The sequence below is a fragment of the Brevirhabdus sp. genome, from assembly GCF_052826345.1.
This window is the reverse complement of record NZ_JBRBUA010000020.1, coordinates 55,078-101,596: the sequence shown is the minus strand read 5'-3', so window position 1 is coordinate 101,596 and position 46,519 is coordinate 55,078. Positions and strand designations below refer to the sequence as shown.

The 46,519-nt window shown below is 66.6% G+C and carries 38 protein-coding genes (1 of these 38 cut by a window edge); 13 read left to right on the top strand and 25 right to left on the bottom strand.

The features are described 5' to 3' along the window. On the bottom strand, positions 1–617 hold a 617-nt coding region (gene tyrS, locus ACU0BR_RS03455), incomplete at its 3' end, for a tyrosine--tRNA ligase (protein WP_446155448.1). A gap of 65 nt (positions 618–682) precedes the next feature. Between tyrS and ACU0BR_RS03450 the strand changes: the two genes are divergently transcribed. Then, positions 683–1,834 carry an anhydro-N-acetylmuramic acid kinase gene (locus tag ACU0BR_RS03450; protein WP_446155447.1) on the top strand — a complete coding sequence of 384 codons (1,152 nt, stop codon included), beginning with the start codon at positions 683–685 and terminating at the stop codon, positions 1,832–1,834. 103 nt (positions 1,835–1,937) lie between these two features. Here ACU0BR_RS03450 and eno read toward each other — a convergent pair whose 3' ends face one another. Both eno and ACU0BR_RS03440 read right to left on the bottom strand, forming a co-directional pair. Next, positions 1,938–3,212 (bottom strand): phosphopyruvate hydratase, encoded by a 1,275-nt coding sequence (gene eno / locus ACU0BR_RS03445; protein ID WP_446155446.1) that lies wholly within the window; start codon positions 3,210–3,212, stop codon positions 1,938–1,940. A 4-nt stretch (positions 3,213–3,216) separates the two neighbouring features. Then, positions 3,217–3,633, bottom strand: a complete 417-nt coding sequence (locus ACU0BR_RS03440) for a Fur family transcriptional regulator (protein ID WP_446155451.1) — start codon at positions 3,631–3,633, stop codon at positions 3,217–3,219. Positions 3,634–4,006: 373 nt separating this feature from the next. On the opposite strand from ACU0BR_RS03440, the gene ACU0BR_RS03435 reads away from it, so the two are divergent. Continuing rightward, complete coding sequence (locus ACU0BR_RS03435; protein WP_446155445.1) at positions 4,007–5,335, top strand: DEAD/DEAH box helicase; 1,329 nt, start codon at positions 4,007–4,009, stop codon at positions 5,333–5,335. A 108-nt stretch (positions 5,336–5,443) separates the two neighbouring features. Here the strand turns inward: ACU0BR_RS03435 and ACU0BR_RS03430 are convergent, their stop codons facing one another. The 5 genes from ACU0BR_RS03430 to mazG form a co-directional block, all read right to left on the bottom strand. Then, entirely contained in the window at positions 5,444–6,733 is a 1,290-nt protein-coding gene (locus ACU0BR_RS03430) for a cation:proton antiporter (RefSeq protein ID WP_446155444.1), read from the bottom strand. Between the two features lie 116 nt (positions 6,734–6,849). Next, positions 6,850–8,289, bottom strand: coding sequence for a protein adenylyltransferase SelO (locus ACU0BR_RS03425; protein ID WP_446155443.1), 1,440 nt, complete (start codon positions 8,287–8,289; stop codon positions 6,850–6,852). A 55-nt stretch (positions 8,290–8,344) separates the two neighbouring features. Further along, a complete protein-coding gene (locus tag ACU0BR_RS03420) occupies positions 8,345–9,298 on the bottom strand; it encodes a nucleoside hydrolase (protein WP_446155442.1) in 954 nt (317 codons plus the stop codon). Positions 9,299–9,483: 185 nt separating this feature from the next. Continuing rightward, positions 9,484–10,515 (bottom strand): Fe(3+) ABC transporter substrate-binding protein, encoded by a 1,032-nt coding sequence (locus tag ACU0BR_RS03415; RefSeq protein ID WP_446155441.1) that lies wholly within the window; start codon positions 10,513–10,515, stop codon positions 9,484–9,486. Positions 10,516–10,609: 94 nt separating this feature from the next. Next, on the bottom strand, positions 10,610–11,467 hold the full coding sequence (gene mazG, locus ACU0BR_RS03410) for a nucleoside triphosphate pyrophosphohydrolase (RefSeq protein ID WP_446155440.1): 858 nt from the start codon (positions 11,465–11,467) through the stop codon (positions 10,610–10,612). A gap of 224 nt (positions 11,468–11,691) precedes the next feature. Between mazG and rarD the strand changes: the two genes are divergently transcribed. Next, positions 11,692–12,636 (top strand): EamA family transporter RarD, encoded by a 945-nt coding sequence (gene rarD, locus ACU0BR_RS03405; protein WP_446155439.1) that lies wholly within the window; start codon positions 11,692–11,694, stop codon positions 12,634–12,636. On the opposite strand, the gene ACU0BR_RS03400 is transcribed toward rarD, so the two are convergent. Next, positions 12,573–13,130 (bottom strand): LOG family protein, encoded by a 558-nt coding sequence (locus ACU0BR_RS03400; protein WP_446155438.1) that lies wholly within the window; start codon positions 13,128–13,130, stop codon positions 12,573–12,575. The genes rarD and ACU0BR_RS03400 overlap by 64 nt on opposite strands. Before the next feature lie 100 nt (positions 13,131–13,230). On the opposite strand from ACU0BR_RS03400, the gene ACU0BR_RS03395 reads away from it, so the two are divergent. Together ACU0BR_RS03395 and ACU0BR_RS03390 are read left to right on the top strand one after the other, a co-directional pair. Continuing rightward, positions 13,231–15,462, top strand: a complete 2,232-nt coding sequence (locus ACU0BR_RS03395; RefSeq protein ID WP_446155437.1) for a LysM peptidoglycan-binding domain-containing protein — start codon at positions 13,231–13,233, stop codon at positions 15,460–15,462. 121 nt (positions 15,463–15,583) lie between these two features. Beyond that, on the top strand, positions 15,584–17,467 hold the full coding sequence (locus ACU0BR_RS03390; protein WP_446155436.1) for an ABCB family ABC transporter ATP-binding protein/permease: 1,884 nt from the start codon (positions 15,584–15,586) through the stop codon (positions 17,465–17,467). Positions 17,468–17,623: 156 nt separating this feature from the next. On the opposite strand, the gene ACU0BR_RS03385 is transcribed toward ACU0BR_RS03390, so the two are convergent. Beyond that, on the bottom strand, positions 17,624–21,211 hold the full coding sequence (locus ACU0BR_RS03385) for an efflux RND transporter permease subunit (RefSeq protein WP_446155435.1): 3,588 nt from the start codon (positions 21,209–21,211) through the stop codon (positions 17,624–17,626). Then, positions 21,208–22,518, bottom strand: coding sequence for an efflux RND transporter periplasmic adaptor subunit (locus ACU0BR_RS03380; RefSeq protein ID WP_446155434.1), 1,311 nt, complete (start codon positions 22,516–22,518; stop codon positions 21,208–21,210). Before ACU0BR_RS03380 ends, ACU0BR_RS03385 begins: the two co-directional genes overlap by 4 nt. Before the next feature lie 237 nt (positions 22,519–22,755). Here ACU0BR_RS03380 and ACU0BR_RS03375 point away from each other — a divergent pair, with 237 nt between their 5' ends. The 3 genes from ACU0BR_RS03375 to der all read left to right on the top strand — a co-directional run bounded on the left by ACU0BR_RS03375 (position 22,756) and on the right by der (position 26,519). After that, positions 22,756–23,457 (top strand): hypothetical protein, encoded by a 702-nt coding sequence (locus ACU0BR_RS03375; protein WP_446155433.1) that lies wholly within the window; start codon positions 22,756–22,758, stop codon positions 23,455–23,457. A 124-nt stretch (positions 23,458–23,581) separates the two neighbouring features. Then, positions 23,582–24,967, top strand: coding sequence for an outer membrane protein assembly factor BamB family protein (locus tag ACU0BR_RS03370; protein ID WP_446155432.1), 1,386 nt, complete (start codon positions 23,582–23,584; stop codon positions 24,965–24,967). Between the two features lie 73 nt (positions 24,968–25,040). Then, positions 25,041–26,519, top strand: coding sequence for a ribosome biogenesis GTPase Der (gene der / locus ACU0BR_RS03365; protein ID WP_446155431.1), 1,479 nt, complete (start codon positions 25,041–25,043; stop codon positions 26,517–26,519). 51 nt (positions 26,520–26,570) lie between these two features. On the opposite strand, the gene ACU0BR_RS03360 is transcribed toward der, so the two are convergent. Both ACU0BR_RS03360 and hemB read right to left on the bottom strand, forming a co-directional pair. Further along, positions 26,571–27,131 (bottom strand): lipid-binding SYLF domain-containing protein, encoded by a 561-nt coding sequence (locus tag ACU0BR_RS03360; protein WP_446155430.1) that lies wholly within the window; start codon positions 27,129–27,131, stop codon positions 26,571–26,573. Between the two features lie 128 nt (positions 27,132–27,259). Then, positions 27,260–28,264, bottom strand: coding sequence for a porphobilinogen synthase (gene hemB / locus ACU0BR_RS03355; protein WP_446155429.1), 1,005 nt, complete (start codon positions 28,262–28,264; stop codon positions 27,260–27,262). Between hemB and ACU0BR_RS03350 the strand changes: the two genes are divergently transcribed. The 3 genes from ACU0BR_RS03350 to mfd are packed head-to-tail and all read left to right on the top strand — an operon-like array spanning position 28,263 to position 32,436. Continuing rightward, the gene (locus ACU0BR_RS03350; protein WP_446155428.1) at positions 28,263–28,391 is read left to right on the top strand and encodes a hypothetical protein; all 129 of its coding nucleotides are present in this window, start codon (positions 28,263–28,265) and stop codon (positions 28,389–28,391) included. The genes hemB and ACU0BR_RS03350 overlap by 2 nt on opposite strands. Beyond that, positions 28,391–28,918: a component of SufBCD complex gene (locus ACU0BR_RS03345; RefSeq protein WP_446155427.1), complete on the top strand. Its 528-nt coding sequence runs from the start codon at positions 28,391–28,393 to the stop codon at positions 28,916–28,918. The genes ACU0BR_RS03350 and ACU0BR_RS03345 overlap by 1 nt, the downstream gene beginning before the upstream one ends. 32 nt (positions 28,919–28,950) lie before the next feature. Beyond that, complete coding sequence (gene mfd / locus ACU0BR_RS03340; protein WP_446155426.1) at positions 28,951–32,436, top strand: transcription-repair coupling factor; 3,486 nt, start codon at positions 28,951–28,953, stop codon at positions 32,434–32,436. Between the two features lie 136 nt (positions 32,437–32,572). Here mfd and ACU0BR_RS03335 read toward each other — a convergent pair whose 3' ends face one another. The 9 genes from ACU0BR_RS03335 to ACU0BR_RS03295 form a co-directional block, all read right to left on the bottom strand. Next, on the bottom strand, positions 32,573–33,829 hold the full coding sequence (locus ACU0BR_RS03335) for a multidrug effflux MFS transporter (protein ID WP_446155425.1): 1,257 nt from the start codon (positions 33,827–33,829) through the stop codon (positions 32,573–32,575). Between the two features lie 38 nt (positions 33,830–33,867). After that, positions 33,868–34,515, bottom strand: a complete 648-nt coding sequence (locus tag ACU0BR_RS03330; protein ID WP_446155424.1) for a DsbA family oxidoreductase — start codon at positions 34,513–34,515, stop codon at positions 33,868–33,870. Beyond that, positions 34,502–36,142, bottom strand: coding sequence for a class I adenylate-forming enzyme family protein (locus tag ACU0BR_RS03325; RefSeq protein ID WP_446155423.1), 1,641 nt, complete (start codon positions 36,140–36,142; stop codon positions 34,502–34,504). Before ACU0BR_RS03325 ends, ACU0BR_RS03330 begins: the two co-directional genes overlap by 14 nt. 93 nt (positions 36,143–36,235) lie before the next feature. Then, complete coding sequence (locus ACU0BR_RS03320) at positions 36,236–36,583, bottom strand: hypothetical protein (protein ID WP_446155422.1); 348 nt, start codon at positions 36,581–36,583, stop codon at positions 36,236–36,238. Positions 36,584–36,756: 173 nt separating this feature from the next. Then, positions 36,757–38,571 carry an extracellular solute-binding protein gene (locus ACU0BR_RS03315; protein ID WP_446155421.1) on the bottom strand — a complete coding sequence of 605 codons (1,815 nt, stop codon included), beginning with the start codon at positions 38,569–38,571 and terminating at the stop codon, positions 36,757–36,759. Positions 38,572–38,943: 372 nt separating this feature from the next. Next, positions 38,944–39,567 carry a LysE/ArgO family amino acid transporter gene (locus tag ACU0BR_RS03310; protein ID WP_446155420.1) on the bottom strand — a complete coding sequence of 208 codons (624 nt, stop codon included), beginning with the start codon at positions 39,565–39,567 and terminating at the stop codon, positions 38,944–38,946. Between the two features lie 82 nt (positions 39,568–39,649). Beyond that, the gene (locus ACU0BR_RS03305) at positions 39,650–40,375 is read right to left on the bottom strand and encodes a DUF502 domain-containing protein (RefSeq protein ID WP_446155419.1); all 726 of its coding nucleotides are present in this window, start codon (positions 40,373–40,375) and stop codon (positions 39,650–39,652) included. A 114-nt stretch (positions 40,376–40,489) separates the two neighbouring features. Next, positions 40,490–41,491 carry a pseudouridine-5'-phosphate glycosidase gene (locus ACU0BR_RS03300; RefSeq protein WP_446155418.1) on the bottom strand — a complete coding sequence of 334 codons (1,002 nt, stop codon included), beginning with the start codon at positions 41,489–41,491 and terminating at the stop codon, positions 40,490–40,492. Beyond that, on the bottom strand, positions 41,488–42,381 hold the full coding sequence (locus ACU0BR_RS03295) for a PfkB family carbohydrate kinase (protein WP_446155417.1): 894 nt from the start codon (positions 42,379–42,381) through the stop codon (positions 41,488–41,490). Before ACU0BR_RS03295 ends, ACU0BR_RS03300 begins: the two co-directional genes overlap by 4 nt. 212 nt (positions 42,382–42,593) lie before the next feature. On the opposite strand from ACU0BR_RS03295, the gene rpsB reads away from it, so the two are divergent. Next, entirely contained in the window at positions 42,594–43,448 is an 855-nt protein-coding gene (gene rpsB / locus ACU0BR_RS03290) for a 30S ribosomal protein S2 (protein WP_446155416.1), read from the top strand. Between the two features lie 80 nt (positions 43,449–43,528). Further along, positions 43,529–44,401 (top strand): translation elongation factor Ts, encoded by an 873-nt coding sequence (gene tsf / locus ACU0BR_RS03285; protein ID WP_446155415.1) that lies wholly within the window; start codon positions 43,529–43,531, stop codon positions 44,399–44,401. A 288-nt stretch (positions 44,402–44,689) separates the two neighbouring features. On the opposite strand, the gene ACU0BR_RS03280 is transcribed toward tsf, so the two are convergent. From ACU0BR_RS03280 to phoU, 3 genes are all read right to left on the bottom strand, one after another. Further along, on the bottom strand, positions 44,690–45,385 hold the full coding sequence (locus ACU0BR_RS03280) for a helix-turn-helix transcriptional regulator (RefSeq protein ID WP_446155414.1): 696 nt from the start codon (positions 45,383–45,385) through the stop codon (positions 44,690–44,692). A gap of 307 nt (positions 45,386–45,692) precedes the next feature. Continuing rightward, positions 45,693–46,388 carry a phosphate regulon transcriptional regulator PhoB gene (gene phoB / locus ACU0BR_RS03275; protein WP_446155413.1) on the bottom strand — a complete coding sequence of 232 codons (696 nt, stop codon included), beginning with the start codon at positions 46,386–46,388 and terminating at the stop codon, positions 45,693–45,695. Further along, positions 46,385–46,519: the end of a phosphate signaling complex protein PhoU gene (gene phoU, locus ACU0BR_RS03270; RefSeq protein WP_446155412.1), read on the bottom strand. Its footprint extends 582 nt past the window's final position; the window shows 135 of its 717 coding nt (coding positions 583–717); its start codon lies off the right edge, out of view; its stop codon occupies positions 46,385–46,387. Before phoU ends, phoB begins: the two co-directional genes overlap by 4 nt.

Genomic DNA, 46,519 nt, shown 5'->3' with positions numbered 1-46,519 from the left:
TTGCCCCATTGATCCGACCCGCCCATCTGCAACACACAGCCGTAGCGGCGGTTGAGCTCGAGGAAATCATAGGCTTGCAGGATCATGTAGTTGAATTCGAGGAACGACAGCGATTGTTCGCGGTCCAGCCGGGATTTCACCGATTCGAACGACAGCATCCGGTTGACCGAGAAATGCCGCCCGATGTCGCGCAGGAAATCGAGATAGTTCAACCCGTCCAGCCATTCGGCGTTGTCGACCATCATCGCGTCGCCCGGACCGTCGCCAAAGGTGACATAGGCGGTGAATACCTGCCGGATGCCTTCGATGTTGGCCGCGATCTGATCGGAGGTCAGCAGCGGGCGCTCATCGGCGCGAAAGCTGGGGTCGCCCACCTTGGTGGTGCCGCCGCCCATCAGCACGATCGGCTTGTGGCCGGTCTTTTGCAGCCAGCGCAGCATCATGATCTGGATCAGGGAGCCCACGTGCAGCGATTTCGCCGTGGCGTCGAAGCCGATATACCCCGGCACCGCACCTTTCGCCAAAGCCTCGTCCAGCCCCTGATAATCGGTGCAATCGGCCAGAAAGCCGCGCTCGATCATCACGCGCATGAAATCGGATTTCGGGTGGTAGGTCATCGGGAATACGTCCATTCTGCTAAGGTGCGCGAGGTATATCGGCGCGTTCGTCCGAGGGGAAGGCCATGTTGAAATCCGCAGAAATCTGGGCGTTGGGCGCGATGTCGGGCACGTCGCTCGACGGGGTCGATGCGGCGATGATCCGCACCGACGGCGTCACCATCGCAGCCTTCGGCGACAGCGATTACCTGCCGCGCAGCCCCGCCGACCGGGCCACCGTGGCGCGCGCCCTGGGGCAATGGCCCGACGGCCCCGATGTCGCCGCCGCCGCCGAAGTGGTGGAGACCGAGCACACCCGCCTGCTGGGCCGGTTTTCCGGCGCCGAGGTCATCGGGTTTCACGGCCAGACGCTGGCGCATGACCCGCGGGGGCGCGGCACCCATCAGGCGGGCGACGGGCAGCTGCTGGCCGAGCTGCTGGGCGTGCCGGTGGTCTGGGATTTCCGCAGCGCCGACGTGCAGCTGGGCGGGCAGGGCGCGCCGCTCGCGCCCTTCTATCACCACGCCTGTGCGCGCCATATCGGAGCGCGGCGGCCGCTGGCCTTCCTCAACCTGGGCGGTGTCGGCAACCTGACCTGGGTGGACCCGACCGTCGAACGGCCCGAAGACGCGCGCGCGCTTCTCGCCTTCGACACGGGGCCCGCCAATGCGCCGCTGGATGATCTGATGCAGCAGCGGCTGGGGCAGGACTGTGACCGCGGCGGCGCGCTGGCGGCGGCCGGTGCCCCCGATGCCGATGTGCTGGAACGCTTTCTCGGCTCGTCCTATTTCTTGAAAATACCGCCCAAATCACTGGACAGAAACGATTTCGCGCAGCTTTCCCGAGATGTCGACGCGCTATCCGACGCCGACGCCGCCGCGACGCTCAGCCATGCGATCGCGCTGTCGGTTCTGGCGGGGTTCGACCATTTCGACCGGCTGCCGCAGCAGGTTCTGGTGACGGGCGGCGGGCGCCACAATCCGCTGATCATGGACCTGCTGGCCGATCACCTGTCCTGCCCGGTCCTGCCGGTGGAGGATGTGGGCCTCGACGGCGACATGCTGGAGGCGCAGGCCTTCGCGTTTCTGGCGGTGCGCGTGATGCGCGGGCTGCCGACGTCCTGCCCCAAGACGACAGGCGTGGGCGCGGCCGTGGGGGGCGGCACGATCAGCCGCCCCGGTGGCATCGCATCCATCGTCGCCACCCCGCAGCCGCCACAGGCTCCAGCGCCCGAATAGGCCAAAGCCGCCTTCTTCTGGTCGAAAATATCCTCGCCGAAGGCATCCCCCACGCGTCACCCGATCCCGGGCCGGGTGGGGGATGCGCAACGGTGCCGACCGCTTAGCGCAGGATGTCGCGCCCGGCGTAGATCGCCGTCTCGCCCAGCGCTTCCTCGATGCGGATCAGCTGGTTGTATTTGGCCAGCCGGTCCGAGCGCGCCAGCGATCCGGTCTTGATCTGCCCGCAGTTCGTCGCGACGGCCAGATCGGCGATCGTGGCATCCTCGGTCTCGCCCGAGCGGTGCGACATCACGCAGCTATAGCGGGCGCGATGCGCCATATCGACGGCGGCCAGCGTTTCGGTCAGCGTGCCGATCTGGTTGACCTTGACCAGCAGCGAATTGCCCGCGCCGCGCGCGATGCCGTCCTTCAGCCGTGCGGGATTGGTCACGAACAGATCGTCGCCCACCAGCTGCACCCGCTCGCCCAGCGCGCGGGTCAGCGCGACCCAGCCGTCCCAGTCATCTTCGGCACAGCCATCTTCGATCGAGATGATGGGATAGTCGTCGACCAGCGCCGCCAGGTAGGCCACATTCTCTTCGGGCGACAGGGTCTTGTTTTCACCTGACAGGACATAATTGCCGTCGCGGAAGTATTCGGTCGCCGCGCAATCGAGTGCAAGATGGATGTCCCGGCCCGGTTCATACCCGGCCTTCTTGATAGATTTCAAAATGAAATCAAGTGCCTCGCGGGTGGAGCTGAGGTTGGGCGCAAAGCCGCCCTCGTCGCCGATGCCGGTCGACAGCCCCGCGGCCGACAGCTCTTTCTTGAGGGTGTGGAACACTTCGGAGCCCATGCGCACCGCCTCCGCGATCGAGGTCGCGGCCACCGGCATGATCATGAATTCCTGAATATCGATCGGGTTGTCCGCATGTTCACCGCCGTTGATGATGTTCATCATCGGCACCGGCAGCACCCGCGCCGAGGTGCCGCCCACATAGCGGTAGAGCGGCTGGCCCAGGTAATCGGCGGCGGCCTTGGCCACGGCCAGCGACACGCCCAGGATCGCGTTCGCGCCCAGGCGCGCCTTGTTCTCGGTGCCGTCGAGCTCGATCAGCGTGGCGTCGATGCCGGTCTGGTCGGTGGCGTCGAATCCCACGATGGCCTCGGCGATCTCGCCGTTGACGCAATCGACGGCGTCCTGCACGCCCTTGCCCATATAGCGCGCCGTGTCGCCGTCGCGCTTTTCCACCGCCTCATGCGCGCCGGTCGACGCCCCCGAGGGCACGGCGGCGCGGCCCATGGTGCCGTCCTCCAGCGTGACATCGACCTCGACCGTGGGGTTGCCGCGGCTGTCCAGAATTTCGCGCGCGTGGATATCTATGATGGTGCTCAAGAGCTTATTCCTTTTTGTTCAGGGGGACGCCGTACAGTTCCAGCCGATGGCCTTTCAGCCGATAGCCGAGCTTGCGGGCGATCTGTTCCTGCAATTCCTCGATCTCGGGATCGACAAATTCGATCACCTCGCCGGAATTCAGGTCGATCAGATGGTCGTGGTGATCTCTGTCCGCGGTCTCATAGCGCGCGCGCCCGTCACCGAATTCGCGCTTTTCCAGGATGCCCGCTTCCTCGAACAGCTTGACGGTGCGATAGACGGTGGCGATGGAAATCCGCGGATCGCGGGCCGAGGCGCGGGCGTAAAGCTCTTCGACATCTGGATGGTCGTCGGCTTGCTCCAGCACACCGGCGATGATCCGTCGCTGTTCGGTCATGCGCAGCCCGCTTGCCTCGCATAGGGTTAGGATCGTGTCTGGCATGGTCATTCCGGGATCGTCCTTGCACGCGGGTGTAAGTCAGGAGCGCGTCGGTTTCCACCCATTTTCGGCGCGGTGCCAGCGGGGGCGGCGGCTTTCCCGCCCGGCGCGCCGACGTTGCCCGACGCGATGACCATTGACAATCCGGGTGACAGCCCGCATGTGAAGCCTAGGTGCGATGTCTTCTGCCGCGTGAGCAGACCGCCGGTCCACCGGCGCGCAGGCCATCGCCCCATTTTACAGGTTCCCACATCACGCAGGGGGTCCGACGCCGAGTTTGCGGATCTGGCAATACGGTCAGCTGCGTATCCGGCGCAACCCAAGCTGAACGCCGTGCGGCCCCGCGCCATACGGCCACTTCCTGTTGTCGGGCGCCATGTCCGACCCGAAAGGACAAGATTTGAACTATTTCGAGGAACTGGGCCTCTCCGAGCGCCTGGCTAAAATTCTGGCCGACAACGGCCTGACCGACCCCACGCCGATCCAGTCGAAGGCCATTCCGCTGGCGCTGGAAGGGCGCGATGTGATGGGGCTGGCGCAGACCGGCAGCGGCAAGACGGCCGCTTTCGGATTGCCGATGATCCAGCTCATGTCGTCCATCGGCACCAAACCCGCGCCGAAGACCGTGCGCGGGCTGATCCTCGCGCCCACGCGGGAGCTGGCCAAGCAGATCTCCCTCTCGCTGGAGGATTACACCCGCGGCACGCATCTCAGGGTCGGCCTGGTTGTCGGCGGCGCGTCCATCGGGCCGCAGATCAAACGGCTGGAGCGCGGCACCGACATCCTGGTCGCCACGCCGGGCCGCCTGCTGGACCTGCTGGACCGGCGCGCGGTTCTGTTGACGGAGACCGGATTCCTGGTGCTCGATGAGGCCGACCAGATGCTTGATCTGGGCTTCATCCACGCGCTACGCCGGATCGCGAAGCTGTTGCCCGCCGATCGTCAGACGCTGCTCTTCTCGGCGACGATGCCCAAGCAGATGGCGGAGCTTGCCGAAAGCTATCTCAACAACGCCGCGCGTGTTCAGGTCAACGCGCCCGGCAAGCCGGTCGAAAAAATCGCCCAGTCGCTGCATTACGTAGCCAAGTCGGAAAAGACCGGCCTGTTGATCGAATTGCTGGACAAGCATCGCGATCAGCTGGCGATCGTCTTCGCGCGCACCAAACACGGCTCGGAAAAGCTGAAGCGCAGCCTGGAATCGGCCGGTTTCGCCGCCACCTCGGTGCATGGCAACAAGAGCCAGGGACAGCGCGAACGCGCGATCGCCGAGTTCAAGGCGGGAGAGAAGCGCGTTCTCGTGGCGACCGATGTGGCCGCGCGCGGGCTGGACATTCCCGATGTGCGCTACGTCTATAACTACGAGCTGCCGAATGTGGCGGAAAACTACGTGCACCGCATCGGCCGTACCGCGCGCGCGGGGGCCGATGGCAGCGCCGTGGCATTCTGTGGTCAGGACGAGATGGGCGAGCTGGACCAGATCCAGAAGGCGATGAAGATCACCATCCCCGTCGCAGGCGGCCGCCCCTGGCAGGGCGCCGAGATCGAGAAGAAACCGGCGCGCGGCGGCGGCAATCGTCGTCGTGGTGGCGGTGGCGGTGGCAATGGCGGTGGCCAGGGCCCGCAGGGCGGCAAAGGCAAGCCGCAGCAAGCTGCGCGCGCCAACGCCAAGCCCGGCCAGCAGCGGCGCAGACGCCGCGCGGCCTGAGGCCGATTGACCCCCGGTGCGCGGCGCGTTCCCCTCGGGCGCCGCGCATCACCGCCCGCGCATCACCGTCCGCGCAACCCGCGTTCCGCCCGGGGGCGGGGCGCGGGATCAGGAAATCACGCGCGTATCGGTGCTATCCGCGTCGCCGTTGACGGGCACGCCTGCCTCCGGGATCAGCCGGTTCGCCAGGCGGCCGACCGTCAGGCCCTGCACGATGATCGAGAACAGCACCACGATATAGGTGCTGGTCAGGATGATCGTCTTCCACTCGCTCTCGGGCAGCGACAGGGCCAGCGCGACGGAAATGCCGCCCTTCAGCCCGCCCCAGGTCATGATGCGCACCACCCCCGACGAGAACCGCTTGAACGGCTTGAGGATCAGCACCGGCACGGCGACGGCCGACAGCCGCGCCGCCAGTGCCAGCACGATGGAGGCCACGCCCGCCACCACCAGATCGGCGCTGAACGCGACCGCGAAGACCTCGGCACCGATCAGCATGAACAGCACCGCGTTGAGGATCTCGTCGATGAGTTTCCAGAAGGCGTCGACGTATTTGCGCGTTTCCTCCGACATGCCGTGGCGCGCGCCGATATCGCCGATCAGCAGGCCCGCGACCACCGCCATGATCGGCGCCGACACGTGCAGCACGACCGACAGTTGATAGCCGCCCAGCGCCAGACCCAGCGTCAGCAGCACCTCCAGCGAATAGTCGTTGATCCGGCGCATCAGCCGGAACGTCAGCCAGCCCAGAACCGCGCCCAGCAGCGCGCCGCCGCCCGCCTCTTGCAAAAAGAGCAGCGCGGCGCCGCTCAGGCTCTCGGATTTGCCGGAGCCGCTGGGAAAGGCCAGACCGACCAGCAGCAGGAAGACGACATAGCCGACGCCGTCGTTGAACAGCGATTCGCCGGTGATCTTGGTTTCCAGCGACTTGGGCATGTTGGTCTCTTTCAGCACCCCCAGCACGGCGACCGGATCGGTGGGGGAGACCAGCGCCCCGAACACCAGCGCCACGATCAGCGGCATCCCCGTCAGCCAGCTGAAGCCCACGCCGACCACCACCGTCGACAGGCCCACGCCGATGGTCGCCATCAGCAGCACGACCAGCCATTCCTCCTTCAGGTCCGATAGCTTGACGTGCAGCGCGCCCGCGAACAGCAGCAGGCCCAGCATGCCTTCCAGCAGGGTCTGGCTGAAATCGACATTGGCGACGATGCCGCGCATCTTGTCGGCGATGCCCAGACCCGGAAAGGCAAGGTCGATCCCGATGAGTCCCAGCGACGTCAGAAGCGAGACCACCAGTATCCCGATGGAACTGGGCAGTTTCAGCACCAGATAGTTGATCGCGCCGAAGACGCCGGCCATGACGATCAGAAGCGAGGCAAGCTGTAGAATGGTCATCGGCGTTTCCCTGAGATGCGGTCACATGTTCCTAACATGCACGATCATAGGGCGGAACCAACTGATTTGAATGCCGTAAAGCGCAGATCGCGCTGCGGGGCCGTGAGGCGCGCGGCTCAGGTCCCGCAAAACGTGTGGGTCACGCGTTCGTCCTCGCTGGGGGGGCGGCGCAGGTCGGCATGGTCGGGGTCCGGCGTGAAAGGGGCGCGCAACGCGGCATCGAGGCGGTGGAACGGCGCGTCATCGCCTTGCACGGCGGCATCAATTGCCTGCTCGATCCGGTGGTTGCGGGGAATGATCGCAGGGTTCGCCGCACACATCATCGCCCGGCCCCGGTCCGCATCCTGCGGATCGCGCGCCCGCCGCGCGCGCCATGCCTCGGCCCATGTGTCGAAGGCCGCGCGGTCGGTGAAGTGATCGCGCGCGTCGTCTCGGGCAAGGGCGCGGAAGGTGTTGGTGAAATCGCTGGCCGAGGCGGTCATCAGATCCAGCAGCCCGTGGATCAGCGCGGCGTCGCCGTCCTCGGCGCTCGACAGGCCCAGCTTGGCGCGGAACCGGTCCAGCCAGGCGGCCTGGAACAGATCGGGAAAGCGATGCACCGATTGCGTCGCCTTCTCGACCGCCGCCTCGCGGTCCGCACCCATCAGCGGCAGCAGGCAGGTCGCCAGCTGCGCCATGTTCCACACCGCGATGTCGGGTTGCCGGTTGTAGGCGTAGCGCCCGTTCCGGTCGATCGAGGAAAACACCCTTTCCGGGTGATAGCTGTCGAGAAAGGCGCAGGGGCCGTAGTCGATGGTGTCGCCCGCGATCGAGGCATTGTCGGTGTTCATCACCCCGTGGATGAAGCCCACCGAAAGCCATTGCGCCACCAGCGCCGCCTGCGCGGCGATCACCGCATCCAGCAGGCCCAGCGGGCCGTCCGCATCCGGGTAGTGGCGCGCAATGACGTGATCGCACAGCGCGCGCAGCGCCTCGGTATCCTGGCGCGCGGCAAAGAACTGGAAGGTGCCCACACGGATGTGGCTGCGCGCCACGCGGGTCAGCACGGCGCCGGGCAGGGCGGTTTCGCGCTGCACTTTCTCGCCCGTGGCCACCGCCGCCAGCGCGCGCGTGGTGGGGATGCCCAGCGCGTGCATCGCCTCGGACACCAGATATTCGCGCAGCACCGGCCCCAGCCAGGCGCGCCCGTCGCCGTTGCGCGACCAGGGTGTCGGCCCCGCGCCTTTCAGCTGAAGATCGTGGCGGATACCCTCGGGGTCCACGATCTCGCCCAGCAGGATCGCGCGGCCGTCGCCAAGTTGCGGCACCCAGCCGCCGAACTGATGCCCGGCATAGGCCTGTGCCAGCGGCTCGGCCCCTTCGGGGACCGCGTTGCCCGCCAGCGTCGCCACGCCATCGGGGCCGCGCAGCGCCGCCGCATCCAACCCCAGATCCGCGGCCAGCGCATCGTTCAGCGCGATCAGGCGCGGCGCGCGCACCGGCGCGGGGGGCTGTCTCGCGTAGAAGCGGTCGGGCAGGCGGGCATAGCTGTTGTCGAAATCGAAATGGATGGTCATGGCGTGCCTCCTTGCCCCTCGATCTAGGCGCGTGGAGGCCGCATTGCCAGCCGCATCAACGCGCGCCTTGCGGCGCCAGCCGTGCCAGCCGTTCGGTCAGCCGGTCAAAGAACGCCTGCGCATCGATATCGCCGATGAAGGTGGCGTTGGGCGCGCGGTCGGTCACCCGCCACCAGTCGGCGACGGTCATGCCGCGCGTGAGCGGCGATACGGTCTCGATCTCGACGTTGATGAAGCGGCCCGAGAAAAGTTCGGGCCACAGCAGCCAGGCGATGACGCAGGGATCGTGCAGCGGCGCCCCTTCGGAGCCGTATTTTTCCTTGTCGAACCGTTCGAAGAAATCGGTCCATTCGGCGACCGCCCGGCCCACCGGCGTGCCCAGCGCGCGAAACGCCTCCACCCGCGCGCGGGTGGTCAGCGCCTTGTGGGTCACGTCGAGCGGCAGGACCGTGATCGAGATGCCGGATCCGAACACGATAGCGGCGGCGTCGGGATCGACGTAGATGTTGAATTCGGCCGCGGGGGTGATGTTGCCCACCTGAAAATAGGCGCCGCCCATCAGCACGATCTGCTGCACCCGCGCGCAGATGTCGGGCGCGCGGCGAAAGGCCGTGGCCAGGTTGGTCAGCGGCCCCAGCGCGCAGAGCGTCACCGTGCCGGGCGGCTCCCGGCGCAGGGTTTCGATGATGAAATCCACGCCATGCGCGTCGCGCAGCGCCATCCCGGGGTCGGGCAGGGTGGGGCCGTCCAGTCCGCTGCGCCCGTGCACATGTTCCGCCGTGACCAGATCGTGCGACAGGGGCCGGTCGCAACCCGCATGGACCGGCACATCCGCCCGCCCCGCCAGCTCGCATACGATCCGCGCGTTCTTCGCTGTCAGCTCGAGCGGCACATTGCCCGCCACGGCAGTGATGCCCAGCAGATCCAGCTCCTGCGGGCTGGCGAGCGCCAGCAGGATGGCGACGGCATCATCCTGTCCGGGATCGGTGTCGATGATGATCTTGCGCATGGCGGCACCCCTTTCGGCAATCCGCGACCAGAGGTGGCGGAAACCGGCGCGCCATGCAAGCCCCGGCACAGGGCGGCCCCTATCCCAGCCCGCATCCCGGGCCGTAACCCGACCCCTCAACCCGAGACGCCGCGCCCGTTGCGGGGCGCGGCGTCTGCGGGATCATCGGGGCTGGCGCGCGGCGCTCAGCCGTCGAAATCGACCTCTTCGATCAGGCGCAGCGCGGCGGGGCGCAGCTTGGCCAGATCCATCAGGTTGACATCATCGGCGGTAAAGCTGCCCCAACCCGCGACCAGCGGATCGGGCGCCACCTCGGGATCGATGGGGTATTCATAGTTCTGCTTGGCATAGATCTTCTGCGCCTCGGGCGAGGCCAGGAATTCCATCAGCTTGATCGCGGCCGCCTTGTTCGGCGCCGATTTGGTCAGCGCCATGCCCGACACGTTCACATGGGTGCCGCCGCCCTCGAAGACGGGAAAGTCGATGCGCACATCCTCGGCCCATTGCTTTTGCTCGGGGTCGTTCAGGATCGCGCCCATGTAGTAGGTGTTGCCCAACGCGATGTCGCATTCGCCCGCCCAGATCGCCTTGACCTGTGCACGGTCGTTGCCCTGCGGCTTGCGCGCCAGATTGGCCTTGACCCCCTTCAGCCAGTCGCGCGCGCCATCCTCGCCCAGATGATGGATGACCGCCGCCACCAGCGCCACGTTATAGGGGTGCGTGCCCGAGCGGGTGCAGATGCGGCCCTGCCACTTGTCGCTGGCCAGATCCTCATAGGTCGTGACCTCGCCCTTCTTGACCCGGGTTTTCGAGGCGTAGATCACGCGGGCGCGCGAGGTCAGGCCGAACCACTGGTTGCCGGGGTCGCGGAACTTGGCGGGGATGTTCTTTTGCAGCACTTCGGATTCGACGGGCTGGGTGACGCCCGCATCGACCACCGCCGCCAGACGCGCGATGTCGACCGTCATCACCAGATCGGCCGGAGAGCGGTCGCCCTCGGCGCTCAGCCGTTCGGTCACGCCCTTGTTGAGAAAGGCCACGTTGACCTTGATGCCGGTCTTTTCGGTAAAGGCGTCGACCAGCGGCTTGATCAGCTCGGGCTGGCGATAGGAATAGATGTTGACCTGCTCGGCGAAGGCTGCGGGCGCGGCCAGCGTCAGCGCGGTCGCCGCCATCAGCAGCGTCTTCAGCGGGCGAAGGGACGAGGGCAAGGGCATGAAGGATCCTTTCGGGGTAAGCTGCGATCTGCCGCCGTTTAACCTGACTATTTTACTAGGGTCAATATCCCGACAGAAATAATCAGGAACTTTTTCAGGAACTTTTCTCGTCCGCCTTGGCCGCGTCCCACAGGCTGTCCATCTCCTCCAGCGTGCTTTGGGCGGGGGTGCGACCGTCCTGCGCCAGCGCATGTTCGATGAAGGCGAAGCGGCGGGTGAACTTGGCATTGGCCGCCCGCAGCGCGGTTTCGGGGTCCACATCGAGATGCCGCGCCAGGTTCGCGACCACGAAGAGCAGATCGCCGAATTCCTCCTCCACCTCGGGCTGGCTCAGCGCGGCGCGCGCCTCCGTCAGTTCGCGCGCTTCTTCGACCAGCTTGTCGAGCACCTGGTCGACCTGCGGCCAGTCGAACCCCACCCGCGCGGCGCGCCTTTGCAGCTTGATCGCGCGGGTCAGCCCCGGCAGGCCCATGGCGACCCCGTCCAGCACGCCGCGCTCGGCGCGGTGGGCGCGTTCGCGCGCCTTGATCGCCTCCCAGTCGGCGACCTGCTGCTCGGCGCTCTTGTCGCGGCTTTCGTCGCCGAACACATGCGGGTGGCGCGCGACCATCTTATCCGAAATCGCACGCACCACGCTGTCGAAGGTGAAATGCCCGGCCTCTTCGGCCATCTGACTGTGATAGACGGCCTGCAACAGCAGATCGCCCAGCTCACCCTCCAGATCGGGCCAGTCGCGTCGGTGGATGGCATCCGCCACTTCATAGGCTTCCTCGATGGTGTAGGGTGCGATGGTGTCGAAGTCCTGTTCGATATCCCAGGGGCATCCGGTTTGCGGATCGCGCAGCCTGCGCATGATCTCGCGCAGCCGGTCGATGCCGTCGTGCCGGTCCGGCGTCCCGCCGTCCGGGGGGGCCTGCCGGGCCTTGGTGCCATCGCTGACGGGATTGGACATTGCGGATCGCCTTGTCTTTGGAACATGTCACGGCCGAATTCATCAGAGACCCGGATCGAAGTCCACCTGCCCGTGATCCAGCCGTCGTCGGTCGGATCATCATCGGGCGGGCGGTGCGTTCCGCATCGCGTGTCGGTTGAGGTGGCGCCGCCGGTTGCAAAGCGCTAAGGCGCGGTCGGGGCGTCGGCGCGAGCCGGGGCAATGCGACACGCGCGGAGGGTGTGATGGACGAGCGGCAAAAAGGACGTCTGGCAATGATCGGGGCCTGCACCATCTGGGGGCTGTCGCCGATCTTCTACAAGCTGATCGCCTATGTCGATCCGCTGGAGGTTCTGTCGCATCGCACGCTGTGGTCGCTGGTGTTCTTCGCGCTTGTGCTGATGGCGCAGGGGCGCGTGTCGCGCGTGACGGAGAATTTTCGCAACCCGCGCGTGCTTGGGGTCATCGCGCTGTCGGGGCTGGCGATTTCGTTGAACTGGGGGCTGTTCATCTGGTCGGTGCAGGTGGGGCGGGCAACGGAGGCGAGCCTGGGCTACTACATCTTTCCGCTGGTTTCGGTCGCGCTCGGCGCGCTGATCTACAAGGAGCGGCTTTCGCCGGTCAAGGTGCTGGCGGTGGTGCTGGCGGCTGCGGCGGTGCTGACGCTGTCGCTGGGTCTGGGCGTGACGCCCTGGGTTTCCCTCGCGCTGGCCGCGACCTTCGGGACCTACGGGCTTTTGAAAAAGGGGCTGGACGTGGGCCCGGTTGTTTCCGTCACGACAGAAGTCTTGCTGTTGTCGCCGCTGGCGCTGCTGTGGCTGGCGGGTGCCCATGTGGCAGGCTGGGCATCGGCGGCGGATCAGGCCCATGCGGTGTTTCTCACCGACGGCTATGCCACGGCGATCCTGCTGGCGGCGGGGCCGGTGACGGCCGGACCGCTGGTGCTGTTTTCCTATGCCTCGCGCCGATTGCCGATGGCGACGGTCGGGCTGATGCAATACCTCAATCCGACGCTGCAATTTCTGGTCGCCACGCTGGTATTCCAGGAGGTCTTTACCGGCTGGCACGCGCTGGCGTTCGGTCTGATCTGGCTGGCGGTTATCATCTTCACCGCCGAGGGAATGCGTCAGGAAAGAGCCGACCGCAGGATGCGCTCCAGATCTCCGGCGGTGGATGCGGGTGTGATATAGCCCTTGAGGCTGTCGCCCGCGAATCCTTCGCGCACCACATGCTCGACCAGATGCAGCAGCGGGTCCCAGAATCCGCCGGTGTTCAGCAGCACGATGGGTTTTTCGTGCAGCCCGAGCTGGCGCCAGGTCAGCACCTCGAAGAATTCGTCGAGCGATCCCGCCCCGCCGGGCAGCACGACGATGGCGTCGGCGTTCATGAACATCACCTTCTTGCGCTCATGCATGGTTTCGGTGACCACGAAGGACGTCAGATCGCGCTTGCCGACCTCCTGATCGAACAGATGCACGGGAATCACGCCGAATGTGTTGCCGCCGGCGGCCTGTGCACTGCGGGCGACCTCGCCCATCAGGCCGACGTCGCCCGCGCCATAGACCAGTTGCCATCCGTTGGCCGCCAGCATCGTGCCCACGGCACGCGCCGCGTCGGCGTAGGCTTCGCCCCTGCCATGACGCGATCCGCAGTAGACGGCGACCGATTTGCTCAAGCTCTTCATGTGTGGCCCTTTCGCCATGACTGGATTTTGACCGCTCATAGTTCTATTGCTATTATGTCACAAGCGGGCAAGAAATTCCGGGCGCAACAAGGGGATGCGAATGGCCTTCTGGTCCGGGTTCAGTCGTGGAGGCGGCACAGCCGCGGTAACGGTTCTTGCCGCCGCGATCGTATTCGGCGGTTACCTGGGATTCAACCTGTCGGGCGCGCAGCGCCCGGCCGCGCCCGATGCGGGCTTGCTCGGCGGGACGCGATCGGGTCCGGGGTCGGGTGCGGTCCCGGACGGGCCACAGGATGGAGCATCGGACCGGGAGGGCGCGGGGGCCGAGGGTGAAGCGGCGGATGCGGCCGGCGCCGCGCGGACGGCGCGGGTCGGGGCAGGGTCGTCGAACGGCGGACCCGCGCCCGAATCCGATCCCGGACCCGCTCCCGGCATTTCCCGTCCTGTGTCCGGCTCGGATGCGCCGGGTCAGGCCAATGGGGCGGATGCCGCGCAGTCACCGGACCAGCGCGCGTCGCGGGGCCAGTTCAACAACACCGTCACCCTGCCGGATCTGCCCGATCCTTCGGCCATGACGCAGGCCGCGCCGCTCGCCCCGCCGACGGGGGGCGCGGCGCAGGATGCGGGCGGCCCCGGGCCTTCCGTGGCCGCGGGTCCGGGGGAGTCATCGACCGACATCGCAGCGGACCGCAGCGCGCCGTCTCTGCCGCGGCAGGATGAGACCGGACAGGCCGCGTCGGCGGCGCGCGACCGGATGGCCGCATTGCCGCCGCCCCCCGATGCCGCTGCGCCGCGCGTGGATCACGCGGCACGCCCGCAGGCCGCCGCCGGGGGGGCTTCGCCCGAACCGGCGCAGGGGCCGCGGAAGGCAACACCGGATGCGGAAACCACACCGCCCGCATCGCGCAGCGACGGCGCGAACGCCGATCAAGCAGATGGCGCACGGGTAGGTGGCGCACAGACGGGGACAAAGCAGACGGGCGCAGAGCAGGCAATCAGGGAAACAGCAAGCACAGCGCCAACGAAAACCGCGCCAACGAAAACCGCGCCAACGAAAACCGCACCGACGCCAACGGCAAAGCCGCGCGCGTCCGACGTCGCCGCCCTCGCGCCCGAGGCGCAGGCAGGCGGCGCTGCGCAAACCGCTGCGCAAGCGGGCAGGCCGCAGGATCTGCCCGATGATCCGGCCATCACCGCGCCCAGTATCGACGTGATGCGGCTGGATCGGGCCGGTGCGGGGCTGCTGGCGGGACGGGCCGAACCGGGCGCGCGCATCGCCGCCACGCTCGACGGCACGGAAATCGCCGAGACGCGCAGCGACAGCGGCGGGCGCTTCGTGATGTTTCTGGATGTGGCCCCGGACACGAAACCGCGCCAGCTGAGCATGTCGGCGGAAACCGGCATGGGGCGGCGCACCTCGGATGAAACCATCCTGATCGCGCCCTTCGGCAAGATCGCGACCGCCGATGCCGGAGGTTCGGGTGCAGGCGAGGACACGCCGTCCGCCCCCCCGTCGACCACGCCCACAGCCGCGCCCGGAACCACTACAGACGGCACCACCACAGACGCCACTTCGACCGATGCGGACCCGCTGGCAAGCGGCACGCTGACGGCCATGCAGACGGCCCCCGAGGCCCCCCAGAGAGCAAGCCCCGAACTAACAAACCCCGAAGTATCAGACCCCGCGGCACAAACCCTTTCAGCCGCGAACAAACCCGCAGATCAACCCGCAGATCAGCCCGCCGCGCCGGCGCTGCTGCTGGCCGACCGCAACGGCGTGCGGCTGATCCAGCCATCGGCCGACACCGCGCCCGAGGTGATGCGCAACGTGGTGATCGACACGATCAGCTATGACGACAGCGGCGAGGTGCAGCTGGCCGGACGCGGCAAGGCCGACCGCTCGGTGCGCTTTTACCTCAACAACCGGCCGGTGCGCACCACCGCGATCCAGGTCGACGGCACCTGGCGCACCCCGCTGCCGCAGGTGCAGGCCGGCGTCTACACCCTGCGCGTGGATGAGCTGGACGGGCAGGGGCGCGTCACCTCGCGGTTCGAGACGCCGTTCCAGCGCGAAGACCCGCGCAAGCTCGGCCCGGCCGCGCTGGCCCGGCATGTGGATGGCAGGCCGGGGGGCGTGGTCACGGTGCAGCCGGGGTTCACCTTGTGGGAGATCGCGCGGGCGAACTATGGCAAGGGCGTGCTTTACGTGCGCGTCTATGAGGCCAACAAGCGCCAGATCCGTGATCCCGACCTGATCTACCCCGGTCAGGTTTTTGACGTGCCCGAGGCCGCCCGCGACCCGGCCCCCGACGCCGCGCAAGCCCGGCCATAGGGTCCGGCCCCCGTCGCGGCCACCCCGTCGCCCGCGGGCTGGCCTTTCGCCGCGCAAGCCCATAGGGTCTGCCCGCGCCGGAAGGCGTGCCTTTCGCTCAGTGAATATTCCGGACGCCATCATGTCAGACGTGCACGATCCCAAGACCGCCCGCAGCAGCGGCTGGCGCACCATTCGCCGCGTAGTCCCCTTTCTGTGGCCCGAGGGCAATTCCGATTTCCGCCGCCGCGTGGTCTTTGCCATGCTGGCGCTGCTGGTGTCCAAGCTGATCGCGGTGACGACGCCGGTGTTCTACAAGGGTGCCGTCGATGCGCTGGCGGGCGACGGGACCAGCAGCGAATGGATGCTGGTGCTGGGCGCCGTCGGGCTGACGCTGGCCTATGGCGGCTCGCGGGTGCTGAACGTGGGCTTTGCACAGCTGCGCGATGCGATCTTCGCCAAGGTCGGGCAGCGCGCGCTGCGCACCCTCGCGCTCGAGACGTTCACCCATATCCACAACCTGTCCATGCGCTATCACATCACGCGCAAGACCGGCGGGCTGAGCCGCATCATCGAACGCGGCGTCAAGGGGGTCGATTTCCTGCTGCGGTTCCTGTTGTTTTCCATCGGGCCGCTGGTGCTGGAACTGCTGATGATCGCGGTGATCTTCTGGGTGATCTTCGATTTCCGCTATGTCGCCGTGGTGCTGGTGACCATCGGCGCCTACGTCTGGTTCACCTTCAAGGTGACCGAATGGCGCGTGACGATCCGCAGGCAGATGAACGATCAGGACACCGACGCCAACCAGAAGGCGATCGACAGCCTGCTGAACTATGAAACGGTCAAGTATTTCGGCGCCGAGGGGCGCGAGGCCGCCCGCTATGACGCCGCGATGGAAGGCTATGAGCGCGCGGCGCTGAAGACCAACTATTCGCTGGCCTTCCTGAACGCGGGCCAGTCGCTGCTGATCACGCTGGGGCTGGTCGGCGTCATGGTGCTGGCGGCGCTCGGCGTGCAGCAGGGCGATCTGACGGTGGGCGATTTCGTCATGGTCAACGCCTATATGATCCAGATCACCCTGCCGTTGAACTTTCTGGGCACCGTCTACCGCGAGATCCGGCAAGCGCTCATCGACATGGGGGAAATGTTCGACCTGCTGGAGCAGCCCGCAGAGGTCACGGATGCGCCCGACGCGCGGCCGCTGGCCGTGTCGGGCGGGCGGATCGAATTCGACGACGTGCGCTTCGGCTATGATCCCGCGCGCCCGATCCTGCATGGCATCACCCTGACGGTCGAGCCCGGGCAGACGGTGGCGATCGTGGGGCCTTCGGGGTCGGGGAAATCCACCATCGGGCGGCTTTTGTTCCGCTTTTACGATGTCAGCGGCGGCGCGCTGCGCATCGACGGGCAGGATCTGCGCCACGTCACCCAGCAAAGCCTGCACGAAAGCATCGGCGTGGTGCCGCAGGACACGGTGCTGTTCAACGACACGATCCGCTACAACATCGCCTACGGTCGCGCCGATGCCGACCCCCATGAGATCGAGGCGGCCGCCCGCGCCGCGCGCATCCATGATTTCATCGTCAGCCTGCCCGAAGGCTATGACACGAAGGTCGGCGAGCGTGGGCTGAAGCTGTCGGGCGGCGAAAAGCAGCGCGTCGGCATCGCCCGCACCCTGCTGAAAAACCCGCCGATCCTGCTGCTGGACGAGGCGACGTCGGCGCTCGATACCGGGACGGAGCGCGACATTCAGACCAGCCTGCGCGAAATGGGCCGCGGGCGCAGCGTGATCACCATCGCGCACCGCCTGTCCACCGTCGCCGATGCCGACCGCATCATCGTGCTGCAGAACGGCGTGATCGTCGAGGAGGGCACCCACGGCGCCTTGCTGGAAAAGCGCGGCGCCTATCGGGCGATGTGGAACCGGCAGCAGGCGGAGGAAGAAAAGGAAGAGGAGGCGCCCGACGAAGCCCGCCCGGAAAGCCCGGCCGACGACCGCCTGGACGGCGCGAATTCCGTCGCCTGACGCGCGGCGCCATCCGCTGGCGCGGCCGCTCAAGGGGGTCTGTCGAGGGGTCTGTCGGCACGGCCGTTGACGCCCGCACCGTCGGGGCCGCTGTCCGGCACCCGCTGTTCGGCACGTGCTGTCGGCTTAGCCGTCGCGGTCGATCTCGCGGTCAGCTCACTCCGCCGCGCGCAGCGGCGGGAAACCGGCCGTCAAGGGGGGCGGCACCTCGACCAGCTCATTCCAGATGATCTCGGCTCCGTGCAGCTTGCGCGCGCGGCGGCGCAGGCGCATGTCGTCGCGCAAGCGGCGGCCCGTGCGGCCCGGCCCCAGTGCACGCAACAGCCGCGCCGTGCCATAGGCGCCTCGTCCGGCCCAGATCCTCAGCGCCAGCAGCGAGGGCGTGAAGATCAGCGTCAGAACCGTCGCGATGCCCAGCCCGAAGACGACGGCCGTGGCGAGCTGTTTCCACCACAGCGCCGTCGGGCTGTCGAGCGAGGAGCCGCCGCCGATGAAATCGAGCGACAGGCCGAACATCATCGGCGTCAGCCCCGCCATCGTGGTGATCGTGGTCAACAGAACCGGGCGGATGCGGGTTTCGACCGTGCGGGTGATCGCCTCGGTCGCGGGCATGTAGCGGGAATATTCCTGATAGGTGTCGATCAGCACGATGTTGTTGTTCACCACGATTCCCGCCAGCGCGACGATCCCCGTGCCGGTCATGATGATCGAAAACGCCTGGTCCATAACCATCATCCCGATCAGCACGCCGGTGGTGGACAGCACGACCGCCAGCAAAACCAGGACCGAATTGTAGATGCTGTTGAACTGCGCCAGCAGGATCACGAACATCAGCCCCAGCGCGCCCAGAAAGGCGGTTTGCAGGAAGGCCTGGCTTTCGGCCTGCTCTTCCTGATCGCCGGTCCATTCATAGCTGATGCCCGCGGGCAGATCGGCGTCCTCGGCCAGCCATGTGTCCAGCACCGCGATGCGTTCGCTGGCGGTGATCGGCGCGCCTTCGGCGTTGGTCATGCCCGGGCTCACGTCGGCCTTGACGTCATAGACGCGCGTCTGGTCGACACGGTCGATCTGGCCCAGCTTGGCGACGGGGCGGCGGGTGATGAAATTCGACAGCGGGACCAGCCCCGCGTTGGTGCGCAGCTTGAGCGAATCGAGCGTGGAAAGCACGCGGTACTGTTGCGGCAGGCGCACACGGATATCGATCTCCTCGTCCGAGCTGTCGACGCGCATCGTGTCGATCAGCAGGCCGCGGGTGACCAGCTGCACCATCGCGCCCACGGTCGCCACATCGGCGCCGTAACGTCCCGCCTTGGCGATGTCGACGTCGATCTGCCAGTCGATGCCGGGCAGCGGGCGCGTGTCCTCGATGTCGGTCAGCCCCGGCACCTGCGCGAAATGCGCGCGCACACGCGCGGCGGTCGCGTCGAGCAGCGCCAGATCGTCGCCTTTCAGCCGCAGGTGGATGGGCTTGCCCGACGATGGCCCGCGATCCGCGTTCAGGATGTCGATCTGCACGCCGGGGATGCGGCGCAGCCGCGTCTCGATCCGGTCCATGATCAGATTGCCGTCGAAGGCGGGATCGGCGCTGCCCAGCCCCAGCGCGTTGACGCTGCGCGGGCGCTCTTCCCAGGGGATCAGTTCCAGCTGCATCTGGCCGATGGTGTCCAGCGGCGCCTGCGCGCCCCCGGTGTTCTGGTTCAGCCCGCCTTCGCCCGCGAAGGCAAAGACCGAGCGCACGCCCGGATCGGCCAGCACGATGCGTTCGGCCTGCGCCAGCAGCGCGTCCTTTTGCAGCAAGGACATGTTCCCGCGTCCGCGCACGTAGATGATCGCCTGTTCGGGTTCGCTGTCGACGAAGAACTCGACCCCCTTGTTGTTCTGCCCGTACTGGATGCCCACCAGCACGACGAAGCCGACCACCGCGCCGGCGGCGACCAGCGGCATCACCGGGTTGCCGACGATCAGGTGGATCAGCCAGCCGATCGCGCTGCGCCGGTGGCCCGTGCGCAGGTTGCGCGGGCGGCGGCGCAGCTTTGCCGCGCCCAACGTCACCGAACTCAGCACCAGCGCCAGCACGAACAGCAGCGCCCCCGGCAGGGTGCCCATGATCCCCGAGGGCAGCGCCCCCGCGGGCAACAGGTAGGCGGGGTTGAGAAGCTGCATCAACGCCAGGAACACCAGATAGGCCGCGCCCGCCGCCAGCACCGCCCGCAGGATCCAGGGCAGCGGGCGCAGCGTCTCCGAAGCCCGCTCGAACGCGCGCGACATGCGCCCGGCGACGCCGCCCATCACCGGCAGGTAGATCAGCGCCACCACCAGCGAGGCCGACAGCACGAAGATCAGCGTGACCGGCAACATGCCCATGAACTGCCCCGGCACGCCGGGCCAGAACAGCATGGGCAGAAAGGCGCAAAGCGTCGTCGCGGTCGAGCTGACGATGGGCCAGAACATGCGCTTGGTGGCCTCGACATAGGCGGTCATCGGGCCCGTGCCCTCCGCGATGCGGCGATCGGCGTATTCGACCACCACGATGGCGCCGTCGACCAGCATGCCCACGGCGAGGATCAGGCCGAACATGACGATGTTCGACACGCTCACGCCCATCAGTGCCAGGAAGGCGAAGCAGAGCAGGAAGGAGGTCGGGATGGCGAAGCCCACCAGCAGCGCCGAGCGCGCGCCGAGCGCGGCGAGCACCACGATCATCACCAGCGCGATCGCGGTCAGCACCGACCCTTCGAGCTGGCTGACCATGCTGGCCACCACGCGGCTTTGATCGAGCGAGGTGCCGATGTTCACGGCGCGCTGCAATTCCGCGGGCCAGGTCGCCTGGCGCGCGGCGACGGTCTCGCGCACCAGCGCGACGGTGTCGATCAGGTTGAACCCCTTGCGCTTGACCACCTGCAGCGCGACGGCGGGCTCGCCGTTGAACCGCGCGGTGCCGACCTTGTCCTCGAAGGTCAGGCGAATGTTGGCCAGCTCCCCCAGCGTGACGACGCGGTCGCCGTTGGTCTTGACCGGCAGGTTGAAGATATCGCGCGCCTCGTCGAAGGAGGAGGGGATCTTGACCGCGAAGGCCCCGGTGGGGCTTTCGACGACGCCGGCGGGGATCAGCAGGTTGTTGTTGGTGACCACATTGATCAGCTCTCCGGCGGTGACGTTGTAGGCCTCCAGCATCAGGGGGTCGATCACGACTTCCAGCATCTCGTTGCGGTGGCCGGCCAGCCCGGCCTCCAGCACCGGCTCCAGCCCTTCGAGGGCGCCCTGCATGTCCTTGGCCAGCCGCAGCAGCGTGCGTTCGGGCACGTCGCCGGTCAGGCTGACGACGACGATGGGAAATTCGGAGAAGTTTATTTCCTTGATCGAGTATTTCTCGGCGCCCGAGGGAAACTTGGCCTCGGCCGTGTTCATCCGGTCGCGCACATCCGCAATGATCTTGGTCTTGTCCCAGCCGAACTCGAACTCCAGCGCCAGCCCGGCGTAGCCTTCGGCGGCGGTGGCGGTCATCGTCTTCAGCCCGTCCAGATCGCCCAGCTCGGTTTCCATCGGCTTGATCAGAAGCTTTTCGCTGTCGGCGGCCGAAATGCCGGGGAAGGGCACGGATACGAAAAGCGCGGGGATCTCGATGTCGGGCTCGCCCTCCTTGGGCAGCGTGCCATAGGCGAAGGCGCCCGCGACGATCGACATGACGACGAAGGCCATGACCATGCGCGCATGTGCGGCGGCCCAGTCGATCATGCGCGTCATCCCTCAGGCTCCGGCCGGGTGGCGTCGTCGCCGCGCCAGTGCGGGGCGACGGGCACGCCGTCGATCACGTATTCCTGTCCGACGACGATCACGTCGACCGCGTCGGGCAGCCCGCCGATCCAGACGCCTTGCGGGGTGTCGCGCAGCACCTCCGCGGGCAGGAATCGCGCGGTGCTCTCGGCGTCGACGCTGCGCACGCCGATCACGCCCGCATCGTTCAGCGTCAGCGCCGATTGCGGCAGCAGATGCGCGCGGCGCCCGTCCGAGGCGATGACGATTTCCGCCGTCTGCCCGTCGCTGATCGCGCCTTCGGGGTTGGCGACGTCGACGTCCACGCGAAAGGTGCGCGTCGTCTCGTCGGCGGAGCGTGAGACGAAGGTTACCTGCCCCTCGACCGTGTCGCCCGACACCAGCCGCGCCTGCGCCGGGGCGCCAAGTGTCACGCGGTCGATGTCGGCTTCGGGAGCGAAGCCCACCAGCTTGATCGGGTCGATCTGGATCACGGTGGCGCAAAGCGACCCGGGTTGCAGAAAGCTGCCCAGCTCGGCCGTGTCGGATTCCAGAAGCCCGGCGAAGGGCGCCTTCAGCTGCAACCGCTCGATCTGCTTGCTGGCGGCGGCCACGCCCGCCTGCGCCGATTGCAGCCCGGCGCGCGCGGCCTGCACACCGGCCCGCGCCGATTCCAGCGCCGCCGCCGTGGCCGCCACCCGCGTGGTCGAGGCAAAGCCGTCCTGCGACAGCCGCGATGCGGCGCGGTCGTTGATCTGCGCTTCTTCGAGGCGGGCCTGCGCCTCGGCCAGGCGGGCCTCCATCTCGGGCACCCGGGCGCGGGCTTCGTCGCGTTCGGCGATGCGCGTGCCGGGGTCAAGCTCGCACAGCAGATCGCCCGCGGCCACCACCGACCCCTTGGGCCGCGGGGCCGACATCACCAGGCCGGTGATCTCGGAGCGGACATCGACCTGGCGCGACGCCTCGGTGCGGCCGCGCAGAATCACGGCGCTGTCGATATCGCGCGCGCGGGAGCGCAGGGCCACTACCGATACGGGCGCGGGGCTTTCGGCGGCAGGGCTTTCGGCGGCAGGGAGAGACGCGGGCGCAGACGCGGGCCCGGACGCGGGGGGCGCATCGGGGGAATTGTCCGCATCTTCGGCGGTGGTGTCGGCCGCGGCGGGCTGCGTGCGGGGCTGCGGCGACACCTCGATGGCAGCCTCTCCGCGCGCGAAACGCAGCACGGCCTGACGCTCGAACACGATCAGATATAGGCCCGCCATCACGAGCGCCGCCGTCAGAAGGGAAAAGATACGCATGGGTCGGGCTCCGCTGAACAGCCGGTCGAATGAAACTATAGCCGATTTCGGGGCGTGAGGCTTCGGCGCGGGCGCATGTGCCGGAACCCTCGACCGCCCGTATCCGCCCCCCTTCGGCATCGGCGGTGAAACTATCAGCAAAACGTGACTGGGGGAAACCGCCAAATCCGCGCGGCCCTTGGCAAACTCCGCCTGATCAGGGTAAGAGGTTTCGCAACAGGAGAAGGGTGCGATCTGGTGAGCAATTCCGACAGTTTCATTGACGAAGTCTCCGAAGAGGTACGCCGCGACAAGCTGTTCGCGATGCTCAAGCGCTGGGGGTGGGTCGGCGTGCTGGCGGTGCTGCTGATCGTGGGCGGTGCGGCCTACAACGAATACCGCAAGGCCGATGAACGCGCGCGCGCCGAAGCCGCGGGCAACGCCATGCTGGCCGCGATGGAGGCCAAGACCCCCGAGGCGCGCGTCGCCGCGTTGGACGCGATCCCCGCCGAGGGCGCGCAGACCGCGCTGCTCGGCCTGATGGAGGCGAGCGCCGCCGTCGACACCGGCACCCCGATCGGAGAGCAACCCCCCGAGGCGCTGGCCGCCCGGCAGGCTGCGCGCGAAAAGGCGATTTCGCGGTTGCAGGCGCTGTCGACCTCTGGCGCGGTCGATGAGATCTACCGCGAACTGGCCTCGCTGAAACTTGTGATGCTGAGCGGCAGCGACATGGCCGTGGATCAGCGGCTGGAGCGGCTGAACACGCTGGCGCAACCCGGCGCGCCCTTTCGCATCCTGGCGATGGAGCAAAAGGCCCTGACGCTGATCGAAGCGGATCGCCGCGACGAGGCGCTGGCGCTTCTGCGCGAAATGCAGACCGACCCGCAGCTTACAGCGGGCTTGCTTCGGCGCGTCAGTCAGTTGATTGTGGCCCTGGGCGGTCGTATCGACGCGGCCTGAACGGCGGCGCCCTCGCGGGCATCGCCCCGCGGGCGGCCCGGAGGGAAAGCTGCGCGAGACGACTTGGGCAAGCGAGACGACGATGACTGAGACAACGCAAAAGACGATGAAGAGGTCCTGAGCAGTGAAGCTGAAGCACAGCGTCGGAGTTGTCGCACTCCTGGGGATGGCAACCGTCCTGTCCGGTTGCGGGCCGGATGAGGTGAAATTGACCGGCAAGCGGTTCGATGTGACCGCGCCGCTCGACGCGTCCAAGGGAACGGAATCCGTTCAGGGCGAAGGCGTCGTCGACTGGCCCGACGCCGAACGGGACCCGCGGCGCATCGTCTCGGCGGGAACGGTGCCCGCGCTGGCGCTGCCGCAGCAGGTCACCAACCGCGACTGGACCCACCCCAACGGTACCGCGTCGCACCGCATCCAGCACCCGCGGCTGTCGGCGCAGCCGCGCCTGGCCTGGGTGGCCGACATCGGCAATGGCGATGACCGTCAGCACCGCATCACGGCCTCGCCCGTCGTGGCCGACGGCCGTATCTTCGCGATGGATTCGCGGGCGCGCGTCACCGCGACCGCAAGCAACGGCGGATCGCTCTGGTCGACCAGCGTGGCGCCACGCTCCGACAGCAGCGCCGACGCTTCGGGCGGCGGGCTGGCCTATGGCGGCGGGCGGCTTTTCGTGACCACCGCCTTCGGCGCGGTCGTCGCTCTCGACCCCGCGACGGGCGGCGAGATCTGGCGCCAGCGCCTCGATGCGGCCGCGACCGGGGCGCCTGCCGTGGATGGCAAGCTGCTGTATGTCGTCGGACGTGACGGGCAGGGCTGGGCGATCAGCACCGACACCGGCCGGGTGCAGTGGCAATTGCCCAGCATTCCCGCCGCGGAGGTGCGTACCGGCGGCGCGGGACCCGCGGTCACCGACCGGCTGGCGATTTTCCCCTACGGCTCGGGCGAACTGATCGGCGCATTCAAGCAGGGCGGTCGGCAGCTCTGGTCGATCAACGTGGCCGGCGGGCGCAATGGCCGCGCCTATGCCAGCGTGCGCGATCTGACGGCCGCGCCGGTCATCGACGGCAGCCGCATCTATGCGGGCAATCCCAGCGGACGGCTGGTGGCGGTGGATGCCGACACCGGCGTGCGCCAGTGGACCGCCGAACAGGGCGCTGTCGATCCGGTCTGGCCGGTCGGCGGATCGATCTTCCTGGTCAACGACCAGAACGAGCTGGTGCGCCTGGAGGCCGCGACAGGCGATGTGATCTGGTCGCGCCCGCTGCCGCTGTTCCTGAAGGAGCGCGTGAAGAAACGCCGCGCGATCTTTGCCCATTACGGGCCGATCCTGGCGGGCGGGCGAATCTGGGTCGCCTCCGACGATCAGCTGCTGCGCGGCTTCGATCCGGGCACGGGGGCGCTTGCGGCGACGATCGCGCTGCCCGGCGGCGCCGCTTCCGCGCCCGTGGTCGCCAACGATACGCTCTACGTCGTGTCGCAGGATGGGCGACTTCTGGCTTTCCGCTGATCGCCGATCGGTATAGAGGGGCGGCTTGCCCGCGCAGCGTTCGGCCGCGCGCCCGCGAAACCGGAGTCATCGCATGAGCTTTACCCTTGCCATCGTCGGCAGGCCCAATGTCGGCAAATCAACGCTGTTCAACCGGCTGGTGGGCAAGCGTCTGGCGCTGGTCGACGATCAACCCGGCGTCACCCGCGATCTGCGCGAGGGCGCGGCGCGGCTGGGCGATCTGCGCTTTACCGTCATCGACACCGCCGGTCTCGAAGAGGTGACGGATGAATCGCTGCAAGGCCGGATGCGCCGCCTGACCGAACGCGCGGTCGATATGGCCGATGTCTGCCTTTTCATGGTCGATGCGCGCGCGGGCATCCTGCCTGCCGATCAGGTCTTTGCGGAGATCCTGCGCAAACGCTCCGCCAATGTGATCCTTGCCGCCAACAAGGGCGAAGGCCATGCCGCCGAAGCCGGTGTGCTGGAAGCCTACAGCCTGGGCTTGGGCGAGCCGTTGCGCCTGTCGGCCGAACATGGCGAGGGCATGGAGGATCTGTTCGACGCGCTGCGCCCGATCTACGACGCGCATGAAGCCGCCGCCGCGCGCGACGCGCCCGAGGTCGACGTCACCCTGCCCGAGGGCGAGGACGACGCGGCGGACGCGGCCGAGATCAGCGCCCGTGTCCCGACGCTCGCCCGTCCGATGCAGATCGCGGTCGTGGGACGGCCCAACGCGGGCAAGTCGACGCTGATCAACACGATCCTGGGCGAAGACCGCCTGCTGACCGGCCCCGAGGCCGGGATCACCCGCGATGCGATCTCGGTCACCCAGGAATGGGGCGGGCTTCCGGTGCGCATCTTCGACACGGCCGGGATGCGCAAGCGCGCCAAGGTGCAGGACAAGGTCGAGAAGCTGTCGGTCGCCGACGGCCTGCGCGCGGTGAAATTCGCCGAGGTGGTGATCGTGCTGCTGGACGTGGAGATTCCCTTCGAGCAGCAGGATCTGCGCATCGCCGATCTGGCCGAGCGCGAGGGGCGGGCGGTTGTGGTGGCTGTCAACAAATGGGATATGGAGCCCGAAAAACAGGCTAAGCTGAAAGAGCTGAAAGAGGCTTTCGAGCGTTTGCTGCCGCAGCTGCGCGGTGCGCCGCTGATCACGATCTCCGCCAGGACGGGCCGCGGCATGGACCGGCTTCAGGAAGCCGTGGCCAGGGCCTATGAGGTTTGGAACCGTCGCGTCACCACGGCTCATCTGAATCGCTGGCTGACGGGGATGCTGGAAAACCACCCGCCGCCCGCACCGGGCGGCCGCCGGATCAAGCTGCGCTACATGACCCAGGCCAAGACGCGCCCGCCGGGGTTCGTGGTGATGTGCTCGCACCCCGAAAAGATGCCCGACAGCTATTCGCGTTATCTCGTGAATGGTCTGCGAGAGGATTTCGACATGCCCGGCACCCCCATCCGGCTGTATTTCCGGGGGCAGAGCGATCAGAATCCCTACAAGAACAAAAAGAAATCAACGCCGTCGCGGCTGCGCAAGCATCTGGGCAAGCCGCCCGCCAACGATTAGCACGCGGGCGTCCGTCGCCGCGGGGGCGGCGACGGGATCCGCCCTCCGGGGTCAGGGGATGATGCGGGTGTATTTCGTGCCTTCGATCGAGGCGCCCGCGATCAGCCCGGCCTGGCCGAAGACCACGGCGATCACCGGGTTCAGCACGGTGGTGGTATCCACGCCCAGATTGTTGCCGCGGTCGCTGACGGCATATTCGACATCCGCGCCGGCCGCCCAGCCCGAAGAAAAACGGAAGTCGCCCAACGCCTCGGGCGTCATGAAGAACAGCGCATGGGCGTATTGCTGCGCGCCGATCTGGATGCCGAAACTTGCCTGCGTGGCGGAGTAGTAATCGACCGTCGCGCCGTTGATCTGCAAGGCGCCGCGCCCGTAGCTGCCGCCGACGCCCAGCCCGGCCTTGGTGACCAGCGGCATGATCAGCACGCCCGCTGCCTTGTCCGCCAGGTTGCGGGTGCCGGGGATATTGGCGAACATGTAGTCCTTGGCGGCTTCTACCCGCAAATTCAGCCGATCCGCGCCCTGACCGCCCATGCCGTTGCTGCATGCCGCCGTCGTCGTGGTCAGCGCGCCTGCGGCCAGCAAAAAATAGCGCCGGTTGATACTGCTCATCTTTTCGTGCCCTCGGTTGTTCTTGCCGGACTTATACGGCCGGTCGCCTATAAGTATAGACGATCGTGGGGGAGGTGTCACCAAAATCACACGGCGATTGGCGGTCTCCCGCCGTCTTTTTTGTCGTATCAGCTGGACTGGTTCAGCAAACGCGCTATGCGCGGGGCGAAATAGGTCAGTACGCCGTCGCAGCCCGCACGCTTGAAGCCCAGCAGGCTTTCGGCCATCACGCGGTCGCCATCGAGCCAGCCATTGCGCGCGGCCGCCTCCAGCATCGCATATTCGCCGGAGACCTGATAGGCGAAGGTCGGCACGTGGAACGCCTCCTTCACCCGGCGGCAGATGTCGAGATAGGGCATTCCGGGCTTGACCATCACCATGTCGGCGCCCTCGGCCAGATCGCGTGCCACCAGGCGCATCGCCTCATCGGTGTTGCCCGCATCCATCTGATAGGTGGATTTGTCGCCCTTCAGCGCGCCCGATGCCCCGACCGCATCGCGAAAGGGGCCGTAGAACCCGGAGGCGTATTTGGCCGCATAGGACAGGATCAGCGTATCCTTGTGGCCCGCCTGTTCCAACGCATCGCGCATGGCGCCGATGCGCCCGTCCATCATGTCGGACGGCCCCAGGATATCGGCGCCCGCCTCGGCCTGCGCCAGCGCCATGCGCACCAGCGCCTCGACCGTCTCGTCGTTCAGGATCACGCCGTCGCGCACGATGCCGTCGTGGCCATGCGCGTTATAGGGGTCCAGCGCCACGTCGGTCATCACCGTCAGCTCCGGGACCGCCGCCTTGATCGCGCGCACGGCCCGGTTCGAAAGGTTCTCGGGGTTCCAGGCCTCTTCGCAGCCTGCCGTCTTCAGCGCCGGATCGGTGTAGGGAAACAGGCAGATCGCGGGGATGCCGAGGGCGACGGCCTCTTCGGCGGCGCGCACCACGCGGTCGATCGACAGCCGCGCGACTCCGGGCATCGAGGCGATCGGCTCCTCCAGATCCTGCCCCTCGCGCACGAAGACCGGCCAGATCAGGTCCGAGACGCGCAGCTCGTTCTCGCGCACCAGCACGCGCAGGGCGGGGGTGCGGCGTTGTCGGCGCAGGCGTGAGCGGGGATAGGCGGCGGGCGAATGCGGCATGACGGAGTTCCTTTGCGTTGCACTGGAATTCGCACGCTTCGTCGGGTATCTCAAGGGTCCCGAGGGGCTGGAACTTGTCGTTGCGCGGCGATATGGTGCGGCGAAACTGAACGAGAAAGCAGATTGATGGACGCAATCGGCGCCGTGACGGAACTGATCGACCTGCGATCGTTCTCCAATCTGTGGTTCTGGATCTTTCTGGCGGTGATGTGGTCGACCGCCAGCCATTGGGTGATCGGCGTTCCCTTCGACATGATCCAGCGCGCCCGCACCGGCGGGGCAGAGGCCGCCGCCGACGTGGATGTGCTGATCCGCATCTACACCCGCAGGCTGCTGTTCATATCGCGCATGTCGGGGATGTGGCTGGTGGGGCTGTCGACCTTTGCGCTGACGGCGCTGGGTATCCTCGGTTTCGTCTACAGGGTGGAGTTCTGCCAGGCGCTGTTTCTGCTCTTCCTGCCGATGAGCTCGGTCGGGGCGCTGTCGATCCGCACCGCACGCCGGATCGAGACGCAGGACATCACCGGGCCCGCCCTTTTCCCGGTCCTGCGCTGGCATCGCTTCTGGATTCAGGTGATCGGCATGCTCTCGATTTTCGTCACCGCGATGTGGGGCATGTTGCAGAACCTGAACATCGGCGCATTGGGAAGTTGACTTCGCCGCCAAAGGGGGTACGTCCCGCGGGCATGTCGGATACATCGCATATCACCGTCGGCGGCGCCCCCGAAGGGTTCGACGCCCGCGTCCTGCTCAAGGAACTGGACCGCGGCGGCACCGCGCCGCTGATCCATGTCGCGCGCGACGACCGGCGGCTGGCCGCCATGCGCGACGCGCTGGCCTTTTTCTCGCCCAACACGGTGGTGCTGGATTTCCCGGCCTGGGATTGCCTGCCCTATGACCGGGTCTCGCCCAACGCCGATGTTTCGGCCGCGCGGATGGCGACGCTGGCCACGCTGGCGCAGGGGCTGTCGGGGCCGTTCATCCTGTTGACGACGGTGAACGCGATCACCCAGCGTATTCCCGCGCGCGACCTGCTGGCGGGGGCGAGTTTCACCGCGCAGGTCGGCCAGCGCATCGACGAGGGGGCGCTTCGCGATTTTCTGGTGCGCATGGGCTTTACCCAATCGCCCACGGTGACCGAACATGGCGATTACGCCATCCGCGGCGGGATCATCGACATCTACCCGCCGGGGGATGCGGGCCCCGTGCGGCTGGATCTGTTCGGCGACGTTCTGGACGGGGCGCGCCGGTTCGACGCCGCCACCCAGCGCACGACCGAAAAGCTGAGCACGGTCGAGCTGGCCCCGGTGTCGGAAGTCATCCTCGACGAGGCCTCGATCACCCGGTTCCGCCAGAACTACCGCATCGAATTCGGCGCGACGGGCACCGACGATCCGCTCTATGAGGCAGTCAGCGCGGGGCGCAAGCAGCAGGGTGTCGAACATTGGCTGCCGTTCTTTCACGAACGGCTCGAAACGCTGCTGGATTACGTGCCGAACGCGGCTGTCGTGCTGGACGACCAGACCGAGGCGATCCGCCTGTCGCGCTGGGAAACCATCGCCGATCAATATTCCAACCGGCGCGAGGCGATGACCCAGAAGGGGCGGCTCGATACCGTCTACAAACCCAGCCCGCCGGAACTTCTCTACCTCGACGATGCGGCATTTCAGGCCGCGCTGTCGGGGCGGCGGGTGATGCAGCTGCGCATGCTGCCGCAGGGCCCCGGCCCCGGCGTGATCGACGCGGGCGGGCGCATCGGGCGCAATTTCCTGCCCGAGCGTCAGCAGGAATCCATAAGCCTTTTCGGTGCCTTGGCCGATCATATTGCGAAGCGGCGTAAAGAAAACCATGTCGTCGTCGCCAGTTATTCGGAAGGTGCGAGAGAGCGCCTTAAAGGCTTGATGGAAGACGAAGATCTGCTCGATCCGGTCTTCATCGACGACATGCGCGATGTGCCCGAGGGGCACGGGCGGCTGTTTCTGGCGGTCTGGGGTCTTCAGGCGGGGTTCGAGGGGCGCGGCCTCACGGTCATCTCGGAACAGGATGTGCTGGGCGACCGGCTGATCCGCGGCGCGCGGCGCAAGAAACGGGCCGAAAATTTCCTGACCGAGGCGCAAAGCCTCAGCCCCGGCGATCTGATCGTGCATGTCGACCACGGCGTCGGCCGCTACATGGGGCTGGAGACGATCACCGCCATGGGCGCGCCGCATGAATGCATCTCGCTGGAATATGCGGGCGGCGACCGGCTTTTCCTGCCGGTGGAAAACATCGAGCTGCTCAGCCGGTTCGGCCATGACGAGGGGATGCTCGACAAGCTCGGCGGCGGCGCCTGGCAGGCCAAGAAGGCCAGGCTGAAGGAGCGCATCCGGCTGATCGCCGACCGGCTGATCCGTGTCGCCGCCGAACGCGCGCTGCGCCGCGCGCCGATCATGGACCCGCCCGAGGATATGTGGGCGGCCTTCTCCGCGCGCTTTCCCTACCAGGAAACCGACGATCAGCTGAACGCCATCGAGGAGACGATCGGCGATCTGGCCTCGGGCCGCCCGATGGACCGGCTGATCTGCGGCGACGTGGGCTTCGGCAAGACCGAGGTGGCGATGCGCGCGGCCTTCGTCGCGGCGATGACCGGCACGCAGGTCGCGGTGATCGCACCGACGACGTTGCTGGCGCGCCAGCACTACAAGGGGTTCGCCGAACGCTTTCGCGGCTTTCCGCTGGAGGTGCGCCAGCTGTCGCGCTTCGTCTCCGCCAAGGAGGCCGCGGCCACCCGAGACGGCATCAACCGGGGCACCGTCGATATCGTCATCGGCACCCACGCATTGCTGGCGAAATCGGTGCGGTTCAAGAACCTCGGGCTGCTGATCATCGACGAGGAACAGCATTTCGGTGTGCAGCACAAGGAGCGGCTGAAGGAAATGCGCTCCGACATTCACGTGCTGACGCTGACCGCGACGCCGATCCCGCGCACCTTGCAGATGTCGCTGTCGGGGGTGCGCGATCTGTCGATCATCGGTACGCCGCCGGTCGACCGGCTGGCGATCCGCACCTATGTGTCCGAATTCGATGCCGTCACCATCCGCGAGGCGCTGCTGCGCGAACGCTATCGCGGCGGGCAGAGCTTTTTCGTGGTGCCGCGCGTCAGCGACCTGCCCGAGATCGAGGAGTTCCTGCGCGAACAGGTCCCCGAGGTCAGCTTCGTCGTGGCGCATGGCCAGCTTGCGGCCGGGGATCTGGATGACCGGATGAATGCCTTTTACGATGGCAAATACGACGTGCTGCTGGCCACCACCATCGTCGAATCCGGTCTCGACATCCCCACCGCGAACACGATGATCGTGCACCGCGCCGACATGTTCGGCCTCGCGCAGCTCTACCAGATCCGCGGCCGGGTGGGTCGCTCCAAGACCCGCGCCTACGCCTATCTGACGACGAAACCACGCATGAAGCTGACCCCCGCCGCCGAGAAGCGGCTGCGCGTGCTGGGCAGCCTCGACAGCCTGGGCGCGGGCTTCACGCTCGCCAGCCAGGATCTGGACATTCGCGGTGCCGGTAATCTCGTGGGCGAGGAGCAGTCGGGCCACGTGCGCGAGGTGGGATATGAGCTTTACCAGCAGATGCTGGAGGAGGCCGTGGCCAAGATCCGCTCGGGCGAACTTGAGGGGCTGTCGGAGTCGGACGATCAATGGGCGCCGCAGATCAATCTGGGCGTGCCGGTGCTGATCCCCGAAGACTACGTGCCCGACCTCGATGTGCGGCTCGGCCTCTACCGCCGCCTGTCCTCGCTGACCACCAAGGTGGAGCTGGAGGGCTTCGCCGCGGAGCTGATCGACCGTTTCGGCAAGCTGCCGAAGGAGGTCAACACCCTGTTGCTGATCGTGCGCATCAAGGCGATGTGCAAGCGCGCGGGCATCGCCAAGCTTGACGGCGGCCCGCGCGGCGTGACGATCCAGTTCCACAACGACAAATTCGCCGCGCCGTCCGGGCTGGTCGAATTCATCACCGACCAGCGCGGCGCCGCCAAGGTCAGGGACAACAAGATCGTGATCCAGCAGGACTGGCCCAAGGAAAGCGACCGCATCAAGGGCGCCTTCGCCGTGGCGCGCGATCTGGCCGAAAAGGTCGTGGCGCAAAAGAAGGCGGCGCGGGCGCGCACTCCGCCAGTGGCCAGGTAGGATGCCCCCCACGCGAAGTTCGGGGTGAGGAAAGCCCGGGCAGGAGTATTTGGACCGAGAAGAAGCCCGGGCTTTCGCGCATGGGCGCGGCCGCTGCTTCTTCTTGGCAGAAATACTCCCGCCGGAGGCGGCGGCGCTATCCGCCCGGCGCGGTGTCGGGTGGCTCGCGTCGGACCATCGTCATCAGCAGCGCGCCGAGCAGCACGCAGGCGAAGGCGCCGATGATCAGCGGCACGGGCGTCCCGTCGAAGCTGAGCCCGATCGGAATGGCGATCAGCATTGCGAGAACCGTCGAAATCGCACCCACCACCGATGCCGCCATGCCCGCGATATGGCCCATCGGCTCCATCGCGAGGGCGTTGAGATTGCCGATCGTCAGCCCGGCCATGAAGAACACCGACGTCTGCCACAGGATCCAAGCCGGGAATTGCCACCCCGGCGGCAACAGCCCGAAGGCGAACCCCATAAGCATCGCGCCCGAAAGCAGCACATGTCCCCGCAGGGTGGCATTGATCAGGAAGCGCATTCCGACGCGTTCGACCAGGGCGGCGTTCAGCAGGCTGGCCGAGCCCGCGACCAGCGCGATACCGCCGAACCAGAGGGGAAAGCTTGCGGCGCGATCGAAGGTCACATCGAACACCTGAGCCGAGCTTGCGAGCACCGAGAACAGCACGCCGAAAGCCAGCGACTGCACCAGCACGGTCAGCATGACCTGCCGGTGCAGCAGAACCTCGCATAATGCGCGCCACAGGGGGTTCAGCCTGAGCGGGCGCCGTTGGTCGCGCGGCAGGGTTTCGGGCTGGCGCGCCCAGACCCAGACCGCCAGAACGAGCGCGAAGAGGACAAAGGCCGCAAAGACCCCGCGCCAGCCGAATAAGGCGATCATCATCGCGCCGATCGACGGGGCGACCACCGGGATCAGGGTAAAGATCATCATGACCAGAGACACGATGCGCGCCATCGCGCGGCCGGAGTATCTGTCGCGCACGATGGCCAGCGCCACGACCCGCGGCCCCGACGCGCCCAGACCCTGCAGGGCACGCCCCAGCAGCATCATCTCCAGCGTCGGCGCCATCCAGGCGACCATGGCCCCCAGCGTGTAAAGCGCGAGCCCCGCGTAGATCACCGGTTTGCGCCCGAAGCTGTCCGACAACGGCCCGGTGAACAGCGTCCCGACCCCCATGCCCAGCAGGAACATGGTGATGATCAGCTGCGCGCGGTTGGGGGCCTGCGGCGTCAGCGCCTGGGCCATGTCGGAAATGGCGGGCAGCATCGCGTCGATCGAGAAGGCGACCGAGGCAAAGACGAAGGCGATCAGCGCCACGAATTCGCGTTGCGACTGGACCGGAGCCCGTGCGGTGTTCGGCGCGGCGGCGGATGAACCGCCGGCCACGGGTCCGGCCGGGCGTTTGGCCCGAGGATCCGGGGGCGTCACGATCGCCCGGCTTCCAGCTGTTCGCCGATCTCGGCGATCACCTTGGCCCAGAGCTCGGGCGGCTGTGCGCCGGACATGACATGCTGATTGGCCAGCACGAAGGTGGGCACGCCGGAGACGCCCCGCGCGCGCGCGTGGGCGTCGCGTTCGCGGATGTCTTGCGCGTCGGCGTCGCCGTTCAGCAGGCGCTCGGTGACATCCGCGTCCATGCCCACCGACTGCGCTATGTCAAGCAGCACGCCCTTGTCGCCGATATCGCGGCCCTCTTCGAAATAGGCCCTGAACAGCCGGGTCACGGTGGCGGTCTGTCGGCCTTCCAGCCCGGACCAGTGGATCAGACGATGGGCATCGAGCGTGTTGGGCGTGCGTTTGATGCCGCCGAAGTCAAGCTCCAGCCCGGCCGCGCGCGCCGCGTCCTCGATCCTGGAATAGACGCGCACGGCCGCTTCCTTGCCGCCGAATTTCTGTTCCAGATAGTCGCGGCGGTCCATGCCGCCCGCGGGCATTTCCGGGTTCAGCTGGAACGGGTGCCATTCGATCGTGAAGGGGTGATCGGGGTGATCCAGCAGCGCGCGATCCAGGTTGTTCTTGCCGATGTAGCACCAGGGGCAGATGGGATCGGAAAGGATATCAAGCTTGATCATGGCGGGCCTCATAGGCTTGCCGCATCGCGCGGCGGTTCAGTTTTCCGTTGGCGTTCATCGCCAATGCGTCCAGGTGCATGTAGATCCGGGGCGTCTTGTAGCGCGCCAGATGCCGTGCGGCGTGTTCGGCCAGCACGGCGTCCGGCAGGGGGGCGTCCGAAGTGTAGAAGAGCGCGATCACATGCGTATTCGCCTTGACCCGCACCTCGGCGGCGGCGGCGCCGGTCAGCCCGGCGAAATCCGCGAAGGCGGCTTCGACCTCTAGCGGCGAGACCCGGTAGCCGCCCGCGTTCATCATGTCGTCCGACCGGCCCAGATAGGTGATCTCGTCATGCGCATCCATGGTGACGGTGTCGCCGGTCAGAAACCAGCCCGCATGAAAGCGCGCGGCGGTGTCCGCGGGCTGGCCCAGATAGCCGAGCATGAGGCCAGGGTCGGTGTCGGCCACGGCCAGCGTGCCGGGCGTGCCGCGCGGAACCGGCGCGCCCGCCTGGTCGAGCACGGCCAGGCGGCGGCCGCGCTGGGGCAGGCCTGCACTGGCGGCACCAGCGGGGCGGGTGGGCGAGGACGACACGAAGGTGGAACATTCGGACATGCCCAGCGCCTCATAGATGCGGGTGCCCGTCGCCTCTTGCCAGGCCAAGGCCAGCGCTTGCGGCAGTTTTTCGCCCGCCGACAGCGCGTGGCGCAGATGGGGCAGCGGCAGGCGGAGCATGTGCGGCCCCGGCGCGGCATTGCAATTCGTACCGGACGCAGAAGTTTCGGGACCAGTGGTTTCGGGCTCACCTGGTGCGGGCGCGGGGGTCAGGAGCTTGCGGTAAACGCCCGGCGCGGCGGCGAAAAGCGTGGCGCGGCTGGCGCGCAGCAGCGCGGGCAGGGAGGCGATGGCGGTGCCTTCCGCCGCGATCAGGCTCGTGGCGCCCGCCGCCCAGGGGTCCATCAGGCCGGTGCCCAGCGTGTAGGTCCAGTTGAAGGCCCCCGCGTGCAGCAGCCGGTCGTCGGCGCGCAGATCATACCAGTCGCGCCACATCATCTGGCGCGCCCAGACCGCGCGGTGCGCGTGCATGACCGCGCGCGGCTTGCCGGAGGTGCCCGAGGTATAGACGATATAGCCCAGCCGGTCGGGATCGCCCGGTACCGGGGCCATCGGGGCGTGGGCACGCATGTCGCGCAGCGTGCGCAGATCGAGCGGCATCGCCGCGCCACACGCGTCTTCGGGCAGCGTCAAACGCGGGTCATGGGCGATGGCGCGCGGCGCAAGCTCGGCCAGCATCGGGCGCAGCTCATGCGCCGTCAGTTGAGAGGACAGCGGCACCGGCACGATGTCGGCCGCGATACAGCCCAGATAGGCGATCGGAAAATCGACCGTGTTGCCCAGCCTGAGCGCCACCACATCGCCACCCTTGAGGCCCGAGGCCCGCAGCGCCGCGGCGGTGCCGAGCACGGCCGCCCTGAGCGCCGCGAAGCTCCAGTCCTCGAACGGACCTGCCGCGCCCTCGACGCCTGCCGACAGGACCGTCAGCGCGGTCTTCGCGGGCGTGCGTTCGGCAGGGGCCAGCACATGGGCGGCCATGTTGAACCCGGGCGGGCAGGGGGCAGGCGCGCCATTGTCGTAAAGCGATAACATGGGGCCACCTGCTACGCCCAGCTCAGCGCGGTTGCAAGACGTGCAACCGCGCCCGAAAGGTGCCTGAACGGCGGCACGACCCTGCGCGGATCGTCAGCTTTCGCGCCCGACGGGGGGCTCGTTCGTGTCGTCATCGCCGAAATCGCGGTCTTCGGCGTAGACGTCCTCGCCCTCGGGGATGTGGCGGGCGCTTTGCGTGATCGAGACGTTGTCGTGATGCTCGTCCATCACCACGTCCGAGGGGATGCCGCCTTCGAGCCACTGCGAGATCTCTTCGCGCGCCTCGCTTCCCGATATCCCGACGGTCTTGGCGATCAGACCTTCGAAGACGGCGCGGTCGCCGTCGATGCGGATCAGATCGTTTTCCTCCACCCCGGGCCAGCGCTGAAGGATGCTTTCGTGAAAAGCAGACCAGTTACGAGAAACGGTGTTCCAATCCATGAGGTATTCCTGACGTCCTTTTGGGCATTGCGGAAGGTCGCTGCCTGTTACCTGAGACCAATCGCTGGGGCCGGGGATGGTTCCACAGGCGCGCGACGGGCAAGGGGGAGCTGACGTGAAGAGGGCGGCACCTTTCGATGCCGCCCTCTCACTCTCGGGTGCGTCCTTCGCCCTCAGCCCTTTTCATACCACCAGACATCGGGCTGGAACCCCAGCCAGTCGCCGTACATCGGGATCTTGTCGGGGAACTTCAGCTCCTTGATGTGGGCAATGGTCGAGATGTCGCGGAACCAGATCGGGATGACGTAGCGCCCGGTGGTCAGGATGCGGTCCAGCGCCTTGGTCGCGGCCAGAAACGCCTGCCGGTCGGTGGCGTTCAGCATCCGGTCGATCATCGCTTCGGCGGCGGGGCTGGACATGCCCATCCAGTTGCGGGTGCCGGGGGTGTCGACCCCGTCGGACCCCCAGTAGAGCATCTGTTCGGAACCGGGGCTGAGCGACAGGCCGCGCCAGTAATAGGTCATGTCGAAATCGTAATCGGTGGTGCGTTCCTTGAACTGCGCGCTGTCGATGACCTCAAGCTTGGCGGCGATCCCAAGGCGTTTCAGCGCTTCGATGTAGATCGTGGCGATCGAGCGCCCTTCGGAGGCCCCCTGTTGCAGCAGGATGGTGAAGGTAAAGGGCGTGCCGTCGGCGTTCTTCATCACGCCGTCCTGGATCGTCCAGCCCGCCTGCTCGAACAGTTTCAGCGCCTTGCGGATGTTGCGCCGGTTGGCTTCCGAGCCGTCGGAAACCGGCAGATCGTAGCCTTCGATCGCGCCGGGAAGCAGGCTGTCCTCATAGGGGGTCAGCAGCGCGCGCACGGCGCCTTCGGCGGGGCCGTGATCCATACTGAGCACGGAGTTGGAATAATAGGAGGTGATGCGCGGCTTTTTCCCGCCGTTCAGCGTTTCGTTGATGAATTCGAAGTTGAAGGCGTGGATCAGCGCGTCGCGCACGCGCCAGTCCTTGAACTTGTCCTTGCGCGTGTTCATCACGAAGCCCTCGATGCCGGAGGGGCGCTGATGCGGGATCTCGGATTTGACGATCTCGCCCGATGTGACGCGCGGAAAATCGTAGGACGACTCCCACTTGGCCTCGTTGAATTCGCGGTAGGTGTCGATCACCCCCGCCTTGAACGCCTCGAACACCACACCGCCGTCGCCGAAGTAGTCGTAGCGCACAATGTCGAAATTGGCCTGGCCCTGCATGAAGGGCACGTCCTTGCCCCAGTAATCCTCGTTGCGCTTGAATTCGATGTACCGTCCCGGCTCGAACTCGCCAACTGTATAGGGGCCGGAGCCGATCGGGATGTCGAGAGAGGACTGCGTGAAATCGCGCCCTTCCCACTGCGCCTTTTTCAGGACCGGCCGCAGGCCCATCAGCAACGCCAGTTCGCGGTTCTTTTCCGCGAAGGTGATCTTCAGGCTGCGCGGGCCGGTCTTCTCGATGGATTTCACCTGGCTCCAGGAGCCGGTGTAGCGCGGTGATCCCTCGGTGCCCACGGTTTCGTAGGACCAGATCACATCCTCGACGGTGACGGGGCTGCCGTCGGAAAACTTTGCCTCGGGGCGCAGGGTGAATTCGACCCAGGTGCGATCGGGATCGGTTTCGACCGTCTCGGCCAGCAGGCCGTAAAGCGTGAACGGCTCGTCGTAGTTGCGCCCCATCAGGGTTTCGTACACCAGGGTCTGCACACCCCAGGGCGCGCGCCCCTTCAGGATGTAGGGGTTCATCGAATCGAACCCGCCCGATTCACCGATCGCGATGCGCCCGCCCTTGGGCGCCTGGGCATTGACCTGCGGCAGGGATTTGAAATCGGCGGGCAGGGCAGGCTCGCCATACATGGCGATGCCATGCTGGGGCTGCGCCCAGAGCGCCGCGGGGGCCGCTGCCAGCGTCGCGGCCAGGAGGCCTGCCCGAAGCGCCGGTAAAAACAGTGATTTCATAACGGCAACAATCCTCATCGTCCCTTGTTTTGCTGGAAGAACTTTAACCAGCACCTTGTGACATATCAAACTTTTAGGTTGGACTCCGGCGTGGAAACGCTTATAACAAACTTACTGCTCGATAGGTTTCTTGCCTGTATGAAACCTGCCTCAATAACTTAACGCCCGCTTCGCGCGGGCGTTTTTTTTGTGCTAAATTGAGGAAAAATTGCGTTTTTACTGTGGCGGAGCGCCTTGTTGTCGCCACGATCCGGGGCTGGAACGCAGGGCGACGGCCGCGCGAATCAGGCAGGGTTTTCGGTTAAATAAGCTCTCGAAGTGGATGTGCTTCAAAGAGAAACCCCTCGCCTGCGGTGGCGGGAACCGGCCCCGTCATGCCATGACCCCGCGCAGCAGCCCCAGCGCGATGCCCCACATCACCAGCGCGATCATCAGATCCAGAATGCGCCAGGCGGCCGGGCGCGACATGACGGGCGCCAGAAGCCGCGCGCCATAGCCAAGCGCGAAGAAGAACACGAAGGACGCCGTGGTCGCCCCGATCCCGAAGGCAAGCTTCGCGGGCAGGGCGGCATAGCTGGTGGAAATCGCCCCGATCAAACCCAGCGTGTCGAGATAGACATGCGGGTTCAACCAGGTCAGCGCCAGCGCCACGGCCAGCGTGCGCGACAGGCTGCCGGTCTCGCCCGACAGATCCACCGCTTCCGATCCGGCCCAGGCGGCCCGCAGCCGCAGTGCGCCATAGACCAGCAGGAACAGCGCCCCGCCCAGTGCCATCGCGTCGGGCAGCCAGGGCCACAGGCCGATGATCGTCGCGAACCCCGCCACACCCGCCGCGATCAGCAACGCGTCGGAGCCCGCGCAGACCAGGCACAGCGGCAGCACATGGCGCCGCATCAGCCCCTGGCGCAGCACGAAGGCGTTCTGCGCCCCGATCGCGAGGATCAGCGAAAACCCGGTCAGAAATCCGGTCAGCGCCGCACCGGAGAGGGCTGTCATCGGATCGTCGCCCTGCCGGTCGGCGTTCCATGTGACGTCATTGTCGGCATCGTGTGATCATTCGGGCCGTCATTCCGGGCCATCATCCGGGCCGGTCTTCGGCGTCGAGCGAAGAGGCGGGCACGGACGGCTTGGTCGGGTCCTTGGGGTTCGGATAGACGAGCCCGGCCGAGATCACCAGTTTCGCCGCGCTCTCTACGGTCATGTCCAGATAGATGACGTCGCGCTCCGGCACGAACAGCAGGAACCCCGAGGTGGGATTGGGCGTGGTGGGCAGGAATACCGACAGGATGTTCTCCTCCGTCGGGATGCGCGCGCGCACCTCGCCCTTGGCGGAGGTGGAGACGAAGGCCAGCGCCCAGATGCCTTCGCGCGGATATTGCACCAGGCAGGCCTTGTCGAAGGAGGTTTCGCCCTGGCTGAGCGCGGTTTCCACGATCTGCTTGAGGCCGTTGTAGATCGAGCGGACCACCGGCATGCGGTCGACGATGCCCTCGCCCAGCCGGATCAGCGACCGGCCCAGGAACCCCTTCGCCAGCCAGCCCATCACCACCGTGAAGATCAGGAAGATCACCACGCCCACGCCGCGCAGGTTTATCCCGATATATTGCGAGGGTTGCAGCTGATGGGGCACCAGCGGCAGCACCCAGCTGTCGATGGTGCCGGTGACGGTCCATACCAGCCACATTGTCAGCGCGACGGGAACGACGATGATCAGACCGGCGAGAAAGCTGCTGCGCAGCCGGGCAAAGATGCCGGGACGGCGGCGTTTGATCTCTGGACGGTCGTCCGGCTCTTTCTTGGTCATGGCTGTTTGCGGTGTCCAGATCTTTGACAAGAGGGTATGGGCAGCGCAGCCAGACTGCAATGCCGCCGCGTCACCTGGCAGGCCATAGCGGCGCGCGCCCCTGCTGTCACGGCCTTAAAGTGGTGTGCCGGACGGGAAACCGTCCTGCGGCGCGTCCGGGCGGGTCGGGGCGGGTGCCGTGGTGGGGGAGCGCAGGGCGGCGGCGATGCGTGCGGCCAGCTGCGCGTTGTCGAGCACGAGCGCGATATTGGTCGCCAGCGACCGCCCTTCGGTAAGCGTGTAGATCCGGTCCAGCAGGAACGGTGTGACCGCCTTGCCGGTGATGCCCTGTGCCTCGGCGTCGGCTGTCGCGCGTTCGATGATCGGGCGCATGGTGTCGCGGGGGATCTCATGCGCGGCCGGCACCGGGTTCGCCACGAGCTGCCCGCCCGCAAGCCCCAGCGCCGCGCGCATCCGATGTGCCGCTGCGATCTCCGCGGGCGTGTCGAGCCGCAGCGCGGCGGGCAGCCCGCTGCTGCGCGACCAGAAGGCGGGGAAATCGTCGGAGGCATAGGTGATGACCGGCACGCCGGAGGTTTCCAGCACCTCCAACGTTTTCGGGATGTCCAGAATGGCCTTCGGGCCCGCGGCCACGACCGTCACCGGCGTCTGCGCCAGTTCGTCCAGATCGGCGGAAATGTCGAAACTGTCCTCGGCGCCTTGGTGAACGCCGCCGATGCCGCCCGTGGCGAAGACCTCGATCCCCGATAGGGCGGCCGCGATCATCGTGGCGGCAACGGTCGTGGCGCCGTTGCGCCCCAGCGCCATGCAGACCGCAAGATCCGCGCGCGACAGCTTCATCACGTCGCGCATCCGCGCCAGCGATTCCAGCTCCTCCCGACCAAGCCCGACGCGCAGCTGCCCGCCCAGAACCGCGATGGTGGCGGGAACGGCGCCCGCATCGCGCACCGCCTGTTCCACCTTCAGCGCGGTTTCCAGATTGCCGGGGTAGGGCATCCCGTGGGTGATGATCGTGCTTTCCAGGGCCACGACAGGCAGCCCGTCGCGCAGCGCGCGCGCGACCTCGGCGGACAGCTGCGGCGCGATCCTGGCGGTGGGGGCGGGCGGGAAGGTCATAGGGCGGTATCTCCGGATACGTAAAGGGCGGCGGCGGTCAGCGCGTCTTTCAGCGCGGCCTCGGGATCGGCGCCGCGCCATTCGGCCGCGATATGCGCCCCCATGAACGTGTCGCCCGCGCCGGTCACGCGGGTGACCAGAACCGCAGGCGGCGTCATGCTGAGCAGCCCGTCGGGGCCGCCATGGGTGGCGGGCGCGTCGCCATGGGTGACCGATACGCGCGTCGCGCCCCGGTCGAGCAACGCCTGCGCCGCGCTGCGCGTGTCGGCGAAGGGCCGCTGGCACAGGATGGAAGCCTCTTCGAGGTTCACATAGGTGGTCGCGCCCGGGTGCGGCAGCAGCGGCAGCAGACGCTCCGCCTTGCCGGGCGATGCAGGCGCCAGCCGCAGATCCGCGCGCGCAAAGGCGGGGTGCCCGGCAATTTCGGCCAGCAGCGCGGTGGTCAGATTGCCGTCGATGGCGATCAGGCCGGGGTAGGGCGCCTTGCTGCTGCCAAGCGGGCCGTCCATCAGCGGCGCCAGATAGCGCGCGCCCGCGGCTTCCAGCGAATGGGCGTCGGCGATGGCCGCGATCAGCCCGTTGCCGCCCTCCACCGCCATGTAGCGATCGGTGGGCAGATCGGCGGAGATATAGAGATGTTCGGTCAAAAGCCCGAGACGCGTGCAGGCGGCCAGCAGCTCGCGCCCCTCCGCATCGCTGCCCAGCACGCTCAGGAGCGCGGGCCGCAGGCCGAATCGTTGCAGCGTCATCGCGACGTTCAGCGCGACACCGCCGGGCAGGCGGGTGATCCGCCCCGGCACGTCCGCGCCCGCCCGCATGTGGCTGGCGGATCGGCCGATGATGTCCCAAAGCACGGAACCGATGCACAATATGTCAGGCTGGCTGTTCATGCCCTCCGTTCGATCAGATGCGGGCTGGCGCATCAAGGCGCGATTGCGCCGCCCCGCGTCGATTGCGCTTGCAAAGCGGGCCGCGTTGGCCTAACCCGCCCACACTTCACAGGCGGGGCCTGGGCCGCGCGGGGAGACATCCCGCAAGGTCCGCCGGTTGAGCGAACGCTCTGAACCCCCGCCGAGGCGCAAACCGGAAAAGGAACATGGACATGGCGCTCCCTGATTTCACTATGCGTCAGCTTCTGGAAGCTGGCGTTCACTTTGGTCACCAGACCCAGCGTTGGAATCCCCGCATGGGCGAATTCATCTATGGTGACAAGAACGGCATTCACATTCTCGACCTGACGCAGACCGTCCCGATGCTGGACGCCGCGCTGAACGTCGTGCGCGAAACCGTCGCCAAGGGCGGCCGCATCCTGTTCGTGGGCACCAAGCGTCAGGCGCAGCGCCCCGTCGCCGATGCCGCGGAGCGGTGCGCGCAATACTACATGAACCACCGCTGGCTGGGCGGCACGCTGACCAACTGGAAGACGGTGTCGAACTCGATCAACCGCCTGAAGGCCATCGACGAGCAGATGGAAATCGGCGCCGAGGGTCTGACCAAGCGCGAGCGTCTGTCGATGGAACGCGAGCAGACCAAGCTTCAGGCGTCGCTGGGCGGTATTCGCGAAATGGGCGGCGTGCCGGATCTGCTGTTCATCATCGACGTGAACAAGGAAGACCTGGCCATCAAGGAAGCCAAGAAACTGGGCATCCCGGTCGTCGCCATCGTCGATTCCAACGCCTCGCCCGATGGCATCGACTATATCATTCCCGGCAACGACGACGCGGCCCGCGCCATTGCGCTTTACTGCGATCTGGTCAGCCGAGCCGCGCTTGACGGCATGACCGCCCAGATGGGCGCCGCCGGCATCGACATCGGTGAAATGGAAGTCGCCCCCGAGGAAGAGGCGCTTGAAGAAGCCCCGGCCGAAGGCGTCGAGGTCGGCCAGGCGTCGGACGAGACAGTGTCGAACGACGCGATCGCCAAGGATGCGCCCTACGAGCTTGAAAACAAGGGCTGATCGCCGTTTGTCGAGCTGAATTTTCGGGTCGGGCAGGGGTCCGATCCGGCCCCCACACCCCATTTCGAGGAGAGCCGCAAATGGCAATCACCGCTGCAATGGTCAAGGAACTGCGCGACACCACGGGCGCAGGCATGATGGACGCCAAGAAGGCCCTGACGGAAACCGATGGTGACATGGATGCGGCCGTCGACTGGCTGCGCACCAAGGGGCTGGCCAAGGCCGCCAAGAAATCCGGTCGCACCGCCGCCGAAGGTCTGGTCGCCGTGGCGCTGGAAGACGGCAATGCCGTCGCCCTGGAGGTGAATTCGGAAACCGATTTCGTCGGCAAGAACGCCGAATTCCAGAAGATGGTCGCCGATTTCGCCCGCGCCGCGCTGAACGTCGACGACGTCGAGGCGCTGAAATCCCAGCAGGTCGAGGGCACATCCGTCGAGGATGTGCTGACCAACAAGATCGCCACCATCGGCGAGAACATGACCATCCGCCGGATGGCCAAGGTCAGCGGCGAGAGCGTGACCGCCTATGTCCACAACCAGGTTGCCGAAGGCATGGGCAAGATCGGCGTCCTGGTCGCGATGAAGGGCACCGACAACGGCATCGGCCGTCAGATTGCCATGCATGTCGCCGCCGCCAATCCCGCGTCGCTGGGCGAGGCCGATCTGGACCCCGCGCTGGTCGAGCGCGAAAAGACCGTGCTGACCGAACAGGCGCGCGAATCGGGCAAGCCCGAACAGGTCATCGAAAAGATGATCGAAGGCCGGATGAAGAAGTTCCTGTCCGAAGTCACGTTGCTGGGGCAGGCCTTTGTCGTCAATCCCGACCAGACGGTTGCAGAGGCCGCCAAGGAAGCCGGCGTCGAGATCACCGGGTTCGTCCGCCTGGCGGTTGGTGAAGGCATTGAAAAAGAAGCCGAAAACTTCGCCGAAGAAGTGGCGAAGATGAACGCCTGATCCCGGCGCGCCCATCGGCATCACGAAAGCAAACGGCGCGACCTGGTCGCGCCGTTTTTTTCTTGCCCGTCTATCGGGGATGAGGGAGCTGGCAAGAAGGTGTCGGTGTCGACGGTCACACAATACCCCGCCGACACCAACGTCCGGTTGCCCGGGTGTCTGATTGCGCCTGGAATTAGCAGGCCTTCCCAGACACTTAGGTTCCTTGGCTAATGCCACCACTCACGGAACTGGGGTATTATGCATAGTTACGTGGCGTCATTAAAGTAACGGAATCCATACCTTCCCCTACGTAAAGCTCAGGGTGGACGGCATGGTGCAGAAGATCTGATTGGTGTTCATCGCCTTCATCACCGCCTGCGCCGTGTTGTCGACCTTGAGGTTCTGCCGCGCCAGCCGCAGGTGTTTCTCGATCGTGGGGCGGGTCAGATCCATGATCATGGCGATGTCCTGCGCGGTCTTGCCTTCGGCCGCCCATTCCAGCACCTCGCGCTGGCGCAGGGTCAGCGGGGAAAGCGACCCGGCGACGGGCAGTTGCAGCAGCTTCAGATGCAGGATCTTGTTGATCAGGAGGATATAGTCACCATCGCTGTTCCAGATCCCATCGACGTCGTCCTGGCTGAGCCCATGGCGCGCGGTCAAGGCGATTCCGCCACTGGCGCGGACCGAGAGATTGAGAAAGCTTACGGTATATCCGGCGGTTACACCCATCTTTTGATTGAACGCATGGGCCTTGCGCTCGATGTCGCTTAATCGACCGGCGGCGTCTTCTTCCTGAACCCAGCGCCAACTGCACGCACCGGCATGTTCGCGCGTCCAGCGTACGGTGGGCGCATATCTGTAGAACTCATTCTCCATATACCCGTTGAAATAGCTCTCGGGGTGACTGGACAGGGTGACGACATCGTCACCTTCGCCTTCGGCACTGTGCGAAAAGCTGCGCACCACGCGGTAGATGAGCCGATCGAATCCGAAATCTTCCATCAGTTTTCGGTGCAGTGCCCAAGCGGCCTCGCTGCTCTCCGAATTGATGAGGCGGTGCAGATGCTCGGTCAGCATCTGAACACGGGAATTGCGATAGGATGTGTCGATAAAAAAATACTCATAACCTGTACCCGGGTTGCGAAAGGCAAACCGACTTACGCGACTGAAAAATCTTATGAAAGCAGCCTCTACATCGTCAAGGCTGGATACAAGTTGCTGTCACATCACAAAATCGTGAGGTTACGCGCGCGCGCCCGGTGCACGTGAGCGTTAACCGAAAATTAACACATAATATCGATTATAGGATTTAACCCAGAGCGTAACCGGCGCCCCTTACGGTGCGCAACGGATCGTCGCCGCCGTGCTGGCGCAAGGCTTTGCGCAGCCGTCCTATATGCACATCCACAGTCCGCGTATCGACATAGATGTCGCGGCCCCAGACCCGGTCCAGCAGCTGTTCGCGGCTCCAGACGCGGCCCGGCTTTTCCATGAAGGTCGCCAGAAGACGAAACTCGGTCGGTCCCAACGACAGGATCTGATCCGCGCGGAACACCTTGTGCGTTTCCGCATCCAGCAGGATGTCGTCGAAGACAAGGCTTTCGCCCACCGCCGCAGCGCGCACCCGGCGCAGCTGGGCGCGCACGCGGGCCATCAGTTCCACCACCGAATACGGTTTGACCACGTAATCGTCGGCGCCGGTTTCCAGGCCGCGCACCTTGTCGACCTCTTCCGAGCGTGCCGACAGCATGATGACCGGGATCGCCTTGGTTTCCGTACGGGTCTTCAACCTGCGGCACACCTCGATCCCCGACAGGTTCGGCATCATCCAGTCCAGCACGATGATGTCCGGCGGATCCTCGGCCACCAGCAGCATCGCGTCCTCGCCATTGTCGGCCTGCAAGACGCGAAAGCCCTCGGCCTCCAGGTTGTAGGCGAGCACCTCGCGCTGTGCGGGCTCATCCTCGACCACCAGAACCGTGGGCGTGTCGGAGGCGCGTCTCATCTGGGTTCCAGCCCCTCATAGCTGGTGCGGTCGCTCTTGGGGCGGCTTTCCTCGGGCATTTCGCCGTTGACGGTATAGATCACCTGTTCCGCGATCGAGGTCACGTGGTCGCCCATGCGTTCGATATTCTT

Excerpts from the sequence above, each read along its gene's own strand:
- ACU0BR_RS03295 (WP_446155417.1), bottom strand. The coding sequence starts at position 42,381 with ATGAACAGCCAGCCTGACATATTGTGCATCGGTTCCGTGCTTTGGGAC.
- rarD (WP_446155439.1), top strand. The coding sequence starts at position 11,692 with ATGGACGAGCGGCAAAAAGGACGTCTGGCAATGATCGGGGCCTGCACC.
- ACU0BR_RS03320 (WP_446155422.1), bottom strand. The coding sequence starts at position 36,583 with ATGGATTGGAACACCGTTTCTCGTAACTGGTCTGCTTTTCACGAAAGC.
- ACU0BR_RS03400 (WP_446155438.1), bottom strand. The coding sequence starts at position 13,130 with ATGAAGAGCTTGAGCAAATCGGTCGCCGTCTACTGCGGATCGCGTCAT.
- tsf (WP_446155415.1), top strand. The coding sequence starts at position 43,529 with ATGGCAATCACCGCTGCAATGGTCAAGGAACTGCGCGACACCACGGGC.
- ACU0BR_RS03385 (WP_446155435.1), bottom strand. The coding sequence starts at position 21,211 with ATGACGCGCATGATCGACTGGGCCGCCGCACATGCGCGCATGGTCATG.
- ACU0BR_RS03450 (WP_446155447.1), top strand. The coding sequence starts at position 683 with ATGTTGAAATCCGCAGAAATCTGGGCGTTGGGCGCGATGTCGGGCACG.
- ACU0BR_RS03325 (WP_446155423.1), bottom strand. The coding sequence starts at position 36,142 with ATGTTATCGCTTTACGACAATGGCGCGCCTGCCCCCTGCCCGCCCGGG.
- hemB (WP_446155429.1), bottom strand. The coding sequence starts at position 28,264 with ATGCCGCATTCGCCCGCCGCCTATCCCCGCTCACGCCTGCGCCGACAA.
- ACU0BR_RS03440 (WP_446155451.1), bottom strand. The coding sequence starts at position 3,633 with ATGCCAGACACGATCCTAACCCTATGCGAGGCAAGCGGGCTGCGCATG.
- ACU0BR_RS03315 (WP_446155421.1), bottom strand. The coding sequence starts at position 38,571 with ATGAAATCACTGTTTTTACCGGCGCTTCGGGCAGGCCTCCTGGCCGCG.
- ACU0BR_RS03280 (WP_446155414.1), bottom strand. The coding sequence starts at position 45,385 with ATGGAAGATTTCGGATTCGATCGGCTCATCTACCGCGTGGTGCGCAGC.
- rpsB (WP_446155416.1), top strand. The coding sequence starts at position 42,594 with ATGGCGCTCCCTGATTTCACTATGCGTCAGCTTCTGGAAGCTGGCGTT.
- mazG (WP_446155440.1), bottom strand. The coding sequence starts at position 11,467 with ATGTCCAATCCCGTCAGCGATGGCACCAAGGCCCGGCAGGCCCCCCCG.
- ACU0BR_RS03330 (WP_446155424.1), bottom strand. The coding sequence starts at position 34,515 with ATGATCAAGCTTGATATCCTTTCCGATCCCATCTGCCCCTGGTGCTAC.
- ACU0BR_RS03300 (WP_446155418.1), bottom strand. The coding sequence starts at position 41,491 with ATGACCTTCCCGCCCGCCCCCACCGCCAGGATCGCGCCGCAGCTGTCC.
- ACU0BR_RS03420 (WP_446155442.1), bottom strand. The coding sequence starts at position 9,298 with ATGCGCAAGATCATCATCGACACCGATCCCGGACAGGATGATGCCGTC.
- ACU0BR_RS03380 (WP_446155434.1), bottom strand. The coding sequence starts at position 22,518 with ATGCGTATCTTTTCCCTTCTGACGGCGGCGCTCGTGATGGCGGGCCTA.
- ACU0BR_RS03415 (WP_446155441.1), bottom strand. The coding sequence starts at position 10,515 with ATGCCCTTGCCCTCGTCCCTTCGCCCGCTGAAGACGCTGCTGATGGCG.
- ACU0BR_RS03350 (WP_446155428.1), top strand. The coding sequence starts at position 28,263 with ATGACGGAGTTCCTTTGCGTTGCACTGGAATTCGCACGCTTCGTCGGG.
- ACU0BR_RS03435 (WP_446155445.1), top strand. The coding sequence starts at position 4,007 with ATGTCCGACCCGAAAGGACAAGATTTGAACTATTTCGAGGAACTGGGC.
- ACU0BR_RS03390 (WP_446155436.1), top strand. The coding sequence starts at position 15,584 with ATGTCAGACGTGCACGATCCCAAGACCGCCCGCAGCAGCGGCTGGCGC.
- ACU0BR_RS03425 (WP_446155443.1), bottom strand. The coding sequence starts at position 8,289 with ATGACCATCCATTTCGATTTCGACAACAGCTATGCCCGCCTGCCCGAC.
- ACU0BR_RS03345 (WP_446155427.1), top strand. The coding sequence starts at position 28,391 with ATGGACGCAATCGGCGCCGTGACGGAACTGATCGACCTGCGATCGTTC.
- ACU0BR_RS03395 (WP_446155437.1), top strand. The coding sequence starts at position 13,231 with ATGGCCTTCTGGTCCGGGTTCAGTCGTGGAGGCGGCACAGCCGCGGTA.
- ACU0BR_RS03310 (WP_446155420.1), bottom strand. The coding sequence starts at position 39,567 with ATGACAGCCCTCTCCGGTGCGGCGCTGACCGGATTTCTGACCGGGTTT.
- der (WP_446155431.1), top strand. The coding sequence starts at position 25,041 with ATGAGCTTTACCCTTGCCATCGTCGGCAGGCCCAATGTCGGCAAATCA.
- ACU0BR_RS03305 (WP_446155419.1), bottom strand. The coding sequence starts at position 40,375 with ATGACCAAGAAAGAGCCGGACGACCGTCCAGAGATCAAACGCCGCCGT.
- mfd (WP_446155426.1), top strand. The coding sequence starts at position 28,951 with ATGTCGGATACATCGCATATCACCGTCGGCGGCGCCCCCGAAGGGTTC.
- phoB (WP_446155413.1), bottom strand. The coding sequence starts at position 46,388 with ATGAGACGCGCCTCCGACACGCCCACGGTTCTGGTGGTCGAGGATGAG.
- ACU0BR_RS03430 (WP_446155444.1), bottom strand. The coding sequence starts at position 6,733 with ATGACCATTCTACAGCTTGCCTCGCTTCTGATCGTCATGGCCGGCGTC.
- ACU0BR_RS03360 (WP_446155430.1), bottom strand. The coding sequence starts at position 27,131 with ATGAGCAGTATCAACCGGCGCTATTTTTTGCTGGCCGCAGGCGCGCTG.